We start from the raw sequence: 56,642 nt of genomic DNA, 5'->3' as shown, positions 1-56,642 counted from the left end.
GGCAAGCCGGCGTCCTTCATGCGCTGGAAGCCCTTGTAGAGGGCCTCCAGGCGCGCATCCACGCGCTGGCGCATGGTGTCGAGGAAGGACTCGGTGGCCTGTGTGTCGTCCAGATACCGCGCGGTGGCGACCTGTTCGGCCTTGGGGGCCCAGGCGCCCACGTGGCCCAGCACGTCGCGCATGCGGGCGATGAGGGTGGGCGCGCCCACGCCCCAGCCCACGCGCACGCCGGTGGCGGCGAAGGCCTTGCTGATGCCGTCCACGAACACGGTGTAGGGCGCCATCTCCGGCACCAGCTCCACGGGCGTCACGTGCTTCGTGCCCCCGAAGCTGAGCACCCAGTAGATGTGGTCGTACATCAGGATGAGGGGCTTCTGGCCCCGGCCTTCGCGCGCGCGGTTCTCCGCCACGATGCGCTCGCAGATGGCGCGCAGCGCGGCCGGATCCACCATGGTGCCGGTGGGGTTGAGCGGGCTGCACAGGCAGAGCAGGCGCGCGGTGGACAGGTGCGGCTCCAGCTGCGCCAGCGTGGGCATGAAGCCCGCGTCCGCGTCCGTGGTCACCACCACGCTCTTCGCGCCCAGCATGTGCGCGTAGTGGTTGTTGTTCCACGACGGCACCGGGTAGACGACGACGTCGCCCGGGTCGAGCACCGCGCGGTACGTGGCGTAGATGATGGGCCGCGCGCCGCCCGCGATGACGATGCCCTCCAGCGGGTACTTCAGGCCCAGCGAGCGCTCGTAGAAGCGCTGCACGGCCTGGCGCAGCTCCAGCACGCCGTCGGACGGCGGGTAGTTCGTCTCACCGGCCTGGAGCGCGGTGCCAATCTGGTCGCGCAGGCCGTCCGGGACGGGGAACTCGCGCGGGCTGAAGTCGCCCACTGTCAGGTTGCAGACCTTGTTGCCCTTCGCCACGAGCTCGCGGATCTCCGCGGCGATGCGGAGGATTTCGCTGCCCACGAGTCCGCGCACCATGGTGCCCACGGTGGTGTCGTCGCGGGAGGGACGCGGGAGGGAGGTCAGGTCGAGGGCCATGGGGCGGAGGTCTCCAGTGCGCGAGAGGGGGGGCCCACGGGGGTCGGGGCCCGGCGGACCCTATACGCAACCGGACGAAGCCGGCGCATCTTCCATGTTCCCAGCGGGCCCGGTGTGCGAGGAAGCGGGAAGTCCCTGGGGGGACGTGGCCGAGGTGGAAGACCGGAGGAACGGGATGCGCCTGCGACATGGGCTGTACGCGCTGGGGCTGGCTTGCGGACTGCTGGGCACGGGCTGCCAGAAACAGGAGCCGCCGACCGTGCCCATGGACGTCCCGGTGGTGCCCCCGCCCGCCAACACCGTGCCCCGGGAGGGCCCGGCCGCCGCGGCGCCGCCGGTGCACCGGGTGCTGGACGCGGTGGCGGCTCCAGCGAACGCGGCCGGCGCGACGGACTCCACGTGGACCACGGAGCCGGTGGAGACGCCACGCGGCGAGCCGCCCTCCGTCACGCTGCGCGCGGTGCGCACCGGCACCCACGAGGGCTACGACCGCACCGTGTTCGAGTTCGACGGCCCCCGCCTGCCGGGCTACCACCTGGCGTACGTGAAGACCCCGGTGCAGCAGTGCGGCTCCGGAGACGACGTGACGCCCCCGGGGGAGGCCGCGCTGGAGGTGCGCTTCACTCCGGCCCGGGCGCACGACGACCAGGGGCAGGCCACGGTGGCGCAGCGCACGCTCAAGCCCGTGCTGCCGTCCGTGCTGGCGCTGGAGCGCCTGTGCGACTTCGAGGGCGAGGTGACGTGGGTGCTGGGCACCGCGCGCCGGGCCCCCTTCCGCGTGCTGGAGCTGAAGGACCCCATGCGCCTCGTGCTGGACGTGCGGCACTGAGGCGCGACGAGCGGCTACTTCTTCGGCGGCTGCGCGCGCTTCTTCGCGATGAGCTCGCGCGCGTCGCGCTCCGAGTCCGCGAAGTCCACGTCCACCGTCCACTTCCCGGTGAAGTACAGCGCCAGCATCAGCGCCTTGGCGCCCGCGCGCTGGAGCGGCCCCGTGCCCAGGTAGACGTGGCCCCGGAACCACTCCGCCTTCGCCTGTGACACCAGCAGCTCGCGCGAGTCCTTCTCGATGTTGGAGTTCGACACGTCGGAGATGAGGTACACCGGCCCGTCCGCCGACACCTCCTTGCAGATCTCCAACACCTTCTTCGAGTCCTCCAGCTTCGAGGGCCCGTTGAACTTCATCACCAACAGGTCCGGCGCTTCGAAGTACGCGCGATGCGTCCCGAATTCCCACTCACGAAGATTCGCCACGCGGTCCCTTCCTCATCCAGATCAAGAAGTGCTTAGGCCGGATAGCATTCAGAACGCGTATTTCAAAAAGGTTCCTGGGCTGATTCCTCTCACCGTGAAAAGGGACCTGCTCTGGGTGACAGCGAGCGCGTCATCTCGGGTCGAGCGCGACGTCTGTCACAGCGGACCCGGGTCGTGACCGGGTGCGGTACGCGGGCGAGGCGCGGGAGCGACGACCACCGCTGCGCGAGGAAGTCCGTCCGCGTCACGCCGGACGGAGGGCTCCGGGCTCGAAGTGGACGGCGAAGCCCGGGGAGCCGTGACGCGGTCGTGGCATGGCGCGCTAGGCGCCATGACGAAGCCGCGACGCCGCACGGTCCAGCCGCTCCAGCAGCTGCGCGTGACGGGTCCGGGCTTCGGCGCCCCCCGCGCGCAGGGCCAGCGCGAGCACCTGCGGCAGGTTGAGGGCGGCCCCCGCGCGCAGGCGCTGCTGGTACTGCTCGGCCCAGTCCTGGGGAATGCGCAGCGACCAGTTGCGCGCGTCCACGGAGCCCGGGGTGTTGTACGTGTCGGGCATGCCCAGCAGGTCCGCGAAGAACACCATCACGCTGCGCGCGCGGCTGGCGAACAGGTCCGCGAACTTCGCCTGCGCGAGCAGCCCCGGGTCCTCCGCGAGCTGTCGCGCGAAGGCCTCCCGTCCTTCCCCTTCGGGATGCAGCCGCTCCGCGAGGTAATCCGCCTGGGCGCGCAGGGCGTGCCTCCACTGCCACTCCGCGACCAGCCGCCAGAGTGACTTCGTGTCGTGGTTGCCCACCATCACCCAGTCCTCGGGGGCCACGTTCTCGCTGCGGTACACGTCCGCGGGGTTGTTCAGGTCCGCCTTCTGCGTGACGCGGAAGCGGCCCAGGCCATCGCGGGCCATCACCCGCGACAGCTCATGGGGAAGCGTGCTCAGCACCTCGCACAGCACGTCCTCCCGGGCCCGGCCGTGCTCGCGGGCCATGCGCACCACGGAGTCGAAGAGGAGCGCGTACCGCCGCACCTGTTCGGGCGTGAGCGACTTCACCCAGCCATCCGCGTAGCGCGGCACCGTGCGGTCCAGCTGCTCCGGAGCCACGATGGCGTAGCGGGCCAGCTCCGGGTGGTCCGGCAGGTCCGGTGAGGAGAAGAGGCGCGCGCCCCCCTGCACGGCGCGCAGCGGATCCAACGTACCCGCGCGGTACACCCACGGACACACGAGCCCATGCGGGTGGTCGATGCGCAGCCCGTCGTACTCGGAGAGCATCTTGCCCAGCCGCGCGTCCATGTAGCTGAGCACCGGCCCGGGCCCGCTGCCATCCGGAGCGATGAACCGCTCCGGGTCGAGCACGGGGTAGTTCCACGGCTGGCCCTCCGGGTTGGTGCGGCTGGGCGGTGCCCCCATGAGGTAGTCGCGGAGGAACAGCCCCTGCCGCGCCCAGGTGTCCCGAGGCGAGAAGCCAATCTGCAGGTCGCCGTACAGCTTGAGGCCCCACGCCGCCGCGCGCTCCCGGAGCAACCCATGCTGCTCATGCACGAGGAACTGGCGGAAGGCGTACGCCTCCACCGCGTCGGCTTCGCTCGCGAGCAGCTCGCGGATGCGGGCCTCCGCCGCGGCCTCTTCCCCTGGACGCGGAGCGAAGAGGCGCCCCTCCAACGAATCCGCCCACCCGCGCCAGTCATCCGGCGTGTGCTTCTGGGCGCCGAGCACGTCGAAGAGCGCGTCCGGCTCCAACCACTCGCGGTGCTCCAGGCGGAAGTCGGCGAAGCGCCGGACGAGCGCGAGGATGGACGCGGGAGCCTCCGCGCGGTCGCGTTCGCGACGGAAGGTGTCCCACGCCTCCTGGAGCGCCAGCGCCTGGGACCGGCTCGCATACTGGTAGCGCTCCGCGGGCCCCGCACCCTCGGGGGCCTCCGCGACGAGCCGGGCCAGCGTCTCGGAGGACAGCAGCCGCCCCCAGGGGCCGTCCGGCTCCGTGAGCGGCGCGAGCGCCACGTTGAGCGTGTTGCGGGAGAACAGCGTGCCGTCATACGGCGACGGGTTGTGCGCGGTGGTCTGCCCCTGCGGCCCCAGCTGGATGCCGGTGAAGCCCAGCGCCCGGGCGAAGTCGAGGAAACGGGCGGCGCCCTCGGAGTACGGCGAGCCCCGGCCCGTGTCCTCGCCAGGCAGGCCGGGGAAGCTGGGGTCATGGATGCTCAGGACCCAGCGGGTGACGCCCAGCGCCTCCAGGGCCTCGGCGATGAGCGAGCGCTGCGAATCAGGCCAGGGGAACAGGGACTCCACACTCCGGACCCTATGGCTCCGGACCCGATGCGCCAACCGTTCCTTTGGGATGACGCGAGCTTCCTCCTGGCGTCAGTCCTGCCGGGCCTGCGGCTGGGGACGCGCCTCACCGCCCCCGTGCACCGGCTCGTGCGCGCCGCCCTTCTCCTTGAACGTCCTGCGCAGCCTGCCGGTCATCCACGTGCGGCCATCCGCCAGGATTTCATACACTGTCGGAATCACCAGCAGCGTGAGCAGCGTGGACGTGATGACGCCGCCAATCACCGCGCGTCCCAGCGGCGCGCGGAAGTCGCCCCCCTCGCCATGCCCCAGCGCCACCGGGACCATGCCGGCGATGAGCGCGAGGGTCGTCATGATGATGGGCCGCAAGCGGATGCGCCCCGCCTCGATGAGCGCTTCGCGCAACGGCATGCCCTTCTCGTGCTGCCACTTGGCGAAGTCGATGAGCAGGATGGCGTTCTTCGCCACGATGCCCATCAGCAGGATGACGCCGATGAGGCTCATGATGTTCAGCGTGTCCCCCGTCAGCACCAGCGCCAGCACCACGCCGATGAGTGACAGGGGCAGCGACACCAGGATGGCCAGCGGATCCAGGAACGAGCCGAACTGGATGACGAGGATGAGGTACATCAGCATCACCGCCACGCCCAGCGCCAGGAACACCCGGCTGAACACCTCCTGCTGGTCCGCGGACTCGCCGCCCGTGGACACCTCGTAGCCCGCCGGCACCTTCACGGCCTTCAGCCGCGCCTGCACGTCGCGCATCACCTCCGACAGCGACCGCCCCGCCACGTTCGCCTGGACGTTGATGACCTTCTCGCGGTTCAGGTGGTCGATCTGCGCCGGACCCACGGTCTGCTTCACCGTCACCACCTGCCCCAGCGGCACCACCACCGGCACGCCCGTGGGCCCGGTGCCCACCACCAGCGGAAGCCGCGCCAGGTCGGCCGGGTTCTCCCGGAACTGCGGCGCCAGGCGCACCATCACCTTGCGCGTCTCGCCAATGGGGTCCACCCAGTCGCCGGAGTCCAGGCCCGCGAAGGCCGGCCGCAGCGACTGCGCCACCTGCCCCACCGTCACGTTGAGCTGCCCCGCGACGCCCCGGTTCAGCTCCACCTCCAGCTCCGGCTTCTCTCCGCGGGTGGACAGGCCCACGTCCACCGCGCCCGGCACCTGCTTCACCGCCTTCATCACCTGCTGCGCCAGTTGGTTGAGCCCCTTGGCGTCCGGCCCGCGCAGCTCCAGCTGGATGGACTTGATGGCCCCGCCGAAGCCGCTGGTGAACACCGACACCGACGCGCCGCCCACCGCGAGCAGCTCCTGGCGCAGCGTCTTGCCCAGGGTCTCCTGGCTCGCCTTGCGCTCCGTCTTCGGATTGAGCCGCACGTACACCAGCGCCTGGTCCACGCCCGGCGAGCGCAGCGGCAGCGGCACGCCGATGGTCGTGTACGTGTACGCGACCTCCGGGTGCGCGCGCGTGATGCGGGACACCTCCTCCACCTTGCGCCGCGTGTAGTCCAGGCTGGAGCCCGCGGGCGTCTCCACCAGCATCTCGATCTCGGAGCGGTCGCTCACCGGCACGAAGCCCGCGCCACCGAGGACGCCCTGCAGCGCCACCGCGCCCACCAGCGACCCCACCGCCAGCAGCACCATGGCCAGCCGGTGGTCCAGCGCCCACGCGATCAAACGCTTGTAGCGGTCCGCCTGACGGTCGAACCAGTGATTGAAGCGCGCCAGCCCTCGCGAGAGGAAGTTGCGCCGCTCGCCCTTCTCCACCTGCGGGTCGGGCCAGTAGGCGCTGAGCATCGGGTCCAACGAGAAGCTGACGAACAGCGACACCAGCACCGAGCACGCGATGGTGAGCGCGAACGGCTTGAACCACTGTCCCGCGACGCCGTACATGAACGCCACCGGGACGAACACCGCCACGATGGAGAACGTCGTCGCCGCCACCGCGAGGCCAATCTCGTTCGTGCCCTCGCGCGACGCCGTGTAGTGGTCCTTCCCCATCTCCACGTGCCGCACGATGTTCTCACGCACCACGATGGCGTCGTCGATGAGGATGCCGATGGCCAGCGTCAGCCCCAGCAGCGACATCGTGTTGAGCGTGAAGCCAAACGCCCACACGCTCACGAAGGACGCCAGCACGCTCACGGGCAGCGCCAGGCCGGTGATGACCGTCGAGCGCCACGAGTTGAGGAACAGGAACACCACCAGCACCGTGAGGAGCGCGCCTTCAATCAGCGCCTGCTGCACGTTGACGACGGAGTTCTCCACGCGGGTGCCCGCGTCGCGGACGATCTCCAGCTTCGCGTTGGCGGGCAGCCGCTGCTGGAGCAGCTTCACGCGCTCGCGCACGCCGTCCGCGACCTCGGTGGTGCTGTGGCCCTTGGCCTTGATGACCTCGATGCCCACGGCCTGCGCGCCGTTGTAGAGCGACAGCGTGCGCGGCTCCTCCGTGCCCGCGAACACGTCCGCCACCTCCCCCAGCCGCAGCATGCGCCCGTTGCGCTCCGCGATGGGCACCTGCGCGAAGTCCACGGGGGTCTCCAGCCGGCCCTTGAGCCGGATGGTGCGCTCCTGAAGTTCGGTGTTGAGCCGGCCCACCGGTGCCGCCAGGTTCTGCGCCTGGAGCGCGGCCACCACCTGGGCCACGGAGAGGCCCGCCGCCTGGAGCGCCGCGGGCCGCACCTGCACCGTCATCTCCCGCTTCACGCCGCCCACCACCGTGGCCTGCGCCACGCCGGGCACCGAGCGCAGGTCCCCCACGACCAGCGGGTCCGCGATGAGCGACAGCGCGGGCACGTCCAGCGAGTCCGACGTGAGCACCAGCGACACGATGGGTTGGTCCGCGGGGTCGAAGCGCGTGAGGATGGGCTCCTCCATCTCCTGCGGCAGGTCCGCGCGCTTGCTGGAGATGGCGTCCCGGATGTCCTGCGACGCCTCCTGGATGTCCTTCTCGAAGTCGAAGAAGACCGTGAAGTTCGCCAGGCTGTCCGTGGAGCTGGAGGTCGTCTTCTTCCCGTCCACGCCGGAGATGGCGAAGATGGCGTCCTCGATGGGCTCGACGATTTCGCGCTCCACCGTGTCGGGTGCCGCGCCCGGGTAGGCGATGGTGACGTTGATGACCGGCTGCTGGATGTCCGGGAACTCGTCCGTCTCCAGGTTGAAGAGCGCGACGATGCCGAACACGACGAGCGCCACCATCGCCGTGATGGTGATGATGGGACGCTTGATGGCGAAGTCGGAGATGAACACGGACGACTCCTGCGCTGATGCAAGGGTGGGGGCGCGCGGCCGCGCCCGCTGTCACTTCGCCGGGGCCTGGGCGGGTGTCGCGGCCGTGCCCGCATCCGGGGCCTGCACGGGCGCGCCGGACGCGCCGCCAGCGCCCCCCACGCCCTGCCCCTCCCGCGGGGCCGCGGGCTTGCGCTGGGCTCCAGGCGCCGCGGTGAGCTTCACCGGCGTGCCGCTCGTCAGGTCGCGCGCGGAGCCGAGCAACACCACGTCCCCGGCCTTCAACCCCGAGCGCACCTCCACGGTCTGCGCCACGTCGTCTCGCAGGCCCAGCGTCACCGCCACCTCCTCCACCTTGCCATCGGCGATGCGCTGCACGGTGGGCGGCTCCTGGCGCGTGTCCAGCGCGTCCAGGGGGACGGCCAGCGCCTCCTTCGACTGCGACGCCACGCGCCCCTGGGCGAACAGGCCGGACAGGAGCACCTGCTCGCTGTTGGGGATGTTCACGTAGATGCGCACCTGGCCCGTGGCGGGATCCACCGCCGGGTTGATGCGCTCCACCTGGCCCCGGAAGGCGCGGTCCGCGTAGCCGTTGACGCGGAAGTCCACCGACGTGCCCACCTTCACCTGGGCCAGCTGCGCCGCGGGCACGGAGGCCTCCAGCCACAGCGTGCCGGGGTCCACCACCGTGAAGAGCGGCGCGCCCGGCTGGACGATGTCGCCCGTGTGCACCTGCCGCTCGCTCACCACGCCCGCGAAGGGCGCGGCCACCTTCGTGCGGCCCAGCTGGTCCTGCGCCAGCTTCAGCCGCGCCTGCGCGTCCGCCAGCTGACCCTCCGCCTGCGTCCGCGCCAGCTGCATGCGGTCGAAGTCGCGGCGGGTGATGACGCCCTGCTTGACCAACAGCTGGTTGCGCTGCTCATCCTCCTTCGCCACCTGCAAGGCATTGCGCGCCACGCGCACGGTGGAGCTGGCCGCCAGCACCTGCTCGCGCAGCGTGCCCTCCTCCACGCGAGCCAGGAGGTCCCCCTCCTTCACCGCCTGCCCCTGGTCCGCCTTCACCTCCACGATGCTGCCCCCCACCTCCGCGCGGACGCTGGCCAGCCGCCGCGCCTGGAGCGACCCGGAGATGACGGGACCGGTCTCCAGCCGCTGGGGCTCCACGCGCACCACGTTCTCCGGCCCCAGCGACACCACCACGGGCGCGGTGGAGGCGACCGCCTGCTCGGAGCGCTGCCCACAGGCACCGGCCAGCCAGGCGATGGCCAGCAGCCCCCCCAGTCGCGGGCCCGTGCGCGAGGCCCGGCGTCCCGTTGTCGTTTCGGCTCGTCCCACGGCGTGCCTCCCCCGGCCCCCACTGCCACTCCAGGGTCCCACCCGGGGGCATCCCCGGGGCCGGGTAAACGTGGTGCCGCCCCCCCGCCCGGGGAAGTCGCGCCGCGCCCACCCGAAAGGATGGAGAACACCCCGGGCTCGTCCTCACGGCAGGCGGGGAGCCATGCGCACGGGGCCCTGGACGACGACGGCCTCCGCCCCCGGACGTGGGGACGGAGGCCGCGGGCCCGCCTCCAGCGGGGCACGTCCCGGGAGGACTAGTGGACCGCCGCGCTGGTGCTGAGGAACGGCAGCGTCAGGCAGCTCTGGTTCGCCACCTGGTCCAGGAACGTCTGGCGCGCGAGCACCTCGTTGAAGGTGCGCGTGGGCGCGCCGTCCGCCCGGTCCGGCACGACGAGCGCGCCGCTCAGGAAGGGCGACAGCGCTCCCGTCTGGTTCACGTGGGTGAAGGGCGTTCCAAGCTCATCGCCGTGGCAGCCGTCGCAGGTGTTGAGCGAGAACACATGGCGGGCCTGACGGTTGGGGATGGTCGCCGGGGGCTGGCTCCAGAACGGAGGGCTGGCGGACGTGGACGTCACGATGGCGCGTCCCCCGCGGAACGCCCCGCTGCCCCACGCGAGCGGCACGGTGTACGTGGGCGGCACGGCGATGATGGGCGGCACGTTGGCGTTCACATACGCCGGGAACAGGGAGGCCTTCGTGGCGCGGTCCGGCGTCTGGGCCACGGTGTGGCTGTTGAGCAGGCCCAGCACCGGTCCGGGCGCGGCGAACGACGCCGGGCTCACCGACGCGTTCCACAGGCGGGACTCCCTCAGCTCCCAGGGCGACGTCTGCAGCCAGTTCTCGTTGGTGCGCACCTGGTTGATGGAGCTGCGGTTGGGCTTGCGCGGCGACAGGTCGCGCCTGGCGAACTGCTCCGTGAGGGCCTCCAGCGCCGCGTTGTACGACGCGCTGCCCAGCGTCATCGACGACAGGGCCTGCCACTGCTGCGCATAGGTCTTGATGGACACGCAGTCGTTCTTGTCCACCCCGTACTCCAGGATGACCAGGAAGGGCACCGTGTGGCAGGAGGTGCCCGTGCCCTCGGTGGCGGCGAAGATGAAGCGCCCCTCGCCCGCGCGCCCGGAGCCGTACGCGGGGTTGTTGCCCGCCAGGTCCAGCCGGTTGACCACGGCCACCAGCGTGAACGGCGACTTCGTCAGGTCCAGCTCGCCGGCCACCTTCGGCCAGGGGTTGATGAGCTTGGTCACGATGGACGTGCGCGGCGGCGTGGTGAAGGAGTTGACCGTCTTCGCGGTCTCCCACTGCCGCAGCCACTCGCGCACGAAGGTGGACGGGGCCACGCCGGTGAACGGCTGGTTGGCCATCTCCGTCATCAGGTAGTTGAACGTCCACTTCCCGTTCGGGTTGCCCGTGTTGGTGCACGGGTCCCACGTGCGCGTCGGGTCCTTCACCACGGAGGGCGCCCGGATGATGAGCGAGCGCGCGGGGTCCACCAGCGTCGCCAGCCCGATGGGACGGATGGGCACGCGCTGGCCCGTCGGGAACTGCTTGGACAGCGCCACCACCGGGACGGTGCGCACCAGCTCGCGGCCCTCGAACACATCGGTCGTCAGCTGCGCCTGCGACTGGGCTTGCACCTTGGTGATGCGGTCCTGCTCCGCCTGGAGCGCCACGAAGTCGAAGGTGCCGCTCGCGGTGAACAGCAGGTCCCCCGCCACCGCGTCGCCACCCTCGCCGTCGTCGCGGAAGAGCAGCTGCTGGGTGCCGTCCAGCATCGTCAGGGTCTTCCCCCGGAACTGCTCGTTCTGCTCGCGCTTCTCTTCCAGCTTCAGCTCGAACACCGTGGCCGTGGTCTTGCTGGTCACGTCCTTCGGGATGGCGAAGAGCGACTCCACCACGGGGCGCGCGGGCGCCTCCTCCTCCGAGTCCGCCAGCGCCACCTCCTGGTTGCCGGATGGGACCGTGGCCATGGCGGAGGAATTCGCCACGGGCGCGGAAGGCGCGGGGGGTTCGGAGGACTCGGGGGCGGGCTGACCACAGCCCACCGCCAACGACGAGGCCAGGAGCGCGAACGGCAGACGCAGCCGCACGCTCCAGGAAGACTTCCACCACAACGACAGCTCAGGCTTCATGGGGTGCTCCACTCACGACGGGGATACCGCGACGACAGGCATCGATGGGGCACCCCTCCCCCCTCACCGTTCGCCGGGCTCCGGACACACCGGTCCCGTCCCCCCTCCGTGAATGCGGAAAAACGCCCCACCCCCCTCCGGTCCTTGCGACACGGAGGCGAATCAGGCGTTTCTCATACCATGAATCACTGACATTTATCGACTTGCAGATTTTGTAACGTAATCCGCTACAAGTCTGGGTTTGCCGTAGCCTGTCAGGCTACAAGCCGCTGGCCCCGTACGGCGACTCGCTGATGAGCCGGGTGCCGGACTGGAAGTGGGCGGTGTCCCCGCAGTCGGGGATGGCGGTGAAGCCCGAGCAGGTCACGGGCACATGGGCGCGGGTCTCGGAGGTGAAGCAGCGCGCGCCCGCCTCGTTCCACTCGGCCTCCAGGCCCCAGGACTCGGAGTCGGCCTGGATGCCCGCGCCGTCGTAGAGATTGACCCACTGGCCGTCGGAGGTGTGGGACTCGCCGTCGCCGCAGAAGTCCGCGCGCACCATGCGGGTGCAGGCCTGGTGGTGGCCCGCGAGGCTCTGGCCGCTGGCGTCGGTGGCCCAGGGCTTGTAGCCAAAGTGCATGCACTTCGCGATGGCGGCGCCCTCGCAGGCGAAGGTGAAGGCGCTGGCATCGTCGACCTTCTCACCGCCGCCCCGCACGCCCTGGAGGTAGTTCCAGCGGCCCGCCACGGCGATGGCGGAGGCCGCCGCGCCGCTGGCGTCCTGACACACCGGGCGCCAGCCGCCGGCTTCGTCCTGGTAGGAGACGCGGTAGGACCACAGGTCGCTGTCGGCGCCGCTGCCCTGGGTGATGCTGTCCACGCGCAGGTCGACGGAGGCGCCGTCGCCCCGCGTGCCGACGAAGCGCGCGCCAGCGAAGCCGTTGCCCACGACAGGGTTGGCGCCCTCCAGGCCGACGAAGGCGGAGCCCTCCAGCCGCACGCCGGTCAGCGGCTTGCCGGTGGCGGCGTGGACTCCGGCGTACGCCACGGACACCAGCATGCCGCCCAGCTCGGAGTTGTTGAGGTTGCGCCCGTTGAGGTTCCGTCCATTGAGGTTGCGCCCGTTCGGCGACACGACCTCCGCCATCCGCGTGCGCAGGGCCGGCGCCTCGAGCCCCGTCGACTCCACGCCACATCCCACCGCCATGGCGGCGACACTCGCCGCGAACAGCCGCTGCAACGTCCTCATCTGGATGCCCCTTCCCTGCCCCGACCCCGACCCGAACCGTCTTCCACGACACAAGGTCTGTCTGGAGTCAGAGCGCGGCAACCGCGGCGAGTCACACCGGGCACTTGCAGCGTCCGGTGGCTCCCACTTGGGCGCGACCGCGGGGCAAGGCCAGCGGTTCCCAGGGGTTCGAGTGTCCGGTGGTGCTCAGCGCTCGGACACGGGGACGTCCGCGCAGACGCGCAGGCCCACGGTCACGTCGCGCAGCGAACTCTCTGGCAGCTCGCGGTTGGAGGAGCGCGCGGTCGTCACGTTGAAGGAGTAGCTGCCGCCCCGAGCCACCGGGCGGCCCGGCTCCAGCCACGAGCGGGTCCACTCCCACACGTTGCCCGCCATGTCGTCCGCGCCGAAGGGGCTGCGGGACGCGGGGTGGCTGCCCACGGCGTCCGGGCCGAAGCCGCCCGGGTCCTTGCCGTAGGTGATGTCCACGTTGGCCTCGTCCGGGCCCAGGCGGCCACCGTGGGGGTACTCGCGGCCGTCCACCCCGCGCGCGGCCCGCTCCCACTCCAGCTCGGAGCACAGCCGCGCCCCCGGCACGCGCCCGGACACGGACAGCCAGCCTACGTAGGCCTCCGCGTCGGCGAAGGAGATGCCGCTCACCGGGAACAGCCGCCAGTCCTGCTCCGTGCGCTGGGTGCGCCGGGCGTACTTCAGGAACTCGCCCGTCCTCGCCGTGTAGCGCACGCCGCCGGGCTGGAAGCGCAGCCGCCAGCCGTTGCCCTCCGGCTCCAGGGACAGACCTCCGGCATAGCCGCCCGTGCCCACGTGGGGCTGGCGCGGGGCGCGCTCCGCGGGGGGCAGGGCCTCCAGGTACTGGAGCCAGTCCGCGTAGGTCGTCTCATGACGGGCGACGAGGAAGCCCGGCACGGGCACGGCGTGCAGCGGGCTGGCGTTGAAGAAGTCGCGCACGCTGGACTCGGCGGCGCTGCCGAAGCGCACCTCTCCCGGGGGCACATAGACGAAGCCCTCCGGGAGCGTGCCCGCGCGGGGCAGCGGCACGGCGACGCGACGCGCCTCCCCTCGCTGGAGCAGCAGCGGCTGCACTGCCTCCTCGTGTCCTGGCGCGCGCACGGTGAGCTGGTAGGCCCCGGGGGGCAGGGCGACACCGGAGCCGAGCAGCGCGTCGACGGAGGGCAGGGGTTCGCCCGCGAGCTCCGGGCCGCCGGGCTCGCGCGTCAGGGGCCGCAGCTCCGCGGAGGCGCCGGGCGCGTCCACCTGGAGGGACAGGTGCGCGGGCGTGTTCCAGCGCCGCCAGCGAACGCCGTCGGTGTCGTAGAGCCGCAGGCGCTGGAGCAGCGCGGGCAGCGCGGCTTCGCGCTCGTTTTCAGCCCACAAGGCGCGCTCGTAGAGGAAGTCCGCCAGCGCGTCGCGCACGTCGTCGCGGGCGGGCGCCAGGGCCAGGGCGCGCTCCAGCCGGTCCGCCACGGCGTCGAAGTGGTGGGAGAGCTGGGAGGCGTGCCCGGCCGTCTTCGCCCAGCCGCGGTCGCCGTCCGCCTTGTGCCCGGTGTCGTAGAGCTGGAAGGCCTCGGCGCGCTCCGCCTGGAGCCCGTCGCGTTCGCGGCGCACGGCCTCCAGGTCCGCGTGGGCCGCGCGCAGGTCTCCCCGCACGCGCGCATCCAGGATGTGGCGCTCACGCCATTGGAGGCCCACGTACACCAGGCCCAGCGACACGAGGAAGCCCAGCGCCAGCCCCACCTTCATGCGCTGGCTGCGCACGCCGGTGCGGCGCGAGGTGTTCAGGAAGGACTGTTCGCGCTGGGTGAGCTCGGACGGCTCCAGCACCGCGGTCTCCGCCAGCTGACGCGGGCCCCAGAGCGATTCGCGCGCATGGCCCAGCCGCTCCCACTGCGCCGCGGCGGCCTCCAGCCGGGCCTGCACCTCGCGGCGCTCGCCCGCCTCCACCAGCCAGCGGGCCAGCGTGGCCCACCCGGTGAGCAGCGCCTCATGGGCCAGCTCATACGCGGTGCCGCCCTCCCCTTCGCGCGCGACGAGCAGGCGCGCGCGCACCAGGGCCTCCAGCGCGGCGCGGTAGCGGGGGTCGTCGCCCACCAGCTCCCGGTCCGTCTTGCGCGCGCGGGTGCCGTCGGCCGTCACCAGTCGCAGCATCACCCCGCGCGCCGCCGAGCGCTGGTCGGGCAGCAGGCGGGCCACCGCGGCGTCGGCATGCCGCGCGAGCGCCCCGGACACGCCGCCCAGCGAGTCCAGCGCCGCCTGGGTCATCACCCCTCGGGCCTCGTCGCGCGCGTCCCACAGCTCCGCCAGCGCGAACTGGAGCAGCGGCAGGCCCCCGTCGGAGGCCGCCGTGGAGGCGACGAGCGCGTCCACCACGGCCTCGGATTCGAAGCACACGCCCTTGACGCGAGCCGGGCCCACGATGGCCTCGCGCGTCTCCTCCGGCGTGAGGGCGCGCAGGAGGTACAGCGCGTGGGGCACCTCCGGTCCCAGGCCGGGCACGGCGGTGAGGCGGGTGAGGAAGTCGCTGCGCCCGGTGGCGAGCAGCCGCAGCCCTCCGGCCGCCTCCGTGAGCGACCCCAGCGCGGTGCCCGCGAGCGCGGCCTCCTCCGGCGGGGACAGCGTCACCAGCTCCTCCAGCTGGTCCATGTAGAGGAGCAGTCCACCCTGGGCGCCCAGCTTCGCGCGAAGCCTGCGGCCGAGCGACGTGGGGTCCTGGCGCAGCGTCTCCGCGAGCGGCTCCTCGTCCACCTCCAGCACGGGTGCGAGCGCCACCGCGAGCGCGGACACGGGCCTGCGTCCGGGCACGAGCCGCGCGGTGCGCCAGCGCCGACCATCCTCCAGAGCCCCGTCGCTCACGGCGGGGAGGATGCCCGCGAGGCACAGGGACGACTTGCCGACGCCGGAGTCGCCGGTCATCAACAGGAAGGCCTCCGCCTTGAGCCGCTCCAGCACGGCGCGCTGCTCGCGTCGGCGGCCGAAGAAGAGGGCCCGGTGCTCGGCCTCGAAGGCCTGGAGGCCGCGGTAGGGGTTGCCTTCTGGAACGGCTGCGGACGGCTCCTCGCGCGTCAGGGCCTCCAGCGCGTCGAGCAGCTGCGCGGCGGACGCGTGCCGCTGGGCCGGGTCGCGGAGGAGGCACTTGTCGATGGCGGCGGCGAAGGCGGGATCCACCGACGGGGCCACAGCCAGGAGGGGCCGGACGTCGCGGGTGCGGACAGCCTCCGGCAGCTCGCGCCAGGGCACGTCGCGGAAGGGGCCCCGGCCCGCGCACAGCTCATAGAGCACGACGCCCAGCGAGTACACGTCGCTGCGCGCGGTGAGCTCCTCGCCGGCCCAGGCCTCCGGGGACATGTAATAGGGCGTGCCCACCAGCGCGCCCCTGGGCAGGGATGGCAGGAAGACGCCGTCCAGGGAGCGGGCGCCAAAGGCGGGGCTGGATTCCGGGTCCCAGTCCGCGGGCAGCTCCGGCGGGGGCATGGGCGCGCGCGGGGCGGAGGGTTCACCGCTCTCGGCCCGGTCGAGCAGCTTGGCCAGGCCGAAGTCGAGCAGCTTCACCTCGCCGCCCTCGGTGAGGACGGCGTTGCCGGGCTTGATGTCGCGGTGGAGCACGCCCCGGCGGTGGGCGGCGCCCAGGCCCCGCGCCAGGTCCCGGCCAATGCCGAGCGCGCGCTCCCAGGGCACGGGCCGGGCCACCCGGTCCAGGCTGACGCCCCGGATGAACTCCGAGATGAGGTACGGCTGATCCTCCAGCTGGCCCACCCGGTACAGGGTGACGACGTTGGGGTGCTGGATGCGGGCGGCGGCGCGGGCCTCCACCAGGAAGCGCGCCAGCGCGTTGGAGCCCAGCGACGGGATGAACTTCACCGCGACGGGGCGCTCCAGGAGCGTGTCATGGGCCAGGTACACCCGGCCCGTGCGGCCCCGTCCGAGCGGCCGCACGATGCGGTACTCGTCGAACTCCTCGGGGGGAGTCCACGCGTCGGGGGGTGGGGACGATGCGGGGGAGCCCACCGGGGCTGCCTACGCATCCCGCGACCGGGGGTCAACTCGGGGCCACGCCCGAGGCCGCGCCAGCACAGAGGGCCCCACCCGAGTGTCCACCCGTGGACACTCCCGGGAACGCGCTGGGGGTTACTCCTGACTGGAGCGGGGCTTCGCCTTGCTGGGTTTGAGCATGTTGCGGATCTTGTTCTCCAGGTCCTGGGGCAGGCAGGGCTTGGCGACGAACTCGTCCGCGCCCACGGACAGGGCGTGCTCGGCGTTGCCGGCGAGCACGTGGCCGGTGAGGGCCATCACGGGGATGTCGCGGGTGCGGGTGTCCTGCTTGATGCGCCGCGTCGCCTCCCAGCCATCCATGACGGGCAGGGAGAGGTCCATGAGGATGATGTCCGGCTCCCCCTCCTGGGCCTTCTCCACGGCCTCCAGGCCATTGCGGGCGGTGTCGACCTCGAACCCGCAGAACTCCAGGTACTCCGCGTACATCTCGCGAGCGTCGTCGAAGTCGTCCACGACGAGGACGCGCTGCTTGGCGTTCGTGGGAGCCGCCCCACCGCTCGCGGTCGGCTCGCCCTCCTGGGATGTCGTGACCGCGTTCTTCATGGAGCAGAGGCCTCGCATGCAGGGGAGGGGCGAATCTAAACACGTCCCCGGCAAAGCGCCCGTTCTCGCAAGATTTCCCTGGACGGGACGGGAGGGTGAGCCCGGTGTCCGGTGTGAAACATGGGAACGCTGGAGGACGGTGTAGGTGGGCGATGGGACTGGGGTTATTGGTTGAGGCGGTAGACGTGGAGTCGTGCGTCGGCAGGAGAGGTGCCGGCTGCATCTTCGAGCCAGGCCACATACACATCACCGTCCTGGCTGAGCCCGAACTGGGGCGGACCGCCGGTGGTCGGGCCCGGAGGTGAAACCAACGCTTCGCCAAGAGCCTCCCATTGCGCTCCGGTCCAGCGCTTGAGGCGAACTCGCCGGGTCACGGATGGATACGCCCCCTCTTGCCCGGTCAGAGCAACAATTGGCCGCCCGGAGCCATCGAAGCGCATGGCGGTGACCTGGGTGCTCACGGAGGGGCCGATGTCTTCGAACACTCCGCCGAGATTGGTCCACGCGCTTCCACTCCACGTCTTCACCAGGGATTTGAGAGCCCCGGACTTGGATTCCAGTGCCCCCACATAGGGAATCCCTTGCGCGTCGAACGCCAGGGCGGACGGGGCGTTGCTCAGCGTGGATCCAATGTTCTGCCACCACGTCCCCATCCAGAGCATGGCGGAGGTGATGCTCGTGGCCCCTCCCGACTCCATCTCGCCCCAGGTCACCAAGGGACGACCCTGGGCATCCACCTCCATGCGGAGGAAGTTGAGGGTAGAGCCATTCAGCAAGCTGATGGCGGACCCTACGACGGACCAGGAACTCCCATTCCATTGCTGCACCAGGAGTTCGTGGGTGCCGGTGCGCTGCTCTTCAAGGACAAAGGTTGGATGGGAGTTGCGTCCCTGAGCAAACTGCCAGCGCAGTCCCCGGGAGTTTGGATGGGGAGTCAGCGGGGGGCCCAAAGCCTCCCAAGCCAGCCCATTCCATCGGCGCGCTTCCCACTGGTGCGCATTGTCTTGCGGCTTCTCGTGCCACATGACGGTGGGAACGCCAGCCGAGTCCACCTGAAGCACGCACTCAAGCGCATTTCCTGTCGTCCTCGGCGACAGGGGCGCTCCGATGTATTCCCATGTGGATCCAGTCCAGCGCTTGACGTGAACCTGGAACGGTTCATCCCATCCTTCTGTCCACGCGATGATGGGCTGCGCATCCGCCCCCATGCCCAGAGAGAAGCTCTCGATGTTGGGGTGTTCAGGCTCCTGGGTGAGCGCCTCTCCAACCGGAAGAAAAGCAGGAACGGTCCAGGACCAGCCCTCTGAAGGGAATGCCACGGAGTTGCCCGCCGCATCCGAAACCTTCTCATCCAGGACCACGCTCATCGTGACATTCACTGGCGGTGGCACGAGGGGGCGAAGCGTCAGGAGCCTTCCATCCTGAGAGAGAGTGACGTCGGCCTGGATTTCGCTCCCGCCCGCCAACAGCCGAACGGTCTCTCGGTTCACGCTGTCAGACAGCAGGGACTCCGAAAACTCCGCCTGAATCACCTGATGCACCGATACCCGCTGCGCGCCATTCCAAGGCGTTTGTGAAATCAGCTTTGGCTTCGTTCGGTCCACATCAAGGCGGCGCGGCGAGCTCAAGAACTCCTGACCGCAGCGGCGGGCGCGAACAGTGAGTTCATGCGTGCCCTCCGAAACAGACTGTGACTCCCAATCCAGGATGAAAGGGTGCGTCAGCGTGGCGACCGCGATCCCATCCACGAGCAATTCCACGACATCGGGGACGGGCCCCGTCAGTCGCGGCTCAACCCTGACCGTGCCTCGGATCCGAGCCCCCTCCACGGGCAACACCCACTGGATGGCGACAAGCTCCTGCGTATCGCAGGGCCGGGGCTCTTCGGGTCCAGGGGCCTCGAACTCGGGGATCTGAATGCATGCCGTGTGCACGAACAGCATGGCCAGCGACAGCAGCACTTTGAGTTTTTCCATGAGGCCGCGGCTCAGCAAGAAGGGAGCCATGCCCCCATGGGAACAGACCTCCTGGAGCGGAGGCTGCGTCCGGCCGGTGCGCCATCTCCGAAGGAGACAGGCGATCCAACCGCGGAGACCCGCAGCACGACAATGCCCCTATGAAGCCAGGGCTTCACAGGGGCATCCGTGACGGCTCAACCCGTCAACTTCACGCGGTCGTGATTCGAATCACGGCGCCGGCACGGGCTGGATGACCGCGCCCTCGGCCCGCAGGTCGGACTCGATGGGCTGGCCCCAGATGCTCTCGTAGGACTCGTTGCTGCCAAACACGGGGGCCAGCTTGGCGAAGCCCACGACGAGCTTCACCTGGCTCGGGATGAGCGCGCTGGTGCCCGCGTAGACGAAGGAGTACCGCGTGCTGTAGCCCGAAGGCGTGATGCTGAAGACAGGGTTTTCGGCGGGCGTCCGCGTCGCGTAGGGCCGCGTCGGCTCGTCGATGAAGAGGTTGAAGCCCTGACCGTAGACGTTGTTCAGCTCTCCCACCGTCGTACCGCCAATGGAGCTGTCACCGTTGATGTCTCCATCGAAGAAGACCTGAACCGTGGCGCCCGCGGGCTTCGAGATGGGCGCGGAGAAGCTCACGTACACGATCTCGCCGGGATTGATCTGCGTCGACGTCGCACCGGTGGCGCTGGTCTCCTGGTAACGGAGCTCCGCGATGCTCACGGCCTTCGGAGTGGACTGATCACCCCCGAAGAAGAAGCCCGTGCGGCTGTAGTTGGTGCCGCCCTCGGCGGACACCGCGCGCACGAAGATGTTGTACTCCTTGCCCTCCTGGATGATGCCGCCGGTCGGCGTGATGATCGCCGAGTAGCCACCGAGGGTCACCGAGGTCGTCACCGGCAGCGACTCCTTCGCGTACTCGTCCGTCAGGCGCACGAGCAGCGAGCCCGGCTGCACCGGCTGGTTGAAGTACACGTAGATGGACTCGCCCGGACGCACCATGTTCCGCAGCGGGTCATTGTCCACGCCCTTCAGGCTGGCCACGTTGCCACCCTCGACCGCGAGCGCCACGTTCGACGGCTTCGCGTACGGCAGCGGGACGAGCGTCGTCACGCTGGTGCCCACGATGGCCGCGCCCGAGTAGCTCTTCACGTAGCCACCCGACTCCGGGATGCCATCGCCGTTCGCATCCAGCGGGGCCACGTAGAGGTTGAAGTTGCCGTTCAGCCGCGCCATCTCCGTACCGCTGGGCACGCCGTTGAACGTCAGCACGCCCTCACCGTCCGACGTGGCCTCCACGATGACCCGGCTCACCACGGAGGAGGCCTGGTCGTAGTTGCTCAGGAGGATGGAACCCGCGCGGTCCACCTCCAGCGTGCCCTTCGCGCCCACCGCCGGGCGACCCTGCGGCGTCACCACCTGGAAGCGCAGCGTGCTGTTCAGCTGCGCCAGCGTCACGGGACCAAAGCTCGCGTTGCCGTTGTTGATGGGCACCGTGCCCGCCGCCGACGGAACCGTCGACGTCGCACGCAGCGTCGCGAAGCCGCTCTTGCTGAACGTCAGCAGCACCTGCGCGCCCGCCGGCACGTCCGTCATCACGAAGTTGCCGCTCGGATCCGTGGTCGCCGTCTTGCCAGTGGCCTGGCTGCCAATCGTCATCGCCACCGTGACGCCTTCCAGCGGCTGCAGGTTCGTGCCCAGCACCTGGCCCGACACGGTCCCCTTCGGCGTCGAAGGCACCACCACCGACACGTTGTTCGGAGTCCGGATGCCGTCCGCGACACCATCGTTGTCCGCGTCAGTCGGGCTACCGCACCCCCAAGCCAGCAGCGGCAACACGGCCATCAGCACATGCTTCTTCATCGTCCCCACCTTGAATTTATGACGGAATTTTCACACCCCAGCTGCTTCCCAAGGGCGGATATCGGACACTCCCCGACCCAGGGCGGTGACGTCAAGGTGGGGTAGTTTCGACCCAACGCCTTCGAGGAGGATGACTCGCCATGTCAGACGTGAACGACCCCTGCCTGGGCTGCGCCATCGTTCGAGGAGAGGTCCACCCACCGGGTGGCGTCCTGGCGCGCGTCCCCGGCCTGGTGCTCCATGGGGTGGCCTCGGGCAGCCCCGTCCCCGGCTGGGTGGTGCTCACCAGCGATCAGCACGTGCGCGGCTGGTATGACCTGGCGGAGGAGGTGTCGCGGGAGCTGGGCCCCTTCGCCGCCCGGGTGATGCGCGCCCAGCGGGAGGCCCTGGGCGCGGAGCATGTCTATGCCTTCGCCATCGGTGACGTGCTCCGCCACTTCCACCTGCACCTCGTCCCCCGCTTCGCGGACACGCCGCCCCACCTGCGGGGGCGGGGCGCGTTCGACGCCGCCCCCGGCGAGCACCTTTCACCGGAAGCACTGGAAGCCTCGGCCCGGCGGCTGGCGGCGGCGCTCGCCCGCTGACCCACTCCCGGCGTGCTCCCACCCCGACTTTCCCCGCCGGGTTCCACTGTCATGGACCTGACACCGTATCGGGGGAAGAATGCCGGGGTCCTCATGCGTGCGTTCCCCCTCGGTCCCTGGTTGCTCTCCCTGTGGCTCCTCGCCGCCAGTCCCGCACTCGCGGACAACACGGCGGACGAAGCCGACATCGCCTTCGAACTGGGCAACGACGCTTACTCCCACGGCAACTACACGGAGGCGCTGCGCTCGTACTTCACCAGCTACCGGCTGGTGCCCAACCGCAACGTGCTCTTCAACATCGCGCGCTGCTTCGAGGCCCTGGGCAAGTTCAACGAGGCGTACCGCTACTACAATGACCTGCTCGGGGAGGACCTGCCCGCCGAGGACGCCTCGGAGGTCAACCGCTCCCTGGAGCGGCTGCGCCCCAAGGTCGCCCTGGTGCGCGTCACCACCAACCCCCGGGGCGCGGACGTCTTCGTCGACCGCACCGACCTGGGCAGCCGGGGCCGCTCGCCCCAGACGCTCGCGCTCTCCCCAGGCCGCCACAAGGTCCTGGTCCGCAAGGACGGCTACCGCCCCGCTGAATCCACCGTCACCGTCACCCGGGGCCGCGAGGTCCCCGTGGATCTGGACCTCTCCCTCATCACCGGCGTGGTGGACATCAGCGGCACCCCCGAGGGCGCGGAGATCCGCGACAACCCCACCGGCCCCGTGCTGGGCCGCATCCCCGCGAAGCTGCGCCTGTCGCCAGGCCAGCGCGTGCTCCACGTGCGCGCGCCCGGCCACGCGCCCGGCCAGTACGTCATCGACGTGCCGGCGGAAGGCACCCTGCCGCTCGCCGTCACCCTGAGCGCCCAGACCCGCCCCACCGGCCGCGTCGTCGTCACCTCCAACCACGACGGCTCCACCGTGCGCGTGGACGGCCGGCCCGCCGGCTTCACCCCCACCGTCGTCACCCTCCCCGAGGGCGAACACGTCCTGGAGGTGGAGAGCCGCGACGTGCGCCCGGTGCGCCAGAAGGTCACCGTCATTCCCGATCAGGAAGTGAAGGTCCACGCCACCCTGCGCTACGAGCCGCCCCCGGTCCGCGCCGCGTCCAAGAGCCTCCTGTCCGTGGACGAGGCCCCCGCCTCCACCACCGTGCTCACCCCGGAGGAGCTGCGCGCCTTCGGCTGGCGCACGCTCGCGGAGGCCCTGGCCGGCGTGCGCGGCTTCTTCCTCACCGACGACCGGACGTACACCTACGTGGGCGTGCGTGGCTTCTCCCCGCCCGGGGACCTCAACACGCGCATCCTCATCCTCTGGGACGGCCACGCGATGAATGACGTGTGGGCCGGCCAGGGCTACGCGGCGCACGACCTCAGCGTGGACCTGGAGGAGGTGGAGCGCATCGAAGTCGTGCGCGGCCCCGGCAGCGCGCTGTACGGCACGGGCGCGTTCTTCGGCGTCATCAACGTCGTCCCGCGCGAGACCCTGGGCCTGGACCGGCGGCTGGAGATCACCGGCGCCGTGGGCGCGCTGGGCTCCACCCTGGTGCATGCCACCACGTCGTGGGAGGACTCGCAGCGCTCCATCCTCTTCAGCCTCGCGGGCATGAAGTCCCACGGCGCGGACACCACCCGCCTGGGCGACCCCGGTCCCATCATCACCGGCCTGGATGGAGAGAAGGCCGGCACCGGTTCGGTGCGGGCGCGCTGGGGCAACCTGTCGCTCGTGGCCCAGCTGCATGGACGCAGCAAGGACGTGCCCACCGCGCCCTACGGCACCCTGGTGGGCGCGCAGGGCACCCGCGTGCAGGACGTGCGCGGCTTCGCGGAGGCCAAGTACGAGCGCCCCCTGTCCGAACACCTCCTCCTGTCCCTGCGCGGGGCCGTGGACCTCAGCCGCTACCAGGGCCACTGGAACTACGGCGGTGACACGTCGCAGTCGAACACCGACTCGGGCGCGGCGGACTGGCTCACCGCCGAGGCGCGCCTGCTGGCGGGCCTGTTCGACAGCAACCGCCTCACCGTGGGCGTGGAGGGACAGGCCCAGCTGCGCCTGGAGCAGAAGAGCGTGAGCCCGGCGGTGGTGGCCCCCCTGGAAGCGCCGACGCGCTCGCTCATATCCGTGTACGCGCTGGACGAATGGCGCCTGCATCCGCGCCTGACCCTGTCGCTGGGCTTCCGCGTGGACCGGTACTCCGACCTGGACACGCTGCCCCTCACGCCCAGGCTCTCCGTCATCGGCCGGCCCTACGCGCAGGGCCTGACGAAGCTCGTCGTCGGCCGCGCCTTCCGCGCGCCCAACGTCTACGAGCTGTTCTACGAGGACAACCTCCTCACCCAGCGGCGCCCGACGCATCTGAACCCGGAGACCATCACCACCTTCGAGGTGGAGCACTCGCACGACCTGTCCGACGAGCTGCGCGTGACGGTGGCCGGCTACCACAACCGCATCTCGCAGCTCGTCACGCTCACCACGGAGTCCGCGCCCACGCCCGGCTGCGGCACCACGAACGCCCCCACCCAGTGCCTCGTGTACACGAACAACTCCGGTGAGACGCTGGCGTGGGGCGCGGAGGCCGGCCTGCACTGGCAGCCGGGCCGCTGGCTGCTGGTGGACCTGAGCTATTCCTACGTGACGCTGCGCAATGCCTCGCAGGACGTGGTGGAGGCCGCGCCCGCGCACCTGGCCTCCGGACGCTTCCTGCTGCCCGTGGGCAACGGCGACATGCGCATCGCCACGCAGGCCACCTACCAGAGCTCCCGCGTGCCCGGCGTCGCTGGCGCGGCCGGCGGAGAGGCGCTGCTCGTGGGCTTCGGCGTGTCTGGCGACTACGGCCGGCTGCGCTACTTCGCCGGCGTGAACAACCTGCTGGACACCCGCTACGCCTTCATCGTCAGCGAAGACGTGTCCGCCGGCCCCGTGCCCCAGTACGGCCGCACCTTCAACCTCCAGCTCACCGGCAGCTTCTGACAGACTCGCCCGCCATGGCCGACCTCGCACTCGACTTCATCCACACCGCGCATCCGCTGTACGCCGGTGAGCTGGACCTGCGCTTCCGCGTGCTGCGCGAGCCCCTGGGCCACGCGCGCGGGGACGTGAAGTTCCCCTTCGAGGAAGAGAGCCTCCACCTGGTGGCCCACGAGGGCGGCGCCGTCCTGGGCTGCGTCCTCTTCCATCCAGAGGACGCGCACGGAGGACGGCTCTTCCAGATGGCGGTGTCGCCAGCGCTCCAAGGAAAGGGCGTGGGCGCCAGGCTGGTGCGTGCCCTGGAAGAGGAGCTGCGCCGCCGCGGCTTCCGCCACGTGCACCTGCACGCGCGCACGCCCGTGGTCCCCTTCTACGAGCGCCTGGGCTACGCGCTGTACGGCGAGCCATACGAAGAGGTGGGCATCCCCCACCGGAACATGCAGCGCGACCTCTAGGAAGTCCGGAAGGCGCTCAGGTGACGGGGACCCGCGCCGGCGCGCGGCGGCTGCTCCACAGCACCGCCACCAGCGCCGTGAGCGACATCGCCGCGCCCACCGCGCACACGCCCGGCCAGCCCGCGCGCGTCCAGGCGGACGTGCCCAGCCACGCGCCCGCGGCACCGCCCATGAAGTAGGTCACCATGTAGAGGGTGTTGAGCCGGCTTCGCGCCTCCGGCTGCAGCGCGTACACGCGCGCCTGGTTGGCGATCTGATTCGCCTGCGCGCCCAGGTCCAGCAGCACCACGCCCAGCGCGATGCCCCACAGCGACTCCCCCGCGAGCCACAGCACGCCGAAGGACGCGAACAACACCGCGATGGCCATGGCGTTGATGCGCCGGCCCGCGCCCTTGTCGACGGAGCGGCCCACCAGCGGCGCGATGGCCGCGCCCGCCACGCCCACCACGCCGAAGAGGCCGGCCACCTGCGCGTCGTAGCGCGCCGGCAGCGAGTGCAGGTAGAGCGCCAGCGTGGCCCAGAAGGCGCTGAACGCGCCGAAGGTGAGCGCGCCCAGCAGCGCGTGCAGCCGCAACACCGGCTCCGTGCGCGCCAGGTGGATGAGCGACCGCATCAGCGCGGGGTAAGGCATCACCGCCAGCGGTGGCTGCGCGGGCAGCGTGAAGCGCAGCACGACCCCCAGCACCACCATGAGGACCGCGGCCACCCAGAACATGGTGCGCCAGCCCAGGTGCGTGCCCACGAAGCCCGCGGCCGTGCGCGACAGGAGGATGCCGATGAGCAGCCCGCTCATCACCGTGCCCACCACCCGCCCGCGCTGCGAGGGCTCCGCGAGCTGCGCCGCGAAGGGCACCAGCAGCTGCGGCACCACCGTGGTGACGCCGATGGCGAAGCTCGCCGCCACCAGCAGGTTCAGCGAGGGCGCGAGCGCCGCCGCCACCAGCGCCACGGCCACGCAGACACACAGCGTGAGGATGACCTTGCGGCGCTCCAGGCTGTCGCCCAGCGGCACCAGGAACAGCATGCCCACCGCGTAGCCCACCTGCGTCAGCATGGGCACCAGGCCCAGCGCGCTCCCCGCCCCGCCCAGGTCCCGGCCGATGTCTCCCAGCAGGGGCTGGTTGTAATAGAGGTTCGCGGCGGTCAGGGCCGCGGCTCCCGCCATCAGCCAGACCAGCGAGGAGCTCAAGGACGAGGAGCGGGGAGCGGGGGCAGGCGTCTGCATGGGGCGGCTGGAACGGATATGCCCCACGCGGTCGACCTTCAAGCAGGACCTGCGGGCCCCGCGTGGATGTCACCGTCCGGGCGAGCAGGCCCCGCGTGCCCCTTCCCCAGGGCGCCCGCGCGGGGCAGGCTGCGGGCCATGCTTCGATCCCTTCTTCTGTGTGCCGTGCTGGCCCTGGCGGGCTGTGGCTCCTCCGACGACAGCGGCGACCCCGCGAAGGTGACCTACGCCGACTCCCTGGGCGTGGACCTGTCCGCGATGAACAAGAGCGAGTCCGGGCTCTACACGCAGGACCTGGTCGTGGGCACCGGCAAGGAGGCCGCCAAGGGCAGCCGCGCGCAGGTGCACTACGCGGGGTGGCTGCCCAACGGCTCCCTCTTCGACAACAGCCGCACCCGCGGTGAGCCGTTTGTCTTCGCGGTGGGCGCGGGACAGGTCATCGACGGGTGGGACGAGGGCCTCGTCGGCATGCGCGTGGGCGGCAAGCGCAAGCTCGTCATCCCCTCCGACCTGGGCTACGGCTCGCGAGGCTCCCCGCCCGCCATCCCCGCGGACTCCGTGCTCGTCTTCGACGTGGAGCTGCTGGCCCTCTACTGACGCGCTTGCGCGGCACGCCCCTCAGACGCCAGGCGTCCCACCCGACGCGGGCGGCGCCGGGGGCGTGCGCTTCTTCGGCAACGTGGAGCGGCCCCGAGGGCCCTTCAGCGCCACGCCCAGCAGCATCGTCGCGGGCAGCATCATGCCCAGCCCCTGCGTGAGGTCCTTCGGGGGATGCGTCACCACGCCCAGCACCATGCCGATGAACAGCAGTCCACAGACGAAGCGGAGGATGAGGGCGTTCACGCGAGGACTCCCGGCGGGCGGCGACCGGTGACGGACGGCCGGGAGCATAGCGCGCGGCGCCCGTCCGCGCCGTCCGTTAAGGTGCCCCCGTGAGCTCCCTGAAACGCTTCCAGCCCGGGTACGACCCGCCCGCCCGCTCGCGCGACACCGCGCTCCTGTTCGCCGCGCGCGGCATGGACCTGCTCGTGTCCGAACAGGACGGCCGCCTCGGCCTGCCCACCTGCGCGCTCCTGCCGGAGGCCGCCGCCAGCGCCCACTTCCTGGGCGCGCTCGACGACACGGACTGCTACGCCGCCCCGCTGCCCGGAGACTTCGCGCCGCCGGAGGGGTTGAAGTTCGTCCCCGCCCGCTCTCTCTACAAGCAGGTGGACGAGGCGACCTTCGCCGTGGCGGGCCGCGCGCTGTCCATCGCGGAGTGGGACCTGAGCCACCGCTTCTGCGGCAAGTGCGGCACCGCCACGCAGCTGGTCGCGGGCGAGCGCGCCCGGCGCTGCCCGGTGGACCACACGCCGTTCTACCCGCGCATCTCTCCCGCGGTCATCGTCCTCATCACCCGGGGCGACCAGATGCTGCTGGCCCGCAACGCGTCCTTCCCCGAGCCCTTCTTCAGCACCGTCGCCGGCTTCGTGGACCCCGGCGAGTCGCTGGAGGAGACCGTCCTGCGCGAGGTGAAGGAGGAGGTGGGCGTGGACCTGAAGGACCTCGTCTACTTCGGCAGCCAGCCGTGGCCCTTCGGGCGGTCGCTGATGGTCGGCTTCATGGCCGAGTACGCGGGCGGCGACGTCACCGTGGACGGCAAGGAGATCGCCGAGGCCCGCTGGTTCGGCGTGGACGACCTGCCGCGCATCCCGCCCCGCCTGAGCATCGCGCGCCACCTCATCGACACCTTCATCGACCGGGTGAAGGCCCGGCGCGCCTGAGGCCTGGACAGCGCCTGGGCCCCGGGCCGGAAGCCGAGCGCCCGCCCTGGAATTCCCCGCCCGCCCGGAGACGTTCGTCCCGGGTTGGCCGCACCGGGCTTGACCCACGGCCCCCGGGTGCGCTTGATGCGCTCCTCCCGCACGCCATGCCCGCCTCACGCCCGCACATCGAACCCCGCCGCGTCCCCACCGCCGACTCCGTGGTGGTGAAGGAAATCTACCTGTCGCTCCAGGGAGAGTCCTCCCACGCCGGGCTGCTGTGCGGCTTCATCCGCCTCACCGGCTGCCACCTGCGCTGCTCGTACTGCGACAGCGAGTTCGCCTTCCACGGCGGCAACCGCATGAAGAACGCGGACATCGTCTCCCAGATGCTGGCGCTGAACACGCCCGCGGTGGAGATCACGGGCGGAGAGCCCCTGCTCCAGCCGGGCGTCTACCCGCTGATGGAGTCGCTGCTCGGGGCGGGCCTCAAGGTGCTGCTGGAGACGAGCGGCGCCATCGACGTGCGGCTCGTGCCCCCGGCCGTCCATAAAATCGTGGACATGAAGACGCCCTCGTCCGGCGAGTGCGACCGCAATGACTACCGCAACCTCACGTCGATGAACGCCAACGACGAGCTCAAGCTCGTCATCGGCTCGCGCGAGGACTACGAGTGGTCGCGCGCGCTCGTCCGCGAACACCAGCTGGGCAGAAAGCCGTTCAGCGTCCTCTTCTCCACCATCTTCGACAGGCTCCACCCGCGCGAGCTGGCCGAGTGGATCATCGAGGACCGGCTCCCGGTGCGCTTCCAGCTCCAGATGCACAAGTACCTCTGGGACCCCAACGCGCGCGGCGTGTGACGCGCTCCCGCCGTCACCCCTGCCGGCGGAAGGAGAACAGCGCGAAGACGCCCAGCGCGATCCACGCGCCCACGCCCAGCAGGTTCACCGCCGCCAGACACCGCAGCACCCACGCCGGCAGCCGTCCGCCCGGGGCCGCCTCGCCCCGCGCGATGCGCCTCAGCTCGCGCGTGGCCTGGAGGCTGCCCAGCACCCCCGCCAGCAACGTCCCCACGGTGAGCAGCGGCGGCCGGGTGAGGAGCACGAGCCCCACGACGTTGGCGCCGAGCAACACCACCACCGCGCGGGACGGCCTGCCGTGCCGGGCGAGCCAGGCCACGCAGGGCTCGCAGTACGCCGTCTCGCCCTGGACCTCCGTGCACGCACCGCACAGGAAGCCGCCACAGCGCGCGCACATGGCCACCGCGGCCGCGTCCGGGTGCCGGGCGCAGCGGGCACCCGGGAGGCTTCCGTCGGGCCCGGCCATGGCGCGTGCCTTTCCGGCCTAGAAGCCGGGGGGCGGGGTGCGCGCCGCCACCGCCGCGATGCCGTGGGCGCCGATGCCCAGGAACACCGCCGTCAGCAGGGTGCTGGCCACGAAGCCCGCGACGATGAGGTTCTTGCGGGGGTGCTCGAACTGGCTGAAGGCGTAGACGAGCATGTAGCAGGGGATGAGCAGCACCATCACCCCCGTGCCCACGCTGCGACGGAAGGCATGCGTCAGCAGGAGGACCGCGCAAACGAGCGAGATGACCCCGAACAGGATGGCGAGTGGCAAGAGCGGCACACCTGCCCCCTTAGCACGCCTTCGCCTCTTTCGCGGCGGGCGGACGCGTACTACGAAGGACGGCCCGCCGCCCCCCCACCGAGGAGGTCCCCGCAATGGCCCTGTTCAAGACGTTCCTCATCTTCATCCTGGCCGGAACGCTGCTGGGCACCTTCGTGGCCTCGCTGGCGGCCCCTTCCTACATCGAGTGGAACAACAGCACGCCGCTCGCCACGCAGACCATGTGCAACCTGCCGGTGGTCGTGCGCAGCGTGACGTCGTCGCTGATGCACTCGCAGCTGCTGGGCGCGGGCATTGGCGCGGGCGTGGGCCTGGTGGCGGCCGCGCTCTTCTCCCTGCGCGCCCGGAGCCGCGCGAAGCAGCGCCCGGGTTCGCCTCCGCCCGAGTCCCCCGCCGTTTGACGGGGGGACGCGGCCCCTACTGCTGCTTCGGCAGGACGTAGATGGCGGGCGACTGGCCCACCAGCACGCCGCCGTTGCCGTCCTCCACCTCCACGTAAAGGTAGATGGGCTGGTTCGGGTCACTGAGCGGCGAAGGCACCGTCCAGGTGGGCGCCGCGATGGTGGTGCTGCTGAACTCGCCAGCCGGCTTCGAGGGGACCTGCGACCAGCGATAGAAGATCTCGTCGCCGTCCTGATCCGTCGCCTCCAACTGCAGCTGGATGACGGTGCCCTCTTCGAACTTGAGTCCCCCCGGAGTGGAGGGTGACCCGAGCGGACGAGGTCCCGCGGTGATAACGGGCTGGTGGTTGGGCTCGGAGCAACCCGTGACGCCCAGACCCAATGCGAGCAAGACGAACAAGTAAGAGCGAGAACGCGGCATGGACTTCCCCCTGCAAGGAACGTCCTCCACCCTAATTCGAGCCCCCCTCTTCCGTATACCCATCCAGGGGCTTGGCTGATTCATCACCAGGCGATGAAACAGCAGGGAACGCCGCGCCAACTGTCGCTCGCCTCACACCCCGTGCGATGAGGGCACGGCGCTCCACCAACAAGCCACGGGGCCGGGCGTCAACGCCGTCCCACGCGCCGGGTGAAGAGCCGCAGCTTGTCCGCGCGCGTGAGCCGCTTGATGGCGGCCTCGCGGCGCAGGGCGGCGCTCCGGTCCTCCGCGGGCTCGCTCCACACCAGCGTCACCGGCAGCCGGGCCCGCGTGTACGCGGCGCCCTTGCCGCGGCCGTGCGTGGCCAGGCGGCGCTCCAGGTTGTTGGTGGCTCCCGTGTAGAGCGTGCCGTCGCGGCAGCGCAGCATGTACACGGTCCAGGCGGCGGGGGCGGCGGCTGACACGGTCCCCCACTCTACCGTCAGGAGCGCGCCGTCAGGAGCGCATCCGCCCTCCGGGTTCCCGGCCGTACAGGAGCGCGAGCCGCCGTCTCCTCGAACGCACCGCGTGCGTCTTGCGCACGCGCGCCATGACGTCCGACACCTGCGCCAGCGGATCCATCCGCCAGGCCGCCAGCACCTGCGCCTCGTGCACCACCCCCACCAACCCGCCCCCCGCCCCCACCACCCCCACCAGCCGCACGTGGTGCCGCTCCATCACCTTCAAGGCCCCCAGCAGTGTGTCTGTGGGAAAAACGGTGGCAATGAAGGACGACAACGCTTCCTTGAGACCCCGGCCCTGCCTCATCTCCACGACCTCCCCTCGATGGTTTCTCATTCAGTGCAACTGCCCTGCCGTTCCGTGAAAGTCCGGGTGCGACACCCCGGCAACGGCCACGGGTCGGGCGTAGACTGAGGGACGTGACACCACGACAGGCAGCGGCACCCCGGTTGAGCCGGATGGCGGACCTCTTCACCCGTGCGGTCGAGCGGGGAAAGGAGGGGCTGCTGACACTGAGCTTCAAGCCGGACGAGCTGTACCGGGTCCCCACCGACGATGGGGCGGCCATCGCGCTGGGGCGCTACCACCCGCGCGGAGAGCGCCGGTACGCGGAGCCGGTGCTGCTGTGCCATGGGCTGGGGGCAAACCGCTTCCACATGGACTTCAACGAGCAATACAGCCTGGCGCGCTACCTGGCGCGGGCGGGCTTCGAGACATGGGTCATCGAGCTGCGCGGCCGGGGGCTCGCCGGGGCGTGCGCGGACTGGAACTTCGACGACCAGGCGGAGCACGACGTGCGGACGGCCCTGCGCACGGTGCTGTCCACGGGCGCCCAGCAGGTCTTCTGGGTGGGCCACTCCAAGGGCGGCCTGATGCTCTACGCCCACCTGGCGAAGAACCCCCAGGCGCCCGTGAAGGCGGCGGTGTCCCTGGGCGCTCCGTTCACCTTCGCGGTGCAGCCGGGCCTGCGCGCCTTCGTGCAGCGGGTGGAGCCCTTGCTCAAGCTCAAGGTCATCCCCACCCGCCGCGTCACCAGCATCGCGTTCTTCGGGGCGCCGCCGGGGCCGCTCACCCGGTACATGATGCTGGCGGACAACATGGATCCGCAGGTGGTGCGCTGGGCGCTGGCCAACGTGCCGGCGGACATCGCCGGGGGCGTGGGGCGGCAGTTCGCCCGGTGGATCACCACCAGCCAGTTCACGAGCTTCGACGGCGCCTTCGACTATCGCGAACCGCTCGCCGGGGTGCGCATCCCCTTCCTGCTCATCGCCGGCAGCCGGGACCTGCTCGCGCCACCGCTGGCGGTGGCCCGGGCGAAGGAGCACCTGGGGGGCCCGGTGAAGATGCTGGTCGCCGGGCGCGGCCACGGCTTCGCGGAGGACTACGGCCACGCGGACCTGGTGCTGGGCCGCAGGGCGCCGGACGAGATCTTCCCCCAGGTGGAGGCCTTCCTGTCCTCCAACGCCACGCCCGTCTGAGGCGCGAGCCCCGGGGCGCCGGTTGTCCGGGCCCCGACGCCGTGCTACCCGGAGGGCCGTCCCATGGGCCCATCCGTTCGCTTCCCATCCCGGCCGTGACGTCCCGCTTGAATGCCCGGCGGCCCGGCACCACCGTGGCAGGTCCCCTGACCCCTCCCCCGAGGCCTCCGCGCATGCGTCCCGTCCCCTTCCGCGCCTCCCTGCTGTCGTGGTCCACCGCCCTGGCGTTGGGCGTGCTGGGCCTGACGGGCTGCCGGCCGCAGACCCAGGAGGGGCCGGACCCCGCGGTGGTGGCCACCGTGAACGGCGAGTCCCTCAGCCGGACGGACTTCGAACAGGAGCTGTCCCGCGAGCTGGCCACCACGGAGGGCCCCGAGCCCACGCCCGAGGAGGTGGAGCCCTTCAAGCGGGCGCTCGTGGACACGCTGGTGAAGCGGATGCTGCTCCTGCAGTCCGCCAAGCAGAACAACATCGCGGTGACGCCCGAAGAGGTGGACCGGGGCGTGCTGCGGCTGTCAGGCGACTACCCGGCGGGCAACTTCAACGAGGTGCTCGCCCAGGGGCAGCTGTCCATGGCGGAGCTGCGCGCGCGCGAGGCCAGCCGGCTCACCATCGAGAAGCTCTTCATGAACCACGTCTACTCGCGCGTGGCCGTGACGGAGGAGGAGCTGCGCGCCTACTACGCGGCGCACGAGGCGGACTTCCAGGAGCCCGAGGAGGTCCACGCGGCGCAGATGGTGGTCAAGGGGCTGGATGAGGCGCGCAAGCTCCAGGCCCAGCTGAAGGCAGGCAAGAAGTTCTCCGACCTGGCGCGGCGCTATTCACTCAGCGCGGACGCCAAGGTGGGGGGCGACCTGGGCTTCTTCCCCCGCGGACAGATGCCTCCTGCCTTCGACGAGGTGGTATTCAAGCTGGGGGTGGGGCAGGTTTCGGACGTGGTGTCCACGGAGTACGGCTACCACCTGTTCAAGGTGCTGGAGCGCAGGTCGGCGAGGAAGCGGGAGCTGGCGGAGGTGCGCGCGAAGGTGGAGGGGCGCCTGCTGGAGGCCAAGCGGGCGTCGGCGCAGGAGGCGTTCGAGAAGGACCTTCGCGACAAGGCCCAGGTGGTGGTGAACGAGGCCACGCTGCAGACCATCCGCGGGCGGCCGGCGCCGCAGGCGGCGAAGTGAAGGACTTTTCCGGAGGGCGGGCGGTTGGCCTTCCCGGTGTTTCGTTCAAGAGGGTCGTTGCGATGAAGAACCTGGTGGCGTTCCTGGCGGCGGTGATGCTCCTGGCGGGCGGTACGCGCGCCCACGCGGAGCTGGTGGACAAGGTGGCGGCGGTGGTGAACCGCGACGTCATCGCGCTGTCCGAGGTGCAGCAGCGCGCCGCGCCAGAGCTTCAGCGCGTCAACTCGGAGATCGACCCGCACAAGCGCGCCGAGGCCCGCGCGCAGCTCATGAAGACCGCGCTGGACACGCTCATCGGCGAGAAGCTGATGGAGGCGGAGGTCGCGCAGCTGGGCATCACCACCACCGACGCGGAGGTGGATGACCTGGTGCAGGACGTGCTCAAGCAGAACAACGTCAGCGACATGGCCCAGTTCGAGCAGCTGCTCGTGAACGAGGGCCTCACGCTCGCCAGCTACAGGGACATGCTGCGCAAGCGCGTGGTGCGCGACAAGCTGCTGCGCATGAAGGTGGGCCCCAAGGTGAAGGTCACCGAGGAGGACCTGAAGGCCGCCTACACCCAGTACACCCGCCTGGAGAGCGAGGACGTGGAGGTCCACGCCCGCCACATCCTGGTGCAGGTGGACGCCAAGGCCACGCCGGCGCAGGTGGCCGCCGCGAAGCAGAAGGCGGAGGGCATCGCGCAGGAGGCCCGCCGGCCGGGCATGGACTTCTCGGCCCTGGCGCGCGCGCGCAGCGAGGGCCCCAGCGCGTCGGACGGCGGCGACCTGGGCTACTTCAAGCGCGGCGTGATGGTGCCCGCGTTCGAGAAGGCCGCCTTCAGCCTCAAGCAGGGCGAGGTGAGCGAGCCCATCCGCACCAACTTCGGCTGGCACATCCTGAAGGTGGAGGAGCGCCGCAACGTGTCCGTGGCCTCCTTCGAGGAGATGAAGCCCAAGCTGGAGTCCAAGCTCCTCAACGAGAAGACGGAGAAGTTCCTGGAGCAGTACGTCCAGGAGCTGCGCTCGAAGGCCAACGTCGAAGTGAAGATGTGAGGCCCGCCCCGGTGGCCCCGGCCTCCGCGCTGCCTCGCGTGGGCATCTCGCTGGGGGACGTGTCGGGCATCGGGCCGGAGGTGACGGCCCTGGCGCTGGCGAAGCCCGCGGTGCGCCGCGCGCTGGTGCCGGTGGTGTTCGGGGACGGGCCCACGCTGGACGCCTTCCCCCTCTTCCGCCGCTTCCCGCGCGTGGCCCTGGAGGACCTGGGCCGCACCACGGGGCCGGCGGTGGTGGAGGTGACGCGCCTCGCGGAGAAGCACCGCGTGCCGGGCAAGCCGTCGCGCGAGGGCGGCCGGGCGCAGTACGCGTACGTGCGGGCCGCCATCGACGCGATGCGCGCGGGCTCGGTGGACGCGCTGTGCACCGCGCCCGTGTCGAAGGAGGAGATCTCCCGCGCGGGCATCCCCTTCATGGGCCACACGGAGGTGCTGGCGGACGCGTTCGGCGTGGACGTGTTGATGATGATGGACGGGCCGCGCGTGCGCATCGCGCTGGCGACGAACCACGTGCCCATCTCCGCGCTGCCCGGGCTGCTGACGGTGGAGAAGCTGGTGGCGCAGCTCCAGCTGCTGTCGCGCGGCCTGGAGCCGGTGGTGGGCCGCAAGCCGCGCATCGCCGTGCTGGGGCTCAACCCGCATGCGGGCGAGGGCGGGATGCTGGGGCGCGAGGAGGTGGAGGTCATCGGGCCCGCCATCCGCCGCGCGCGGACGAAGCGCGTGGATGCGCACGGGCCCTTCCCCGCCGACGGCCTGTTCGCCCGGCCCGACGAGGTGGGCGCGAAGTACGACGCGGTGCTGGCCATGTACCACGACCAGGGACTCATCCCCGCCAAGGCCCTGGACTTCGAGCGCACGGTGAACGTGACGCTGGGGCTGCCAGTGCCGCGCACGTCCCCGGACCACGGCACCGCCTACGCCATCGCGGGCACCGGCACGGCGAGCTGCGTGCCGATGATGGAGGCCCTGCTCAAGGCGGCCCGGCTTTCGCGAGCCCCTGGCACAGGTGCTCGGCCAGGTCCTCGCCGTCCGCCTTCGGGTCGATGAGCTTCGCGTGCGTGCCCCGCGCCGTGGCGTCGGGGACGACGAGCACCGTGACCCGCCCCGTGGGGCAGTGACCCAGGCAGGACGCGGGGATGAGCTGCGTCCTGTCCGCCAGGCCGTGCGCCCTCAGCGCTTCGCGCACGCGGCGCGGAAGGTCCACCCCGCCCGCGTCCACCGGCAGCCGCATCAGGCAGCGGTGACACAGATGCAACTCGATGGGGTCTGGACCCTCCGTCCCCGGAGGCGCTTGCTTCGCCATGGCCCGGAGAAGATAGGCGCCGCCGGGGCGCTCAGCGCTGGAATCGCTTCGTGAGCTTGCCCAGCTGGCTCTGCATCCCAGCGGACGCCCGCTGCGTCCACTCCTCGCTGTGCATCGCGTCGGAGGTCACCGTCATCCGCACGTCCTTCCCCTGCGGATGAAACTCCACCACGGTGGAGACGGTGTACGGCGTGACGCCAGGGATGAAGTCCACCGCGTGCCGGTACGCCAGCCGGCGCTGGGGCGTCAGCTCCGTGAAGGTCCACTGCGCGGGGCTGGAGAGGGGCATGCCCGCCCTCTTCATGAAGGCGATCTGCTCCGGCGCGGTGGCGATCATGTCGTAGCGAACCAGGCCCTCGGGGCGCGCGGCGACTTCGTGGACCTTCACGGAGAAGCCCTCCGGGCCCCACCAGGACTCGATGCCATCCTTCGTCGTCCACAGCTCCCAGACCTCGTCGAGCGACGCGGTGTAGGTGCGCTCGAAGGTGAAGGTGGAGCGCTTCGGGGTCTCGGTCTCGTTCGTCATGGGGGTTCCTCCTCGGGTGGGGCCTTGCGTGTCCGACGCCTTCGCTCCAGGGCCTCGCCGAACCTGTCGAGCCGGGCCTCCCAGAGGCTCCGATACCCGGTGACCCAGGCATCGAGCTGCTGAAAGGGCTCCGGACGCAGCGAATACAGCCGCTTCGTCCCCTCCGGGCGGACCTGGACGAAGCCCGCCTCCTGGAGGATGCGCAGGTGCCGCGAGACACCGGACTGCTGGATGTCGACCCGCTCGACCAGGTCGTTCACCGCCAGCTCACCGCCCCGAAGCGCCTCGACAAGGCGCCGACGCGTGGGGTCGGCCAGGGTCTCGAAGACGTCAACATTCATTGGTATGTATATACATACCCATAGATGTTATACCTGTCCAGTCCCTTCCGTCCGTGCCCGGCGGGAGGACGGGCGGCCTAGAAGACGAAGGGGTAGCGCACGGGGGCCTCCAGGGCGGCGTGGTGCACGGGGAACTTCCAGCCGCGCACCTGGTCCTCGATGCAGCCCGCGAGCGGGGAGCCGCGCAGGGCCTCCGTCTCCATGGCCACGCCGGACACGGCGCCGGAGGTGTCCACCGACCAGCGCACCTGGAAGCGCCCGCCGTGCTCCAGCGCGGTGCCTGCCTTGAAGGCCTGGACGCAGGCGGCGATGGCGGGCTGGTTCGTGACGACGACGCTGGTGACGTCCGCGGGCGTCAGGCGCTCGCGCTCGGAGGTCGGGGCCGGCGGGATGTAGACGGTCTTCTCCTGGGGCTGCTTCGAAGCCCGGACCTGGGAGGCCTGAGCGTCGTCGGTGAAGCCCAGCTCGCGGGCGAAGTCCTCGTCGATTTCGGACTCCGGCTGCGCGGCCTCCTCGGCCTCGGCTTCTTCGGCGGCCTGACGGGCCTGGGCCAGCTCCTCGGCGGAGAGCTCACCGCCGAAGGACAGCTCGCGGACCTCGCCGCGGTCCTCTGGCGCTTCGAGCGTCTCGGCGCGAGGGGCCGCGGCGACCTTCTTCTTCGTCGTCGGTGCGGCCGGCGTGGTGTCCGGGGCCAACGTGCGCAGTCCGGTGGTGAGGCCCGCGTTCGCCGGGCCCGCGAGTCCGGGCGCGTTGGGCGTCAGGGCCTGCGCGGCGCGCTGCGCGTCCGTCAGCGCGGGAGTGTTCACGCTGCCCGCGATGGCCTGCGCGAGGCTGGACGCGGGCTGCGTGCCGGAGCGCCCCTGCGCGTCCGCGACGCTCGCGGCACTGCCTTGCGTGAAGCTCCCGCTGACCTGCGTACCGGAGAGGCCCTGCGCGTCCGTGACGCTCGCGGTGCCTTGCGTGAGGCTCCCGCTGAGCTGCGTGCCCGTGGAGGCGGCCTGCGATCGCGGAGACGTGGCCCCCGCGAGAGACGGGGCACTCACGGGGGCGAGCAGCGCTCGCGGCGCGGACGACGTGATGGGCGCGTGTGAGCCGGTGTTCGACGTCAACCGCAGACCCGCGACGACCAGCAGGCCCGCGGTGAGCGCGCCCATCGCCACCGCGCTGACGAACGACAGCGGGCCCATGCCGAGGATGCGCGTCGAGGCGTCGGCGAAGCCGGGCAGCGGCGCTTCGGGCTCCACCGGAGCGGCGTAGGGGCTCCACGGCTGCCGCGCGTAGGCCTCGGCGGGCGAGCCGGGCGCGGCCCAGGCGTTCGACCGCGGCGCGGCGTCCCACTCCGTCACCGCCCCGCACGACGCCTCATGCAGGGAGGTGGCCATCCAGCGCGTGGACGTCGTCGGTGCCTCGGCGCGCAGCCACTCGGGGATGAAGACGTTGGCCGCTTCGGCCGACAGCGTGAGCGCGGGCTCCGCGTCTTCGTTCGACGGCAGCAGCGACTCCAGCCACGACGCCTCCGTGGAGGCCAGGTCGAGCAGCGCGCCCAGGGGGCCGGACGCGGCGGACTCCGGCGCGGGGTCGGTGTCCTCCTGGGAGGGGCCGGTGAAGAGCGCGCGCTCCAGGCACGCATCCAGCTCGGCATCGAAGGTGTCGGGGTCTCGGGAGAAGTCCGACCCGCCCACCCGCGCATGCGACAGCCCATCGCCCGTCAGTAGCTCGCTCACGCCACCCTCCACGCCGCCCGTACCGCGCCAGACCGCCCATCCACCCGACCGCCAGGGAGCCGATTGTAGGAACGACCCGGGTTCGCGCTACCGCGAGCGTCGGGTCTTGAACGCTCCCGCGCGCATCTCCTCAGGGAGCAGGGCCGAAACGTACGGCCCCGCACTCCACACGGTGCGCGGATGTGCCGACAGGACCCGGCTTTCCGCTGTCCGGATCAGTAGCGCGGCGTCCCCTTCTTGGGCGCCATGGGCCAGGGCGGGGCCTGGACGCCGTTCACGCGCAGGCCCGCGTGCATGAATGACGGCGCGCCCTGGAGGAAGGCCGTCGGGAAGTTGAACGTGGGCTGGGACTGCTCATCCAGCACCTTCACCTGGTCGGGCGTGAGCTTCACGTCCAGCGCGCCCAGGTTGTTGTCCAGCTGCTCCAGCGTGCGCGCTCCCAGGATGGTGGACGCCACGCCCGGGCGGCTCTGCACCCAGGCCAGCGCCACGCGCGCCACCGTCGAGTTCTGCTCCTTCGCCACGCGCTGGAGCGCGTCGATGAGCTTGTAGGTCTTCTCGTTGAGCGACGCCTCCGCCCACGCGCCCCGGTCCGCCTTCTGCTTGCCCGCGTTCTCCCGCGTGTACTTGCCGCTGAGCACCCCGCTGCGCAGCGGAGACCACGGCGTCACGCCCATCCCCAGCTCCCGCGCCATGGGGATGAGCTCGCCCTCCACCGTGCGCTCCAGCAGCGAGTACTCGATCTGCAACGCCACCAGCGGCGCCCACCCGCGGAAGGACGCCATCACCTGCGCTTGCGCCACCTTCCACGCGGGCGTGTCGGAGAAGCCCACGTAGCGGACCTTGCCGGAGCGCACCAGGTCGTCCAGCGCCTGCATCGTCTCCTCGATGGGCGTGTTCGCGTCCCAGGCGTGCATCCAGTACAGGTCGATGTAGTCCGTCTGGAGCCTGCGCAGCGACTCCTCGCACGCCGCCATCACCGACTTGCGGCCCGCGCCACCGCCGTTTGGATCCTTCTCGAAGAGGTTGGAGAAGAACTTCGTGGCGATGACCACCCGGTCGCGCTTCGCGGGGTCCTTGCCCAGGTGGTCCCCGATGATCTTCTCCGAGTGCCCGAACGTGTACGCGTTCGCCGTGTCGATGAAGTTGCCACCGCGCTCGATGAAGCGGTCCATGATGGCGTTGGACGTCTGCACGCTGCTGCCCCAGCCCAGGTCCTCGCCGAACGTCATGGCTCCCAGGCAGAAGGGGCTGACGCGCAGGCCGGAGCGGCCCAAGGTGACGTAGTGGTCGAGCGACATGGAAGCGTTCCCCCGCGAAAAGGTGGCACGGCGCGAAAAGCGCGCGGAGCCAATCCCACACGCCCTACCGCGCCAACCCTCCTTCCCAGGGGACGTCCAAAGCCAGACACCGATTCCTCTCCATCCGCCGTCCGGCCGACACCGGCGGGCCTCAGCGGGTCCGGGGGTCCTCCAACGCGCAGCCATACACGGGCGCGTCGCCCCCTTCACCACCTTCGCGCAGCACGCGCTCCAGCGCCTCGCGCCCCGGGCTGTCACCCCTGTGGCCTCGCGCCACGGTGATGCCCCCGCTGAAGCGAAGGTGCCCGTCCGCGCCGTAGAGCACGACATGGCCGGAGGTCGTCGCGCCGAAGTGCTTCGCCTCCGAGCCATCGGGATCTCTCAGCACCGTGACGCCCGGGATGCGCGCGGCGTCACGCCACAGCTCCCCCTGCTCCCAGCCGTCCTCCAATCCCTCCGGACGCAGGAAGAGGACGAAGGCGTCCACGCGTCCGCCCACGTGCGCCATCAGCGTCTCCAGCTCCGCCACGCTCGCCCGCGTGCAGGCGCATTTCGGGTGCGCGAGCATCACCAGCACCGGGCGCCCCGGGGGACGTGAGAGCCGCGTCCCCTCCGGCCACATCGCCACCGTCGCGGGCACGGCCCCAGGGGTGCTCGCGTATCGGGCCAGCGCCACGACTCCGGCGCCGATGCCGCCCAACCACAGCGCCCCCGCGAGCACCAGCCATCCACGAGGGGAAGGGGCCTTCATGCCGCGCGACTCCTGGGACGTGTCCATCCGGCACGACGCTACTGGCATCAGCCCCCGCGACTCCCCGCCCCGCGGGCCCGGGAAGTGTCCGGGGCCCGGCAGCGCGCCAGCCATTCGGAACATGCCCGAACCCGGGATATGGAAAGTGTCCATGCGAAACCTCTTCCTTGCCCTCGTGGGCATGACGCTGGCGGTCGTGGGTTGCTCGTCGTCCCCCGAAGTGTCCGTTCCCCCGGACGAGCCCACCGTCGAGCGGGGCCCCAAGACCATCGCGGTGGATGGCGACCCCAACGGCCTCTGGTGGGACGCCGAGAGCGCGACCCTCTACATGGCCGACGACCAGAACAACCGCGTGCTGCGCTACCGCGACGGCGAGGGCATCTCGCTGGTGGCGAACCTGCCCGCGGCGCCCGCCAACGGCCCGGGCCTGGGCGCGCTGGCGCGGCTGGCGGACGGCACGCTGGTGGTGGTGCGCTTTGGCGGCGGCACCGCGGGCGACGTCGTCTACGTCCGGCCGGATGGCACCTCCGCCATCATCCCCAACCTTCCGCCCCAGCGCCGCCGCATCGGCATCACCGTCACGAAGGACGGGGAGCTGCTGGACGGCTACTTCGTGCGCAACAACAACGTGAACGTGGGCAGCGTGGCCCGGCTCACCCTGGAGGGCACCGAGCAGGAGGTCGTGGGCGCCCTGGTGAAGCCCGTGGGCGTGCTCGCGGTGGGGGACACGCTCTTCATCAGCGATCAGATCGCGGGCAAGGTGTACCGCTCGCCGCTCTCCGCGCCGTCGCAGTTGGTCGCCTTCGCCACGCTGTCCAGCCCGGACCTGCTGGCCGTGGGCCCCAACGACACGCTGCTCACCGGCAGCCGCGACGGCACCGTGCTGAGCATCCGGCAGTCGGGCGAGGTCAGCGTGATCGCGGGTGGCTTCCAGCAGCCGCACGGCCTGGCGTACGACGCGAAGAACAAGCGCCTCTTCATCGCCGACCACGACGGCACCCCGGAAGACGGCACGAACCACACGCTGCGCATCATCCCGCTCGAATGATGCGCCCCCTTCCGTTCCTCACCCTGGCCCTGCTGTCCGCGTCGGCCGCGCGCGCGGAGGGTCCCCGCATCACGCCCACGCTGGTGGGCGAGGTGGACTACCGCGTCCACGCGGACGACATCGAAGGCCACAACGGGTTCAACCTGGCGCGCTTCCGGTTGGGCGCGCGAGGCGAGCCCGTGCCCTGGCTCGCCGCCGTGGGCACCGCGGAGTGGGCGCAGGAGAAGCCCAACATCCTCGACGCCTACGTCGACCTGTTCGTCATCACGGGCCTGCGCCTGTCGCTGGGCTACGCGAAGACGCCGCTGTTCCCGCTCGCGCGCGACCAGAGCATCGAGACGCTCCCCATCCCGGAGCTGCCCCTGGTGACGCAGGCCTTCTGGCCCCGCCGCGACCTGGGCGTGGAGGCGCAGTGGACGCCCGCGACGCTGCCCCTGGAAGGCTGGCTGCGCCTGGGCAACGGCTCCGGCAGCCCGCTGGGGAATGACAACGCCCAGCCCTCCGTGGACGTGCGCCTGGACGTGCACCACCGCGGCGTGCGCGTGGGCGCGGGCGCGCACGTGGAGGACGCCTTCGACCGGCCCGGCATCGGCGGGCGGCTGCCGCAGGGCTTCCTCTTCTACCGGCCACCGCCCGTGTCCGGCTACCGCACGGTGACGGAGGCCCACGGCCGGCTCGACGCGGGCCCCGTGCGCGTGGACGTGCAGGCGGCGGCCGCGTGGGAGCACCGCTCACGCGACACGGATGGCAACCCGGCCACGCCGCGCGAGTCCCTGCCCCTGCTGCGCAGCCAGGGCCTGGGCGTGGAGGCCTCCTGGGTGGTGCGAGGCAGGCCGCGCGAAGGCGCGCAGTGGCCCCAGGCGCTCGCGGGCGTGGGTTCGGAGGGCATCCCCTCCGGCTCGCTGGAGGTCGCCGCGCGCATGGAGCGGCTGTGGCTGGGACGTGGCGCCGCGGACGTGGTGCCCGGCGGCGCCACGGGCGGCGCGGTGTCCCTGCGCTGGTGGGTGACGAGCTTCCTGGGCGTGGGGGTCGCGGGCTACGTGAACCACTACGACACCCCGCCCGTGGAAGAGCCCACGCGCGACTGGACCTATCTGGCGCTGCTGCGGACGACGGTCAGCATGCACTGACGGCCCGTCCGCGGCCAGGCACGGGCACCGCCGTCAGCGGTGGTGCTCGTGCCGCCGGTCCGCGTGGTGCTGGAGCTGGCGCCGCGCGGCCTCGAAGGCGTCGGTGACGGCCTGGTAGGCATCCGCGTGGGTCGCGAGCTGCGTCGACTCGCGGTCCGCGACGATGTCCCTGCCCGGCACGTGCAGCTCCACCCGGACGTGGAACTGATGGCCCTGCGCGTGGTGGCGGTGCGGCTCCTCCACCACCACGTTGCAGCCGGTGATGCCGTCGAAGAACTGCTCCAGCTTGTCCGCGTGGTCGCGGATGTGCTCGTTGAGGGTGTTGCTCGTCTCCATGCCCCGGTAGGTGATTCGCAGTGCGCGCTTCATCGTCCGCCTCGGCTGGGGCTCCGTCCTCCGGAGCCGTGTGGATCCAAGTCAATGCATGGGTCCGGCCAACTCGAACCCACTGGAAATACCCATAACGGCCTCGCCGTGGCGGGGCACGACGGGACACGCACCCCACCGCATCGGGGCACATTGCCTCACGGCAGCTTGCGCAGGCGGGGCAGCAGCTCCACCACCGGACGGCTCAAGTCCTCCGCGTCCAGGTACACCTGCACGGCGTGTCCCACTCCCTCCAGCGGAGCGTCGAAGTAGTTGCGCTTGGTGGGCACCACCCAGGGCAGGCCCGTGCGCGGCAGGACGAAGCTGGGCGCGTTGCCGTAGGTGAGGAATCCGCCCGTGCGCTCACCGACCATGGGGGCTCCGGTGGCGCGGTGCAGCGCCTCGGCCCCGCTCTCCCCCGACGAAACGGAGTCGCGGTCCACCAGCACCACGATGCGCCCCGTGTACGGCGTCTTCGCGTGGCCCTCCACCCGGCCGCTGTCGAACACGGGACGCGACGGCTCTGGCGCCACGGGCCACTTCGCGCGGAGCACCTGACGCTCCGCCTTCGCCTCCGGCGTGTCCAGCCGTCCATCCACCGCCTGCCGCTGCACGCGCGTGTTCCACTCGAAGCACGGGAAGAACGCGCCGTGCATCCACACCTCGCCAGAGGCGAACCACGGCCCGCGCACCATCGCGTCCAACCATTCGTACACGTAGCCGTTGTTGCCGCCGCCGTTGCCCCGGAGGTCGAACACCAACAGCTTGTGCTTGCGGTGCTTCGGCGCGTCCGCGACGAACTGGCGCAGGCCGGCTTCGGCTTCCGGAGGGCCCGAGAAGCGGCGGATCGTGATGATGCCCACGTCGCCCTTCGGCTCGTACGTGTAGATGTCCTTCGGCTCGTACACACGCGACGGACGTGGAGGCCGGACCGCGAGGGGGATGGACGCCGCTCCACACCGCAGCGTCCGCGTGTCCCCGCCGCCTCTCGCGGACACGGTGAGCCGCTGTCCGCGAGAGCCGTCCGCCTTCAGCACCGGCGCCACCCGCAGCGTGTCCGCCTGCGCTCCCGGCACGCTGTTCGCGTCACACGACTCCAGCTCGAGCCCCGCGGGGGCGTCGGTTTGGTATTCGTGGAACGTCAGCCGGGGTTCCTCGCGGAGCAGGGTCAGCAGTCCGTGCGGACCGAAGTGGCTGTCCGGCAGCGCCTCGCGGACAGCGATGGTCGGCGCGAGCACGCCGTCCTGGAAGGACACGGTGGGCCCGGACGCGGCCACCTTCGCGCTCCAGTCCTGGAAGAAGCGATCCGGATCGAACGTGCGATGCGCGAGCAGCTCCGGCCAGCCGGAGTACGTGGTGCGCAGGAGTTGATGCAGGAAGCGCACGTCGTCCGCCAGGGCGGCGCTGTCCACGCGCGTCTCTGGCGTGGGCTTCGGTCGGCGGAAGGCCTCCTGCACCACGGGGCTGTCCGGGTCGTAGCAATACGCGGCGCCCGTGAGCCGCTGCTCCAGGTAGGGCCCATGCGACGCGGGCGGAACGGGAGCAGCGGAGGGCACAGGGGCCGTGGCCAGCAGCAAGCCCCCCATGAGCAAGGTGAAGGACATGCCCCTTCTACGGCACGGCTCTGGACCTCATTGCCTGTCCGCACGCGTCAGCGACCCACGGTGAAACAGCCTCGCACGAGAAAGACGTCCGCGTCGCCGATGAGCACCTGGGCCTCTGGCGGGGAGCGTCACGAGCGGATGCGCGACCCCACCTGCCCCGGGTCAGCCCTCGTCGGCCCGCGTCAGGTCCAGCACCGCCGCCCCGCGCACGCGCCCTTCGCGCAGGGCCTGGAGCGCCTCGTTCGCGGCGGACAGGGGAAACACCCGCACCTCCGTGCGCACGGGCACGCGCGGCGCGAGCGCCAGGAAGTCCACCGCGTCCGCGCGCGTGAGGTTCGCCACCGAGCGCACCACCCGCTCCTCCCACAGCACCGAATAGGGGAAGGACGGGATGTCGCTCATGTGGATGCCGCCGCACACCACCACGCCGCCCTTGTCCACGGCGCGCAGCGCGGCGGGCACCAGCGCGCCCACGGGGGCGAAGAGGATGGCCGCGTCCAGGGGCTCCGGCGGCGGCGTCTCCGAGCCCCCCGCCCACACCGCGCCCAGCTCCCGCGCGAAGGTCTGTCCCGTCGCGTCGCCCTCGCGCGTGAAGCCATACACGTGACGTCCCTGGTGCTTCGCCACCTGGATGAGGATGTGCGCGGCGGCGCCAAAGCCATACAGCCCCAGCCGGGGCCCTTCGCCCGCCATGCGCAGGCTGCGGAAGCCGATGAGCCCCGCGCACATCAGCGGCGCGGCCTCCGCGTCGCGGTACGACGGCGGCAGCGGGAAGCAGTAGCGCGCATCCGCGACGGTGTACTCCGCGAAGCCCCCGTCGAGGTCGTAGCCCGTGAAGCGCGCCGTGTCGCAGAGGTTCTCCCGCCCCGAGAGACAGAAGCGGCAGTGCCCACAGGTCCACCCCAGCCACGGCACGCCCACGCGCGCTCCCGGAGAGAAGCCCCGCACCCGCTCGCCCGCCGTCACCACCGAGGCCACGATTTCATGGCCCGGCACCAGGGGCAGCTTCGGGCGGGGCAACTCCCCGTCCACCACGTGCAGGTCGGTGCGGCACACGGCGCAGGCGTGCACCTTCAACAACACCTGCTCCGGCCCGGGCTCCGGGATGGGCAGCGCCTCCTGCCGCAAGCGTTGCCCCGGTGCGTGGAGCACCATCGCCCGCATGGTCCCTGCCATGGCCCGCCTGCCTTCCCCCCGCGTCCCTCGCGGGTGCTGAAGACAAGCTAGTCAGTGCCAGATGACGCGGCCGCTGCCGTTGACCCGCACCTGGGTGGAGAGCGCGTGCCCGAAGAGGTCCACGCTGCCCGACGAGTCGAGCGAGACGACCACCCCGCCCCCGTCCACGAACGCGGCGACGTGCCCCGACCCCTCCGACACGATGTCCACGTCCACGGCCCTGAGCCCCTGGGCCTCGATGCCGCCGCTGCCGTCCAGCCGGGCCCCGAGCCGGTTGGTGGCCCCCGTGAGCGTCATGCGCCCGGAGCCGTCCGTGCGGGCGCGCACCTGCCTCGCCATCCCGGACCATGCCAGCGTGCCGGAGCCGGACTGGAAGAGGTCCACCCACTCCGCCAGGCCCTCGCCGGCCGCGCACAGCTCCATGCTCCCGGAGCCGCTGAGCTTCGCCTCCAGGGTGCGCACCGCGCCGCAGAAGCGCAGCGCGCCAGAGCCCTTCGCCACCAGCCTCACGTCCTCCTTCACCCGCTCGAAGCCCTCCACGCGCAGGGAGCCGGAGCCGTCCTGCGTCGCGCCCACCATGCGCGGCACCTGGATGTCCACCCGCGCGGGCCCCCGCGGCGCGAACGAGCCGTCCGTCTCGATGACGAGCGTGCCGTCGGAGGACACGAAGGTGCGCACGCGGTGCTGGAGGTTCTCATCCAGGGTGACTCGCACGTCCGCGGCATCGCCCTCGCGCACCACCACGTCCAGCGAGCCCCGGTTCTCCACGACGAGGAAGTCAGGGGACTCCCGCGCCTCCGTGATGGTGTTGCCATTGCCCTGCAGATCTTCGGTGAAGTAGCAGCCGGACATCAGTCCCGCCGCGAGCACGGCCACTCCCAAGCGCTTCCACATGAGTCCCTCCCGCGATTCGAATCGGATGCCGCGTTAGAGCTGCACGCCCAGCAGCACGCCCGGCCACACGCGCACGGTGGTGCGGCCCCCATCGGAGACGCTGCGCCATTGCGGACCGATACCCAACTCCTCCCACCGGTCGCCATTGTCCCAGGTGACCAGCGTATTGCCGGTGACACCTCCGATGAGCGCGAACCGCTTCGCCACCTGCCAGCCCGCCACCAGCCGCAGCTGCCCGAGCACGTTCAGGCCGTCTCCCTCGCGAAAGAGGTTGTCGGCATGGACGGCGCTGCCCATCACGTCCAGGTCGAAGAACACCGGGCCCGCGGGGATGTGCGCGCCAAAGCCCGCGCCCCCCACGTAGCGGCGGCGGTGCGTGTCGGTGCCCGGGTTGAAGCCCACCGTCAGCAGCGTGTGGAAGTGCCGGCCCCCGAACTTCACCGCCACGTTGGTGTACGCGATGTCGCTGGCCCACAGCTGCACGTTCGCCTGGCCGTTGCCGATGAAGCTCAAGAGGCCCAGGGCCTCGCCCTCGGACTCACGGGCCACGTTGATCAACCCGAGCTGGAGCCCGTCCACCTTCCCCGCGATGTTGACGAGCCCCACCTGCGCGCCGGACACATCCCCGCCCACGTTGAGCAGCGACAACTGCGCGCCGTCCAGTTGGCGCGCGTAGTTGAGGCCCGAGGACGCCTGGAGGCCCGTGAGCGACGAGGCCACGTTGAGCCCCACCGCCGCCTGCATGCCCCTCAGTGACTCGGTCGCGATGTTCGCGCCCACCGTGAACTGGCCGCCGACACCACCCGAGCCCGCGATGTTCGCGCCCACCGAGAACTGCCCACCCGTCAGCGCGCCGCCCACCACGTTGCCGCCCACGGCGAACTGGCCCGCCCGCGCCGCGCCCCGCGCCACGTTGAGGCCGACCGAGGACTGGATGCCATCCATATCGCCCGTAGCGATGTTGGCGCCCACGGCGAACTGTCCGCCCGACGCGGCGCCCCGCGCCACGTTGACCCCGAGCGCGAGCTGCGCGCCGGACAACTCCGCGCCCACCCAGTTCGCCCCCAGCGCCATCGCCAGGCCGTCCACCCGCTTCGCATGCGTCGCGAGCATGCCCAGCGCGAACGTCGTCACCACCCGCTCCGTGGCCGCGCCGGCCGTGCTGAGGTGCGGCATCACCATCAGGACCGCGGGGACGTGGATCTCCTCCGTCTCCGAGCGCTGCTGGGCCACGGCGGTTTCCGTGGCGCGCGCCGGCTCACCGCCCGTCGTGGCCTCCACGAGGGGCGCCGGCGACAACGCGCTGGCCGGAGCCGCGACGGTCCGAGCCACGGATCCACTCGCGTCCGGGGGCGTCGCCGCTTGCGCGGAAGCAGGGCGTGAGTCCAGGACACCCGCCTCCTCCGTCGACGCGCGCGCGGCGTGCGGATCCTGCCACGCTCCTGTCTTCACGGGAGCCACGCGAGGATCCGTGGCGCCACCGACTGCCGGCGACGCGTCCGCCTTCGCTGGAGCCACGCGCTGCTCCGAGGCGCCCACCGCCTCCGGCGACGCTCCCGCCTTCGCGGGGGCCGCACCCTTCACGGGCGCCGCACGAGGATCCGTGGCGCCACCTACCGCCGGCGACGCTTCCGCCTTCACGGGAGCCGCGCGCTGCTCCGAGGCGCCCACCGCCTCCGGCGACGCTCCCGCCTTCACAGGAGCCACTTCGGTCCGCGCCGTGACCGCGGTCCCGGCTGGGGCGGCAGTCACCACGGGCACCTCGGCTCCGGCCGTTCCCGCAGCCACCGCGACCATCACCCCGACACACACCGCGACCTTGCGCTTCATCGCCTGGACCTTCCTGCATGAATGGGATTGGGGGCCGCCAATCGGCGCCTCGCCGTCATGCCGGGGCGTCACCGCCCCTCGCGGCGAAGGGAACACCGGCGCTTCGCGGAACTGTCACCTGCCCGCCTCCCCCCAGGAAGCCCGGCATCCAGCGCCTCCGACCGCTACGCTTGCCCCGTGCGCTCCGCTCCTCCGCCCCATCCCTCACGCCCGGAGGGCCCGTCCCGCCGAGAGGTCCTGGTGGCGGGGCTCGCCCTCTCCGCGCTCGCCCAGACGCCCCCCACCCCCGGTCCCCGCATGCTCACCCGCCCCATCCCCAAGTCCGGCGAAGCGCTCCCCGTCATCGGCCTCGGCACCTGGCAGACCTTCGACGTCGGCGGCGCCGCGAACGAGCGCGCGCCCCTGGCCCAGGTCCTCCAGGCGTTCCTCGCCTCGGGCGCGCGCCTCATCGACTCGTCTCCCATGTACGGCCGCTCCGAAGCCGTCGTGGGCGAGCTCCTGAGGCAGTCCGGCCAGGACAAGACGCCCTTCCTCGCCACCAAGGTCTGGACGCGCGGCAAGGCGGAGGGCGCCGCCCAGATGCAGGCCTCCCTCCAGAAGATGGGCCACGGCCGCATGGACCTGATGCAGGTGCACAACCTGGTCGACGTGGACGTCCACCTCCCCGCGCTGCGCGAGCTGAAGGCCGCGAAGAAGCTCCGCTACATCGGCGTCACCCACTACGCGCGCAGCGCCTTCGACGACCTGGAGCGCCACATCCGGAGCAGCGCCCTGGACTTCGTGCAGCTGCCCTACTCGCTCGCGATGCGCGACGCCGAAGCGCGCCTGCTGCCCGCCGCGAAGGAGCACGGCGTCGCCGTGCTGGTGATGGAGCCCTTCGACAAGGGCAACCTCTTCCGCAAGATGAAGGGCCGCCCCCTGCCGGACTGGGCCGCGGAGTTCGACTGCACCAGCTGGGCCCAGTTCTTCCTCAAGTTCATCCTGGGCCACCCCGCCGTGAACTGCCCCCTCCCCGCCACGTCCGACCCCGCCCACCTGGAGGACAACGTGAAGGCGGGCCTGGGGCGCCTCCCGGACGAGAAGACCCGGGCGAGGATGGTGAAGCTGCTCCAGGCGTGAGCCGTCAGCCCCCCAGGTCGGGCGAGGGCGTGTACCGAAGCTCTCCGCCCGTCTCCAGCACCAGCCCGGTGCCGGGCTCCCCCGCCTCGTCGTCGCGCCCCACCTCCAGCACGCTCTCCTCCGCGTCCCACTGGCCCAGGTAGTACTCCCCGCCCGCGGCCATGCACGCGCGCCCCTCCGACACCACCGTCTCCACCACTTCCTTCTTGTCGCTGGTGAGCCGGTAGAGCGTCCACGTCTTGCCGTCCTCGCGGAAGCCCTTCACCAGGTCGGCCAGCTCCTCGTCGCGAGGGGTGCCACCCGCCGCCTCCTCGCGCTTCCACTGGCGCGGCTCCTTCGCCGGTCGCGTCTCATGCCACGCCCGCGCCAGCTCCAGCAGCTTCTGCTGGGCTGCGTCCTGGAGCGCGTGCATCGCGTCCGGCAGCTCGATCTCCTCCAACGCCAGGAGCGCCGTCTCCAGCTGCAGCGCCTTCAGGCTCCACTCGTTCCACGCGGTCTTCAGCATCCGTGTCACTCCCGGCCGTCACGCCTCGTTCCAGACACGGAGCAAGGGAGCGGACCCGGCACGCCCCCTATCACACGCCTGCCTGCCCTGGCGCCGACCCGTCAGTTCCGACGATGTCCCCTGTCCCCCCGCTGCCTAGCTTCAAGTCCCAAGGAGGCGAGCCCATGACGACGACGAAGAATCCCCAGGACGTGGTGCGGCACCTGGGCAAGCTCATCCACGGCATCCAGGTCGCGATGATGACCACCATGGACACGGACGGCAGCCTGCGCAGCCGCCCCATGTGGACCCATGAACAGGACTTCGACGGCGAGCTGTGGTTCTTCACCAACGACCACACCCACAAAGTGGACGAGTTGGAGAACGACCACCACGTCGGGCTCGCCTACTCAGACCCCGCCCGGAACCGGTATGTGTCCATCAGCGGACGCTGCCAGCTGATCCGCGACAAGGCCAAGGCCAGGGAGCTGTGGAGCCCCACCCTCAAGGCCTGGTTCCCGCAAGGGCTGGATGATCCGAACCTCGCCCTCCTGCGCGTCACCGTCGAGAAGGCCGAGTACTGGGACACACCCAACAGCAAGGCGGTCCAGCTGGTCGGCTTCGTGAAGGCCGTCCTCACCGGAGCGCGCTACCACCCGGGTGACAACCAGAAGCTCGACCGGGGCGACCCCCGCCGCCATTGATCAGCAACCGGCGTTTCGCTCTTTCTTAAAATGCTGACGTGCGTGTCAGGGTGTGTGCTAAAGCAAGACAGCCTCGGACTTGTGGCACCCCGACCCACCCAGCACCCTTTCGAGGGAGCGCGCCGAGGCGGGCGAGACTTTTGTCCCGCAGTTGCTGTTTCTCTGACAGCGCCGTTCGTCCTGGCTTGTAGCCGGAGCCCGGCCCGGGTCATGCACCCGACCGGCGCCGTGGTACGAGCGCAGACCGCCTGCACATCACGTTGAAGTGACGAACGGTTTAGAGTATCAACCATCCGCTTTCGAGATTTTCCACCTTCCGTCCGGCAGCGTTGCCGGCGCCGGATGGGGCGGACTCGGAGACGCTCATTGGGGCGGAGCGATTTCCCGCCTTTTGAAGGAATCAGGACGATGGAGAACAAGAAGAAGGTCGCGAAGCCCGAGGGCAAGCTGGCGGTGCTCATCCCGGGCCTGGGCGCTGTGTCCACCACGCTGATGGCGGGTGTGGAGCTGGCGCGGCAGGGCAAGGGCGCCCCCATTGGCTCGCTCACGCAGATGGGCACGGCCCGTCTGGGCAAGCGCACCGACGGTCGCACCGTCAAGCTCAACGAGCTGGTTCCGTTGGCCACCCTGGAGGACGTCGTCTTCGGCGCCTGGGACATCATCAGCGAGGACGCCTATCAGGTGGCCCAGCGCTCCGGCGTGCTGAATGACAAGCACCTGGAGCAGGTGAAGCCCTTCCTGCAGGGCATCAAGCCGAAGCAGGGCGTGCATGATCCGGAGTTCGTGCGGCGCATCGCGGCCAACCACATCAAGGCCACGAAGACGCACCGCGAGAGCATCGAGGCCATCCGCCAGGACATCCGCGACTTCAAGAAGGAGCTCAACGCGAAGCGCGCCGTGATGGTGGTGTGCTCCAGCGTGGAGACCTTCCGCCCGCTGCCGGAGGCCTTCCAGTCGCTGGCCAACTTCGAGAAGGCGCTGGACGCCAACAGCCCGGACGTGAACCCGACGGCGCTGTACACCTACGCGGCCATCAAGGAAGGCGTGCCGTTCGCCAACGCGACGCCGAACGCCAGCGTGGACACGCCGGCGCTGCAGGAGCTGGCGAAGCAGGAGGGCATGCCGGTCGCGGGCCGCGACCTCAAGAGCGGCCAGACGATGATGAAGACCGTCATCGCGCCGGCGCTCAAGGCGCGCATGCTGGGCCTGGAGGGGTGGTTCTCCACCAACATCCTGGGCAACCGCGACGGCGAGGTGCTGGATGATCCCCAGGCCTTCAAGGCCAAGGAGGTCACCAAGTCGAGCGTGCTCGACACCATCCTCCAGCCGGACCTGTACCCGGAGCTGTACAACAAGTACTCGCACAAGGTGTCCATCCACTACTACCCGCCCCGCGGCGACGCGAAGGAGGGTTGGGACAACATCGACATCACCGGGTGGCTGGGCTACCCGATGCAGATCAAGGTCAACTTCCTCTGCCGCGACTCCATCCTGGCGGCGCCGCTGGTCCTGGACATCGCGCTGTTCCTGGACCTGGCGAAGCGGCTGGAGTGGCGGGGCATCCAGGAGTGGATGTCCTTCTACTTCAAGAGCCCCATGGCCCACCCGGGCCTGCCGGTGGAGCACGACCTGTTCATCCAGCTGACCAAGCTGAAGAACACGCTGCGCGTCGTCGCGGGCGAAGAGCCCATCACCCACCTGGGGCTGGACTACTACGGGGATGACCTCCCGCTCGCCCGCTAAGAACCCCTCCGCGTTCAAGTGGCTCGTCACCGTCATGGCGACGGGCCACCTCGCGCTGGTGGTCGCCACTGGCCGGGTCCGGTGGGAGCACATCGCGGCGGACCTGCTGCTGGTGGTGCTGGCGTGGGCCGGCCCCGGCCCGCGGCGGTTCCTCCGCGGTGCGTTCCCGCTGTGGCTCACCGGGATGATCCTCGACAGCCAGTCGCTGTGGCTGGGGGTGCGCGGCGCCATCCACACCGGCGACCTGTGGAACCTGGAGAAGGCCCTGTTCCCCGCCCCGGGCGGCATGAACTGGCCGGAGTGGTGGTCGCTCCACCCCCACACCGCGCTGGACCTGCTGTGTGGCTTCGCCTACGCGGCCTACATCTACGAGGTCTTCCTCGTCGTCCTCTGGTTCTTCTTCATCAAGGACCCGCGCTTCGAGAAGCTCTGCTGGGCGTTCTTCCTGGTGAACGCCATGGGCGTGGTCATCTACGTCCTCTATCCGGCGGCCCCGCCCTGGTACGTGCTGAAGTACGGGCCGGGAGTGGCGGACCTGGCGGCGCTCCCCAGTCCCGCGGGCACCGCGCGCTTCGACGCCTTCTTCGGCATCCACTACTTCGCCAACTTCTACGGCCGCAACCCCAACGTCTTCGGGGCCATGCCGTCGCTGCACGCGGCCTATCCGCTGATGATGGTGCTGGTCCTCTGGCACAAGGGGCCCGCCTGGCGGGTGGGCACCAGCTTGTTCGCGCTGCTCGTCGCCTTTTCCGCTGTGTACCTCACGCACCACTACGTGCTCGACGTGCTCGCGGGTGTCACCGCGGCCGTGGTGGCGTTCGTCGCGGTGAGGGCCGTATTCGCTCGACGGGACCAGGAAGCGCCGGGAGTGGCGTCCGTGTCCCTGCCGTCTGGAGGAAACACCCGTGCATGACAACGTCCTGGCCTGGCTGAGTGGAGACCTGTCCCCCTCGGCGCGCATCTGGACCGCGCTGGCGCCCGCGCTCTTCGCGGTCGCCTACTTCCTGGTGGGGCTGGTGCTCTTTTGCATCCGCTGCGCCATCAAGGGCATCCCGCGGGACGCGGAGACGCTGACGCGCGGCAAGTCGGTGCTGGTGGGCTTCTTCCTGCGCCACTACTTCTTCTGGGTCATCCAGCCGCTGTGGCGGGTGCTGCTGCGCTCGGGGCTGCCGGCCAACGCGCTGTCCATGCTGTCCGGCCTGCTCGGGGTGTCCTCGGGCGTGGCGGTGGCGGCGGGCCGCTTCGCGCTGGGCGGCTGGCTGTTCCTCCTGGCGGGCGTGCTGGACGTGATGGACGGCCGGGTGGCGCGCACCCGCAAGGAGGCCAACCCCGCGGGCGCGGCGCTGGACTCCGTGCTGGACCGCTACGTGGACTCCGCGATGCTGATGGGCCTGGCCTGGTACTACCGGGACACCTGGGTGCTGCTGCCCGCGCTGGGGGCGCTGCTGGGCTCCTCGCTGGTGCCGTACGTGCGCGCCAAGGGAGAAGGCCTGGGCGTGAGCGTGCGCGACGGCGCGATGCAGCGGCTGGAGCGGGTGCTGTTCCTGGGCGTGGGCACGGCGCTGTCGCCCATCCTGGAGGCGCTGTTCTGGCCGGAGCAGAAGCACCCCATGCACTGGCTGGCGGTGGCGGGGCTCGTGTTCGTGGCCATCCTGAGCAACGTCACGGCGGTGTCGCGCTTCCGCACGCTGGTGGCGGCGCTGACGCCGAAGAAGCCGTCGCAGCCGCGCTCGGGCATGGCGCTGTTCGGCTTCAACGCGGCGGCGGGCGCCATCGCCACCACGGTGGACTTCGTGGCGGTGCTGGGCATGGTGGAGTGGGCGAGGCTGTCGCCGGTGCTGGCCACGGTGGTGGGCTGCGTGCTGGGCGGCGTGGTGAACTACTCCCTCAACCGGCTCATCACCTTCCGGAGCCACGGCGCCGTGGCGCCGCAGCTGGCGCGCTACACCCTGGTGAGCGCGACGAGCGCGCTGCTCAACGCGGGCGGCGTGGCGCTGCTCACGCTGCACCCGCAGCTGGCGTACACGCTGGGCTGGTGGGTGGTGCGCGGCGTCGTGTACTTCGCGTGGAACCTGCCCCTGCAGCGCGACTACGTGTTCAACGACGGCTCGTCGGAAGCGCTCATGGAGCAGCGGCCCCATGCGGCGTGAAGCGCGTGCCCGCTGCTTGGGGGCCCTCCTCCTGGGGGCCCTGCTGACGCTGCCGGGGGTAGCGGCGGGCGGCGTGCTGGGGTTGTCGTTCGACGCCAGCGACCGGTACGGGGAGAGCTTCACGTTCGTCGCGGACGCGGACGACGGCACCTACGTGACGGTGACCCTGTCGGTGACGAACATCGGCCCGGGGTCGCGCACGGGCATCTGCCGCGCCACGGTGCTGCGGCCGGGCAAGCCCACCTGGGCGCCCCAGTCGCGCATGGGCGCGAAGGACTGGAACTACGCGCCGGCCACCGACACCCTCACCCTGGGCGCATGCACGGCCCGGGCGACGGACGAGGGCCTGTCGGTGGAGGTGCTGCTGGACAACGGCCGGGTGAAGCTGGAGTACGCGCGCAAGCCCTCGCCGTGGTCGCCAGAGGGCTCCGTGGTGGAGCAGGGCAAGGACCGCTACCGACACGAGGTGCTGCTGGGCGCGAGCCCCGTGAAGGTGACGCTCCAGGTGCCCAAGACGGAGGCGGTGACGCTGACGGGCGGCGGGTACGTGGACCACTCGCGCAGCACGGTGGCGCCCGCGAAGGTCGCCCGGCGCTGGGTGCGCTTCCGGGCGCTCAAGGGCCCGCAGAACGCGGTGGTGCTGGGGCGCGAGGGGCAGGACGGCGGCTATGCCCCCGTCTACGTCTGGGAGGACAAGGGGCCCGCGCTGCTGCTGGAGTCCTTCACGCTCACGCGGACCGGAGAGAAGGAGAAGAGCACCTGGCGGGCGGAGCTCACCGACCGCGACGGCAAGCCGGCGCTCACGCTCCGCGGCACCACGCTCCTGCAGCGCAGCGCGCCGGTGGAGTCGCTGGGCATGCTGGGCGGGCTGGTGCGGCCGGTGGTGGGCTCACCGGTGACGTACCTGCTGCGAGGCGTGATGGAGCGTCCAGGCAAGGCGCCGGTGGACGGGTTGATGGAAGTGACGCTGGAAGGCGAGTAGCAGGAGGCGAAGGGTCCCCGTGAGCGAGTCGCTGCTTCGGTCCGTGCATCATGTCCCCGGCGTCCGGGGGTTCGTGCGCAAGCAGGTGTTGCGGGTGGTGGCGCGCGGGGTGGAGTGGACCACCAAGCTCCCCGGCAAGCGCGCCCTCAACGTGTCCCAGGTGAATGGCTGGCTGCACGTGGGCGGCAGCGTGCCCCGCGCGCGCTACGGCGAGCTGAAGGCCCAGGGCATCACCTGCGTCATCGACCTGCGCGCGGAGCGCCGCGACGACCGCGAGGCCCTGGCGGCGCTGGGCATCGAGCTGCTGAGCCTGCCGGTGACGGACCGCTATCCGCCGTCCGTGGAGCAGCTGTCGCGGGGCGTGCGGTGGGCGCTGCCCCGGCTGGACGCGGGCGGCGTGCTGTACGCGCACTGCGAGCACGGCGTGGGCCGGGGGCCGCTGATGGGGCTCGCGGTGATGGTGGCGCGCGGCTGGGACGCGCCGGAGGCGTACCGGGCGGTGCGCCGCGCGCGCTGGCAGGCGACGCTGAACGACCGGCAGCTGCGGGGACTGGCGGACTTCGTGGCCGCCTGGACGGGCGTGCCCGAGCAGGCGGCCTGAAGCCCCACCCGGCCCCTACGCCTTGGGCTGCCTCCGCTCCATCTCCAGGCGGATGCGCTCCTCCTGCGCGCGCAGCTCGGGGGTGAACTCCTTTCCGAAGTCGGCCATCTCGAAGAAGGGACGGATCTCCAGTTCGCCCTCCTCGCCGGGCATCGGATGCGGGCAGCGGCGCGCCCACTCGACGGCCTCGTCCATGGACCGGACCTGCCACACCCAGAAGCCCGCGATGAGCTCCTTCGTCTCCGCGAACGGCCCGTCGACGACGGTGCGCTGGTCCCCCGAGAACCGGATGCGCTTGCCCTTCGCGCTCGGCTGCAGGCCGTCCCCCTCGAGCATGATGCCCGCCTTGACCAGCTCCTC

At 71.0% G+C, this 56,642-nt stretch carries 52 protein-coding genes (2 of these 52 running past the window's edge); 21 read left to right on the top strand and 31 right to left on the bottom strand.

Features of this window, described 5'->3' with window-relative positions; genetic code table 11:
- Positions 1-1,034, bottom strand: the 5' portion of a protein-coding gene (locus tag FOF48_RS19575) for a pyridoxal phosphate-dependent aminotransferase (protein WP_143903863.1). It extends 265 nt beyond the left edge of the window; only the first 1,034 of its 1,299 coding nucleotides appear in the window; it begins with the start codon at positions 1,032-1,034; its stop codon lies off the left edge, out of view.
- 175 nt (positions 1,035-1,209) lie between these two features.
- Here FOF48_RS19575 and FOF48_RS19570 point away from each other — a divergent pair, with 175 nt between their 5' ends.
- Positions 1,210-1,863 carry a hypothetical protein gene (locus FOF48_RS19570; protein ID WP_143903861.1) on the top strand — a complete coding sequence of 218 codons (654 nt, stop codon included), beginning with the start codon at positions 1,210-1,212 and terminating at the stop codon, positions 1,861-1,863.
- Between the two features lie 14 nt (positions 1,864-1,877).
- Here the strand turns inward: FOF48_RS19570 and FOF48_RS19565 are convergent, their stop codons facing one another.
- From FOF48_RS19565 to FOF48_RS19520, 10 genes are all read right to left on the bottom strand, one after another.
- The gene (locus tag FOF48_RS19565) at positions 1,878-2,285 is read right to left on the bottom strand and encodes a hypothetical protein (RefSeq protein WP_143903859.1); all 408 of its coding nucleotides are present in this window, start codon (positions 2,283-2,285) and stop codon (positions 1,878-1,880) included.
- Between the two features lie 322 nt (positions 2,286-2,607).
- Positions 2,608-4,566 (bottom strand): 4-alpha-glucanotransferase, encoded by a 1,959-nt coding sequence (locus tag FOF48_RS19560; RefSeq protein ID WP_143903857.1) that lies wholly within the window; start codon positions 4,564-4,566, stop codon positions 2,608-2,610.
- 72 nt (positions 4,567-4,638) lie between these two features.
- Positions 4,639-7,824 carry an efflux RND transporter permease subunit gene (locus FOF48_RS19555; RefSeq protein ID WP_143903855.1) on the bottom strand — a complete coding sequence of 1,062 codons (3,186 nt, stop codon included), beginning with the start codon at positions 7,822-7,824 and terminating at the stop codon, positions 4,639-4,641.
- Between the two features lie 51 nt (positions 7,825-7,875).
- Positions 7,876-9,138, bottom strand: coding sequence for an efflux RND transporter periplasmic adaptor subunit (locus FOF48_RS19550; RefSeq protein ID WP_143903853.1), 1,263 nt, complete (start codon positions 9,136-9,138; stop codon positions 7,876-7,878).
- Positions 9,139-9,395: 257 nt separating this feature from the next.
- On the bottom strand, positions 9,396-11,273 hold the full coding sequence (locus FOF48_RS19545; RefSeq protein WP_143903851.1) for a hypothetical protein: 1,878 nt from the start codon (positions 11,271-11,273) through the stop codon (positions 9,396-9,398).
- A 259-nt stretch (positions 11,274-11,532) separates the two neighbouring features.
- The gene (locus tag FOF48_RS19540) at positions 11,533-12,501 is read right to left on the bottom strand and encodes an ADYC domain-containing protein (RefSeq protein ID WP_143903849.1); all 969 of its coding nucleotides are present in this window, start codon (positions 12,499-12,501) and stop codon (positions 11,533-11,535) included.
- Positions 12,502-12,687: 186 nt separating this feature from the next.
- On the bottom strand, positions 12,688-16,503 hold the full coding sequence (locus FOF48_RS19535) for an SUMF1/EgtB/PvdO family nonheme iron enzyme (protein WP_143903847.1): 3,816 nt from the start codon (positions 16,501-16,503) through the stop codon (positions 12,688-12,690).
- Positions 16,504-16,623: 120 nt separating this feature from the next.
- A complete protein-coding gene (locus FOF48_RS19530; RefSeq protein ID WP_143903845.1) occupies positions 16,624-17,091 on the bottom strand; it encodes a response regulator in 468 nt (155 codons plus the stop codon).
- A 164-nt stretch (positions 17,092-17,255) separates the two neighbouring features.
- Complete coding sequence (locus tag FOF48_RS19525) at positions 17,256-19,097, bottom strand: Ig-like domain-containing protein (RefSeq protein ID WP_143903843.1); 1,842 nt, start codon at positions 19,095-19,097, stop codon at positions 17,256-17,258.
- 180 nt (positions 19,098-19,277) lie between these two features.
- Entirely contained in the window at positions 19,278-20,915 is a 1,638-nt protein-coding gene (locus FOF48_RS19520; RefSeq protein WP_143903841.1) for a carboxypeptidase-like regulatory domain-containing protein, read from the bottom strand.
- A gap of 140 nt (positions 20,916-21,055) precedes the next feature.
- On the opposite strand from FOF48_RS19520, the gene FOF48_RS19515 reads away from it, so the two are divergent.
- The 3 genes from FOF48_RS19515 to FOF48_RS19505 all read left to right on the top strand — a co-directional run bounded on the left by FOF48_RS19515 (position 21,056) and on the right by FOF48_RS19505 (position 24,909).
- Entirely contained in the window at positions 21,056-21,499 is a 444-nt protein-coding gene (locus tag FOF48_RS19515; RefSeq protein WP_143903839.1) for an HIT family protein, read from the top strand.
- Positions 21,500-21,592: 93 nt separating this feature from the next.
- The gene (locus FOF48_RS19510; protein WP_143903837.1) at positions 21,593-24,457 is read left to right on the top strand and encodes a TonB-dependent receptor domain-containing protein; all 2,865 of its coding nucleotides are present in this window, start codon (positions 21,593-21,595) and stop codon (positions 24,455-24,457) included.
- 14 nt (positions 24,458-24,471) lie between these two features.
- Positions 24,472-24,909 (top strand): GNAT family N-acetyltransferase, encoded by a 438-nt coding sequence (locus FOF48_RS19505; RefSeq protein ID WP_143903835.1) that lies wholly within the window; start codon positions 24,472-24,474, stop codon positions 24,907-24,909.
- Positions 24,910-24,925: 16 nt separating this feature from the next.
- Here the strand turns inward: FOF48_RS19505 and FOF48_RS19500 are convergent, their stop codons facing one another.
- Positions 24,926-26,134, bottom strand: coding sequence for an MFS transporter (locus FOF48_RS19500; RefSeq protein WP_143903833.1), 1,209 nt, complete (start codon positions 26,132-26,134; stop codon positions 24,926-24,928).
- 138 nt (positions 26,135-26,272) lie between these two features.
- On the opposite strand from FOF48_RS19500, the gene FOF48_RS19495 reads away from it, so the two are divergent.
- Positions 26,273-26,731, top strand: coding sequence for an FKBP-type peptidyl-prolyl cis-trans isomerase (locus FOF48_RS19495; RefSeq protein WP_143903831.1), 459 nt, complete (start codon positions 26,273-26,275; stop codon positions 26,729-26,731).
- Between the two features lie 21 nt (positions 26,732-26,752).
- Here the strand turns inward: FOF48_RS19495 and FOF48_RS19490 are convergent, their stop codons facing one another.
- Positions 26,753-26,977: a hypothetical protein gene (locus tag FOF48_RS19490; protein WP_143903829.1), complete on the bottom strand. Its 225-nt coding sequence runs from the start codon at positions 26,975-26,977 to the stop codon at positions 26,753-26,755.
- Between the two features lie 89 nt (positions 26,978-27,066).
- On the opposite strand from FOF48_RS19490, the gene nudC reads away from it, so the two are divergent.
- Together nudC and FOF48_RS19480 are read left to right on the top strand one after the other, a co-directional pair.
- Positions 27,067-27,897: an NAD(+) diphosphatase gene (nudC, locus tag FOF48_RS19485; RefSeq protein ID WP_143903828.1), complete on the top strand. Its 831-nt coding sequence runs from the start codon at positions 27,067-27,069 to the stop codon at positions 27,895-27,897.
- A gap of 146 nt (positions 27,898-28,043) precedes the next feature.
- Positions 28,044-28,736, top strand: coding sequence for a radical SAM protein (locus FOF48_RS19480; RefSeq protein ID WP_143903826.1), 693 nt, complete (start codon positions 28,044-28,046; stop codon positions 28,734-28,736).
- A gap of 13 nt (positions 28,737-28,749) precedes the next feature.
- Here the strand turns inward: FOF48_RS19480 and FOF48_RS19475 are convergent, their stop codons facing one another.
- Both FOF48_RS19475 and FOF48_RS19470 read right to left on the bottom strand, forming a co-directional pair.
- Positions 28,750-29,202, bottom strand: coding sequence for a hypothetical protein (locus tag FOF48_RS19475; RefSeq protein ID WP_143903824.1), 453 nt, complete (start codon positions 29,200-29,202; stop codon positions 28,750-28,752).
- A gap of 18 nt (positions 29,203-29,220) precedes the next feature.
- Positions 29,221-29,502 carry a hypothetical protein gene (locus FOF48_RS19470; protein WP_143903822.1) on the bottom strand — a complete coding sequence of 94 codons (282 nt, stop codon included), beginning with the start codon at positions 29,500-29,502 and terminating at the stop codon, positions 29,221-29,223.
- A 95-nt stretch (positions 29,503-29,597) separates the two neighbouring features.
- Between FOF48_RS19470 and FOF48_RS19465 the strand changes: the two genes are divergently transcribed.
- The gene (locus tag FOF48_RS19465; protein ID WP_143903820.1) at positions 29,598-29,903 is read left to right on the top strand and encodes a hypothetical protein; all 306 of its coding nucleotides are present in this window, start codon (positions 29,598-29,600) and stop codon (positions 29,901-29,903) included.
- Positions 29,904-29,919: 16 nt separating this feature from the next.
- Here the strand turns inward: FOF48_RS19465 and FOF48_RS19460 are convergent, their stop codons facing one another.
- The 3 genes from FOF48_RS19460 to FOF48_RS19450 form a co-directional block, all read right to left on the bottom strand.
- Entirely contained in the window at positions 29,920-30,324 is a 405-nt protein-coding gene (locus FOF48_RS19460; protein ID WP_143903818.1) for a hypothetical protein, read from the bottom strand.
- Between the two features lie 188 nt (positions 30,325-30,512).
- Complete coding sequence (locus FOF48_RS19455) at positions 30,513-30,752, bottom strand: GIY-YIG nuclease family protein (RefSeq protein ID WP_143904266.1); 240 nt, start codon at positions 30,750-30,752, stop codon at positions 30,513-30,515.
- A gap of 67 nt (positions 30,753-30,819) precedes the next feature.
- Entirely contained in the window at positions 30,820-31,131 is a 312-nt protein-coding gene (locus FOF48_RS19450; RefSeq protein WP_143904264.1) for a CBS domain-containing protein, read from the bottom strand.
- Between the two features lie 152 nt (positions 31,132-31,283).
- On the opposite strand from FOF48_RS19450, the gene FOF48_RS19445 reads away from it, so the two are divergent.
- The 4 genes from FOF48_RS19445 (at position 31,284) to pdxA (ending at position 35,552) form a co-directional block, all read left to right on the top strand.
- The gene (locus tag FOF48_RS19445) at positions 31,284-32,303 is read left to right on the top strand and encodes an alpha/beta fold hydrolase (protein ID WP_143903816.1); all 1,020 of its coding nucleotides are present in this window, start codon (positions 31,284-31,286) and stop codon (positions 32,301-32,303) included.
- A gap of 173 nt (positions 32,304-32,476) precedes the next feature.
- Entirely contained in the window at positions 32,477-33,472 is a 996-nt protein-coding gene (locus FOF48_RS19440; RefSeq protein ID WP_143903814.1) for a peptidyl-prolyl cis-trans isomerase, read from the top strand.
- On the top strand, positions 33,469-34,506 hold the full coding sequence (locus tag FOF48_RS19435; protein WP_328700894.1) for a peptidylprolyl isomerase: 1,038 nt from the start codon (positions 33,469-33,471) through the stop codon (positions 34,504-34,506). Before FOF48_RS19440 ends, FOF48_RS19435 begins: the two co-directional genes overlap by 4 nt.
- On the top strand, positions 34,503-35,552 hold the full coding sequence (pdxA, locus tag FOF48_RS19430) for a 4-hydroxythreonine-4-phosphate dehydrogenase PdxA (RefSeq protein ID WP_255442395.1): 1,050 nt from the start codon (positions 34,503-34,505) through the stop codon (positions 35,550-35,552). The genes FOF48_RS19435 and pdxA overlap by 4 nt, the downstream gene beginning before the upstream one ends.
- On the opposite strand, the gene FOF48_RS19425 is transcribed toward pdxA, so the two are convergent.
- From FOF48_RS19425 to FOF48_RS19400, 6 genes are all read right to left on the bottom strand, one after another.
- Positions 35,476-35,808, bottom strand: a complete 333-nt coding sequence (locus FOF48_RS19425; protein WP_143903810.1) for a hypothetical protein — start codon at positions 35,806-35,808, stop codon at positions 35,476-35,478. The two genes, pdxA and FOF48_RS19425, sit on opposite strands and share 77 nt — an antisense overlap.
- Before the next feature lie 31 nt (positions 35,809-35,839).
- Positions 35,840-36,334 carry an SRPBCC domain-containing protein gene (locus FOF48_RS19420; RefSeq protein ID WP_143903808.1) on the bottom strand — a complete coding sequence of 165 codons (495 nt, stop codon included), beginning with the start codon at positions 36,332-36,334 and terminating at the stop codon, positions 35,840-35,842.
- A complete protein-coding gene (locus FOF48_RS19415; RefSeq protein ID WP_143903806.1) occupies positions 36,331-36,675 on the bottom strand; it encodes a helix-turn-helix transcriptional regulator in 345 nt (114 codons plus the stop codon). The genes FOF48_RS19420 and FOF48_RS19415 overlap by 4 nt, the downstream gene beginning before the upstream one ends.
- A 77-nt stretch (positions 36,676-36,752) precedes the next feature.
- The gene (locus FOF48_RS19410) at positions 36,753-38,399 is read right to left on the bottom strand and encodes an AgmX/PglI C-terminal domain-containing protein (protein WP_143903804.1); all 1,647 of its coding nucleotides are present in this window, start codon (positions 38,397-38,399) and stop codon (positions 36,753-36,755) included.
- Positions 38,400-38,614: 215 nt separating this feature from the next.
- Complete coding sequence (locus tag FOF48_RS19405; protein ID WP_143903802.1) at positions 38,615-39,700, bottom strand: aldo/keto reductase; 1,086 nt, start codon at positions 39,698-39,700, stop codon at positions 38,615-38,617.
- Between the two features lie 151 nt (positions 39,701-39,851).
- The gene (locus FOF48_RS19400) at positions 39,852-40,451 is read right to left on the bottom strand and encodes a RedB protein (RefSeq protein WP_143903800.1); all 600 of its coding nucleotides are present in this window, start codon (positions 40,449-40,451) and stop codon (positions 39,852-39,854) included.
- 151 nt (positions 40,452-40,602) lie between these two features.
- Here FOF48_RS19400 and FOF48_RS19395 point away from each other — a divergent pair, with 151 nt between their 5' ends.
- Together FOF48_RS19395 and FOF48_RS19390 are read left to right on the top strand one after the other, a co-directional pair.
- Complete coding sequence (locus FOF48_RS19395; RefSeq protein ID WP_143903798.1) at positions 40,603-41,499, top strand: hypothetical protein; 897 nt, start codon at positions 40,603-40,605, stop codon at positions 41,497-41,499.
- A complete protein-coding gene (locus FOF48_RS19390; RefSeq protein ID WP_143903796.1) occupies positions 41,496-42,629 on the top strand; it encodes a hypothetical protein in 1,134 nt (377 codons plus the stop codon). Before FOF48_RS19395 ends, FOF48_RS19390 begins: the two co-directional genes overlap by 4 nt.
- A 33-nt stretch (positions 42,630-42,662) precedes the next feature.
- On the opposite strand, the gene FOF48_RS19385 is transcribed toward FOF48_RS19390, so the two are convergent.
- The 5 genes from FOF48_RS19385 to FOF48_RS19365 form a co-directional block, all read right to left on the bottom strand.
- On the bottom strand, positions 42,663-42,998 hold the full coding sequence (locus tag FOF48_RS19385) for an HPF/RaiA family ribosome-associated protein (RefSeq protein WP_143903794.1): 336 nt from the start codon (positions 42,996-42,998) through the stop codon (positions 42,663-42,665).
- Positions 42,999-43,153: 155 nt separating this feature from the next.
- A complete protein-coding gene (locus tag FOF48_RS19380) occupies positions 43,154-44,599 on the bottom strand; it encodes a S41 family peptidase (protein WP_143903792.1) in 1,446 nt (481 codons plus the stop codon).
- A 162-nt stretch (positions 44,600-44,761) separates the two neighbouring features.
- Positions 44,762-45,775 carry a zinc-dependent alcohol dehydrogenase family protein gene (locus FOF48_RS19375; RefSeq protein WP_143903790.1) on the bottom strand — a complete coding sequence of 338 codons (1,014 nt, stop codon included), beginning with the start codon at positions 45,773-45,775 and terminating at the stop codon, positions 44,762-44,764.
- Positions 45,776-45,826: 51 nt separating this feature from the next.
- Positions 45,827-46,669: a GIN domain-containing protein gene (locus tag FOF48_RS19370; RefSeq protein WP_143903788.1), complete on the bottom strand. Its 843-nt coding sequence runs from the start codon at positions 46,667-46,669 to the stop codon at positions 45,827-45,829.
- Between the two features lie 33 nt (positions 46,670-46,702).
- A complete protein-coding gene (locus FOF48_RS19365; RefSeq protein WP_186001979.1) occupies positions 46,703-48,499 on the bottom strand; it encodes a hypothetical protein in 1,797 nt (598 codons plus the stop codon).
- Positions 48,500-48,739: 240 nt separating this feature from the next.
- Between FOF48_RS19365 and FOF48_RS19360 the strand changes: the two genes are divergently transcribed.
- A complete protein-coding gene (locus FOF48_RS19360) occupies positions 48,740-49,618 on the top strand; it encodes an aldo/keto reductase (protein ID WP_255442394.1) in 879 nt (292 codons plus the stop codon).
- Positions 49,619-49,622: 4 nt separating this feature from the next.
- On the opposite strand, the gene FOF48_RS19355 is transcribed toward FOF48_RS19360, so the two are convergent.
- Positions 49,623-50,123 (bottom strand): hypothetical protein, encoded by a 501-nt coding sequence (locus FOF48_RS19355; protein WP_143903786.1) that lies wholly within the window; start codon positions 50,121-50,123, stop codon positions 49,623-49,625.
- Positions 50,124-50,287: 164 nt separating this feature from the next.
- On the opposite strand from FOF48_RS19355, the gene FOF48_RS19350 reads away from it, so the two are divergent.
- From FOF48_RS19350 to FOF48_RS19325, 6 genes are all read left to right on the top strand, one after another.
- Positions 50,288-50,806, top strand: a complete 519-nt coding sequence (locus FOF48_RS19350) for a pyridoxamine 5'-phosphate oxidase family protein (protein ID WP_143903784.1) — start codon at positions 50,288-50,290, stop codon at positions 50,804-50,806.
- Between the two features lie 408 nt (positions 50,807-51,214).
- Positions 51,215-52,549, top strand: coding sequence for an inositol-3-phosphate synthase (locus FOF48_RS19345; protein ID WP_143903782.1), 1,335 nt, complete (start codon positions 51,215-51,217; stop codon positions 52,547-52,549).
- On the top strand, positions 52,527-53,462 hold the full coding sequence (locus FOF48_RS19340; protein ID WP_143903780.1) for a phosphatase PAP2 family protein: 936 nt from the start codon (positions 52,527-52,529) through the stop codon (positions 53,460-53,462). Before FOF48_RS19345 ends, FOF48_RS19340 begins: the two co-directional genes overlap by 23 nt.
- Entirely contained in the window at positions 53,455-54,699 is a 1,245-nt protein-coding gene (locus tag FOF48_RS19335; RefSeq protein WP_143903778.1) for a GtrA family protein, read from the top strand. The genes FOF48_RS19340 and FOF48_RS19335 overlap by 8 nt, the downstream gene beginning before the upstream one ends.
- Positions 54,689-55,681 (top strand): hypothetical protein, encoded by a 993-nt coding sequence (locus FOF48_RS19330; RefSeq protein ID WP_143903776.1) that lies wholly within the window; start codon positions 54,689-54,691, stop codon positions 55,679-55,681. Before FOF48_RS19335 ends, FOF48_RS19330 begins: the two co-directional genes overlap by 11 nt.
- A gap of 19 nt (positions 55,682-55,700) precedes the next feature.
- The gene (locus FOF48_RS19325) at positions 55,701-56,282 is read left to right on the top strand and encodes a dual specificity protein phosphatase family protein (protein ID WP_143903774.1); all 582 of its coding nucleotides are present in this window, start codon (positions 55,701-55,703) and stop codon (positions 56,280-56,282) included.
- Positions 56,283-56,297: 15 nt separating this feature from the next.
- Here FOF48_RS19325 and FOF48_RS19320 read toward each other — a convergent pair whose 3' ends face one another.
- Positions 56,298-56,642: the 3' portion of a YciI family protein gene (locus FOF48_RS19320; protein WP_143903773.1), read on the bottom strand. The gene runs 93 nt beyond the window's last position; 345 of the gene's 438 nt are visible here — the last part of the coding sequence; its start codon lies beyond the right edge, outside the window; its stop codon occupies positions 56,298-56,300.

It is taken from the genome of Corallococcus sp. Z5C101001 (genome assembly GCF_007352635.1).
In the GTDB taxonomy this organism is placed as follows: Bacteria; Myxococcota; Myxococcia; order Myxococcales; family Myxococcaceae; genus Corallococcus; species Corallococcus silvisoli.
This window is presented reverse-complemented; position numbering and strand designations above follow the sequence as displayed.

Coding starts and splice junctions, on each gene's coding strand:
- FOF48_RS19500 (WP_143903833.1), bottom strand. CDS start 26,134: ATGCAGACGCCTGCCCCCGCTCCCCGCTCCTCGTCCTTGAGCTCCTCG.
- FOF48_RS19395 (WP_143903798.1), top strand. CDS start 40,603: ATGCGAAACCTCTTCCTTGCCCTCGTGGGCATGACGCTGGCGGTCGTG.
- FOF48_RS19370 (WP_143903788.1), bottom strand. CDS start 46,669: ATGTGGAAGCGCTTGGGAGTGGCCGTGCTCGCGGCGGGACTGATGTCC.
- FOF48_RS19475 (WP_143903824.1), bottom strand. CDS start 29,202: ATGGCCGGGCCCGACGGAAGCCTCCCGGGTGCCCGCTGCGCCCGGCAC.
- FOF48_RS19495 (WP_143903831.1), top strand. CDS start 26,273: ATGCTTCGATCCCTTCTTCTGTGTGCCGTGCTGGCCCTGGCGGGCTGT.
- FOF48_RS19350 (WP_143903784.1), top strand. CDS start 50,288: ATGACGACGACGAAGAATCCCCAGGACGTGGTGCGGCACCTGGGCAAG.
- FOF48_RS19375 (WP_143903790.1), bottom strand. CDS start 45,775: ATGGCAGGGACCATGCGGGCGATGGTGCTCCACGCACCGGGGCAACGC.
- FOF48_RS19385 (WP_143903794.1), bottom strand. CDS start 42,998: ATGAAGCGCGCACTGCGAATCACCTACCGGGGCATGGAGACGAGCAAC.
- FOF48_RS19515 (WP_143903839.1), top strand. CDS start 21,056: ATGTCAGACGTGAACGACCCCTGCCTGGGCTGCGCCATCGTTCGAGGA.
- FOF48_RS19460 (WP_143903818.1), bottom strand. CDS start 30,324: ATGCCGCGTTCTCGCTCTTACTTGTTCGTCTTGCTCGCATTGGGTCTG.
- FOF48_RS19365 (WP_186001979.1), bottom strand. CDS start 48,499: ATGAAGCGCAAGGTCGCGGTGTGTGTCGGGGTGATGGTCGCGGTGGCT.
- FOF48_RS19415 (WP_143903806.1), bottom strand. CDS start 36,675: ATGAATGTTGACGTCTTCGAGACCCTGGCCGACCCCACGCGTCGGCGC.
- FOF48_RS19440 (WP_143903814.1), top strand. CDS start 32,477: ATGCGTCCCGTCCCCTTCCGCGCCTCCCTGCTGTCGTGGTCCACCGCC.
- FOF48_RS19340 (WP_143903780.1), top strand. CDS start 52,527: ATGACCTCCCGCTCGCCCGCTAAGAACCCCTCCGCGTTCAAGTGGCTC.
- FOF48_RS19520 (WP_143903841.1), bottom strand. CDS start 20,915: ATGAAGAAGCATGTGCTGATGGCCGTGTTGCCGCTGCTGGCTTGGGGG.
- FOF48_RS19570 (WP_143903861.1), top strand. CDS start 1,210: ATGCGCCTGCGACATGGGCTGTACGCGCTGGGGCTGGCTTGCGGACTG.
- FOF48_RS19380 (WP_143903792.1), bottom strand. CDS start 44,599: ATGTCCTTCACCTTGCTCATGGGGGGCTTGCTGCTGGCCACGGCCCCT.
- FOF48_RS19400 (WP_143903800.1), bottom strand. CDS start 40,451: ATGAAGGCCCCTTCCCCTCGTGGATGGCTGGTGCTCGCGGGGGCGCTG.
- FOF48_RS19510 (WP_143903837.1), top strand. CDS start 21,593: ATGCGTGCGTTCCCCCTCGGTCCCTGGTTGCTCTCCCTGTGGCTCCTC.
- FOF48_RS19505 (WP_143903835.1), top strand. CDS start 24,472: ATGGCCGACCTCGCACTCGACTTCATCCACACCGCGCATCCGCTGTAC.
- FOF48_RS19420 (WP_143903808.1), bottom strand. CDS start 36,334: ATGACGAACGAGACCGAGACCCCGAAGCGCTCCACCTTCACCTTCGAG.
- FOF48_RS19405 (WP_143903802.1), bottom strand. CDS start 39,700: ATGTCGCTCGACCACTACGTCACCTTGGGCCGCTCCGGCCTGCGCGTC.
- FOF48_RS19445 (WP_143903816.1), top strand. CDS start 31,284: ATGGCGGACCTCTTCACCCGTGCGGTCGAGCGGGGAAAGGAGGGGCTG.
- FOF48_RS19480 (WP_143903826.1), top strand. CDS start 28,044: ATGCCCGCCTCACGCCCGCACATCGAACCCCGCCGCGTCCCCACCGCC.
- FOF48_RS19425 (WP_143903810.1), bottom strand. CDS start 35,808: ATGGCGAAGCAAGCGCCTCCGGGGACGGAGGGTCCAGACCCCATCGAG.
- FOF48_RS19465 (WP_143903820.1), top strand. CDS start 29,598: ATGGCCCTGTTCAAGACGTTCCTCATCTTCATCCTGGCCGGAACGCTG.
- FOF48_RS19330 (WP_143903776.1), top strand. CDS start 54,689: ATGCGGCGTGAAGCGCGTGCCCGCTGCTTGGGGGCCCTCCTCCTGGGG.
- FOF48_RS19545 (WP_143903851.1), bottom strand. CDS start 11,273: ATGAAGCCTGAGCTGTCGTTGTGGTGGAAGTCTTCCTGGAGCGTGCGG.
- FOF48_RS19525 (WP_143903843.1), bottom strand. CDS start 19,097: ATGGCTCCCTTCTTGCTGAGCCGCGGCCTCATGGAAAAACTCAAAGTG.
- FOF48_RS19345 (WP_143903782.1), top strand. CDS start 51,215: ATGGAGAACAAGAAGAAGGTCGCGAAGCCCGAGGGCAAGCTGGCGGTG.
- FOF48_RS19455 (WP_143904266.1), bottom strand. CDS start 30,752: ATGCTGCGCTGCCGCGACGGCACGCTCTACACGGGAGCCACCAACAAC.
- FOF48_RS19530 (WP_143903845.1), bottom strand. CDS start 17,091: ATGAAGAACGCGGTCACGACATCCCAGGAGGGCGAGCCGACCGCGAGC.
- FOF48_RS19540 (WP_143903849.1), bottom strand. CDS start 12,501: ATGAGGACGTTGCAGCGGCTGTTCGCGGCGAGTGTCGCCGCCATGGCG.
- FOF48_RS19390 (WP_143903796.1), top strand. CDS start 41,496: ATGATGCGCCCCCTTCCGTTCCTCACCCTGGCCCTGCTGTCCGCGTCG.
- FOF48_RS19355 (WP_143903786.1), bottom strand. CDS start 50,123: ATGCTGAAGACCGCGTGGAACGAGTGGAGCCTGAAGGCGCTGCAGCTG.
- FOF48_RS19450 (WP_143904264.1), bottom strand. CDS start 31,131: ATGAGGCAGGGCCGGGGTCTCAAGGAAGCGTTGTCGTCCTTCATTGCC.